This window comes from Ruegeria atlantica (genome assembly GCF_947495585.1).
GTDB lineage: Bacteria > Pseudomonadota > Alphaproteobacteria > Rhodobacterales > Rhodobacteraceae > Ruegeria > Ruegeria atlantica_G.
In genome coordinates, this window is the sequence record NZ_CANLZK010000020.1 from 1 (window position 1) to 55,010 (window position 55,010).

The 55,010-nt window shown below is 57.8% G+C and carries 47 protein-coding genes and 1 tRNA gene; 31 read left to right on the top strand and 17 right to left on the bottom strand.

The features are described from left to right. Positions 1–1,110 (top strand): COG4223 family protein (locus QMP16_RS21630; protein ID WP_282154084.1); only part of this gene is annotated, 1,110 nt, incomplete at its 5' end. A gap of 10 nt (positions 1,111–1,120) precedes the next feature. After that, a complete protein-coding gene (locus QMP16_RS21635; protein ID WP_282154085.1) occupies positions 1,121–2,635 on the top strand; it encodes a heme biosynthesis protein HemY in 1,515 nt (504 codons plus the stop codon). A gap of 4 nt (positions 2,636–2,639) precedes the next feature. Here the strand turns inward: QMP16_RS21635 and QMP16_RS21640 are convergent, their stop codons facing one another. The 5 genes from QMP16_RS21640 to QMP16_RS21660 all read right to left on the bottom strand — a co-directional run bounded on the left by QMP16_RS21640 (position 2,640) and on the right by QMP16_RS21660 (position 7,636). Further along, positions 2,640–3,419 carry a citryl-CoA lyase gene (locus tag QMP16_RS21640; RefSeq protein WP_282154086.1) on the bottom strand — a complete coding sequence of 260 codons (780 nt, stop codon included), beginning with the start codon at positions 3,417–3,419 and terminating at the stop codon, positions 2,640–2,642. After that, entirely contained in the window at positions 3,416–4,603 is a 1,188-nt protein-coding gene (locus tag QMP16_RS21645) for a CaiB/BaiF CoA transferase family protein (protein WP_282154087.1), read from the bottom strand. Before QMP16_RS21645 ends, QMP16_RS21640 begins: the two co-directional genes overlap by 4 nt. Next, entirely contained in the window at positions 4,593–6,104 is a 1,512-nt protein-coding gene (locus QMP16_RS21650) for a tripartite tricarboxylate transporter permease (protein ID WP_282154088.1), read from the bottom strand. Before QMP16_RS21650 ends, QMP16_RS21645 begins: the two co-directional genes overlap by 11 nt. Before the next feature lies 1 nt (position 6,105). Beyond that, positions 6,106–6,588 (bottom strand): tripartite tricarboxylate transporter TctB family protein, encoded by a 483-nt coding sequence (locus QMP16_RS21655; protein WP_282154089.1) that lies wholly within the window; start codon positions 6,586–6,588, stop codon positions 6,106–6,108. Between the two features lie 70 nt (positions 6,589–6,658). Further along, positions 6,659–7,636, bottom strand: coding sequence for a tripartite tricarboxylate transporter substrate binding protein (locus tag QMP16_RS21660; protein WP_058275185.1), 978 nt, complete (start codon positions 7,634–7,636; stop codon positions 6,659–6,661). A 108-nt stretch (positions 7,637–7,744) separates the two neighbouring features. On the opposite strand from QMP16_RS21660, the gene QMP16_RS21665 reads away from it, so the two are divergent. From QMP16_RS21665 to QMP16_RS21715, 11 genes are all read left to right on the top strand, one after another. Then, positions 7,745–8,413 carry a response regulator transcription factor gene (locus QMP16_RS21665; RefSeq protein WP_282154090.1) on the top strand — a complete coding sequence of 223 codons (669 nt, stop codon included), beginning with the start codon at positions 7,745–7,747 and terminating at the stop codon, positions 8,411–8,413. Beyond that, a complete protein-coding gene (locus tag QMP16_RS21670) occupies positions 8,403–9,770 on the top strand; it encodes a sensor histidine kinase (protein ID WP_282154091.1) in 1,368 nt (455 codons plus the stop codon). The genes QMP16_RS21665 and QMP16_RS21670 overlap by 11 nt, the downstream gene beginning before the upstream one ends. Further along, positions 9,749–10,753, top strand: coding sequence for an ABC transporter substrate-binding protein (locus QMP16_RS21675; RefSeq protein WP_282154092.1), 1,005 nt, complete (start codon positions 9,749–9,751; stop codon positions 10,751–10,753). The genes QMP16_RS21670 and QMP16_RS21675 overlap by 22 nt, the downstream gene beginning before the upstream one ends. A gap of 142 nt (positions 10,754–10,895) precedes the next feature. Continuing rightward, positions 10,896–11,993, top strand: a complete 1,098-nt coding sequence (locus tag QMP16_RS21680) for an MHYT domain-containing protein (protein WP_282154093.1) — start codon at positions 10,896–10,898, stop codon at positions 11,991–11,993. Between the two features lie 139 nt (positions 11,994–12,132). Next, complete coding sequence (locus QMP16_RS21685; protein ID WP_282154094.1) at positions 12,133–12,966, top strand: FAD binding domain-containing protein; 834 nt, start codon at positions 12,133–12,135, stop codon at positions 12,964–12,966. A 14-nt stretch (positions 12,967–12,980) separates the two neighbouring features. After that, positions 12,981–13,475 (top strand): (2Fe-2S)-binding protein, encoded by a 495-nt coding sequence (locus QMP16_RS21690; protein ID WP_109313028.1) that lies wholly within the window; start codon positions 12,981–12,983, stop codon positions 13,473–13,475. Then, positions 13,472–15,889: an aerobic carbon-monoxide dehydrogenase large subunit gene (locus QMP16_RS21695; protein ID WP_282154095.1), complete on the top strand. Its 2,418-nt coding sequence runs from the start codon at positions 13,472–13,474 to the stop codon at positions 15,887–15,889. Before QMP16_RS21690 ends, QMP16_RS21695 begins: the two co-directional genes overlap by 4 nt. Before the next feature lie 105 nt (positions 15,890–15,994). Further along, the gene (locus QMP16_RS21700; protein WP_282154096.1) at positions 15,995–16,861 is read left to right on the top strand and encodes an AAA family ATPase; all 867 of its coding nucleotides are present in this window, start codon (positions 15,995–15,997) and stop codon (positions 16,859–16,861) included. Then, entirely contained in the window at positions 16,861–18,048 is a 1,188-nt protein-coding gene (locus QMP16_RS21705; RefSeq protein ID WP_282154097.1) for a vWA domain-containing protein, read from the top strand. The genes QMP16_RS21700 and QMP16_RS21705 overlap by 1 nt, the downstream gene beginning before the upstream one ends. An 11-nt stretch (positions 18,049–18,059) precedes the next feature. Continuing rightward, a complete protein-coding gene (locus QMP16_RS21710) occupies positions 18,060–18,872 on the top strand; it encodes an XdhC family protein (protein ID WP_282121213.1) in 813 nt (270 codons plus the stop codon). Between the two features lie 106 nt (positions 18,873–18,978). Beyond that, entirely contained in the window at positions 18,979–19,431 is a 453-nt protein-coding gene (locus tag QMP16_RS21715) for an SRPBCC family protein (protein ID WP_058279316.1), read from the top strand. A 103-nt stretch (positions 19,432–19,534) separates the two neighbouring features. Here QMP16_RS21715 and QMP16_RS21720 read toward each other — a convergent pair. Beyond that, positions 19,535–19,621 (bottom strand) — tRNA-Leu (locus tag QMP16_RS21720). Between the two features lie 198 nt (positions 19,622–19,819). On the opposite strand from QMP16_RS21720, the gene QMP16_RS21725 reads away from it, so the two are divergent. Then, the gene (locus QMP16_RS21725) at positions 19,820–20,803 is read left to right on the top strand and encodes a complex I NDUFA9 subunit family protein (protein WP_282154098.1); all 984 of its coding nucleotides are present in this window, start codon (positions 19,820–19,822) and stop codon (positions 20,801–20,803) included. On the opposite strand, the gene QMP16_RS21730 is transcribed toward QMP16_RS21725, so the two are convergent. Further along, positions 20,804–21,607 (bottom strand): undecaprenyl-diphosphate phosphatase, encoded by an 804-nt coding sequence (locus QMP16_RS21730; RefSeq protein ID WP_282154120.1) that lies wholly within the window; start codon positions 21,605–21,607, stop codon positions 20,804–20,806. A 229-nt stretch (positions 21,608–21,836) separates the two neighbouring features. On the opposite strand from QMP16_RS21730, the gene QMP16_RS21735 reads away from it, so the two are divergent. From QMP16_RS21735 to QMP16_RS21765, 7 genes are all read left to right on the top strand, one after another. Further along, positions 21,837–23,270 (top strand): NAD(P)-dependent oxidoreductase, encoded by a 1,434-nt coding sequence (locus QMP16_RS21735; protein ID WP_282154099.1) that lies wholly within the window; start codon positions 21,837–21,839, stop codon positions 23,268–23,270. A gap of 26 nt (positions 23,271–23,296) precedes the next feature. Beyond that, on the top strand, positions 23,297–23,731 hold the full coding sequence (locus tag QMP16_RS21740; RefSeq protein WP_282154100.1) for a GFA family protein: 435 nt from the start codon (positions 23,297–23,299) through the stop codon (positions 23,729–23,731). After that, the gene (gene gltB / locus QMP16_RS21745; protein ID WP_282154101.1) at positions 23,728–28,260 is read left to right on the top strand and encodes a glutamate synthase large subunit; all 4,533 of its coding nucleotides are present in this window, start codon (positions 23,728–23,730) and stop codon (positions 28,258–28,260) included. The genes QMP16_RS21740 and gltB overlap by 4 nt, the downstream gene beginning before the upstream one ends. 161 nt (positions 28,261–28,421) lie before the next feature. After that, positions 28,422–29,156, top strand: a complete 735-nt coding sequence (gene mtgA / locus QMP16_RS21750) for a monofunctional biosynthetic peptidoglycan transglycosylase (protein ID WP_282154102.1) — start codon at positions 28,422–28,424, stop codon at positions 29,154–29,156. Between the two features lie 58 nt (positions 29,157–29,214). Beyond that, entirely contained in the window at positions 29,215–29,880 is a 666-nt protein-coding gene (gene fzlA / locus QMP16_RS21755; protein WP_058275204.1) for an FtsZ-binding protein FzlA, read from the top strand. Positions 29,881–29,957: 77 nt separating this feature from the next. Further along, on the top strand, positions 29,958–30,995 hold the full coding sequence (queG, locus tag QMP16_RS21760) for a tRNA epoxyqueuosine(34) reductase QueG (RefSeq protein WP_282154103.1): 1,038 nt from the start codon (positions 29,958–29,960) through the stop codon (positions 30,993–30,995). A gap of 72 nt (positions 30,996–31,067) precedes the next feature. Beyond that, positions 31,068–33,071, top strand: a complete 2,004-nt coding sequence (locus tag QMP16_RS21765; RefSeq protein WP_282154104.1) for a hydantoinase/oxoprolinase family protein — start codon at positions 31,068–31,070, stop codon at positions 33,069–33,071. A 27-nt stretch (positions 33,072–33,098) separates the two neighbouring features. Here the strand turns inward: QMP16_RS21765 and msrA are convergent, their stop codons facing one another. Further along, on the bottom strand, positions 33,099–33,608 hold the full coding sequence (gene msrA, locus QMP16_RS21770; protein WP_058275207.1) for a peptide-methionine (S)-S-oxide reductase MsrA: 510 nt from the start codon (positions 33,606–33,608) through the stop codon (positions 33,099–33,101). Beyond that, positions 33,605–34,054 (bottom strand): peptide-methionine (R)-S-oxide reductase MsrB, encoded by a 450-nt coding sequence (msrB, locus tag QMP16_RS21775; protein ID WP_282154105.1) that lies wholly within the window; start codon positions 34,052–34,054, stop codon positions 33,605–33,607. The genes msrA and msrB overlap by 4 nt, the downstream gene beginning before the upstream one ends. A 145-nt stretch (positions 34,055–34,199) precedes the next feature. Between msrB and QMP16_RS21780 the strand changes: the two genes are divergently transcribed. Beyond that, positions 34,200–34,721, top strand: coding sequence for a glutathione peroxidase (locus QMP16_RS21780; RefSeq protein WP_282154106.1), 522 nt, complete (start codon positions 34,200–34,202; stop codon positions 34,719–34,721). Here the strand turns inward: QMP16_RS21780 and QMP16_RS21785 are convergent. Continuing rightward, positions 34,697–35,584 (bottom strand): DMT family transporter, encoded by an 888-nt coding sequence (locus QMP16_RS21785; RefSeq protein ID WP_282154107.1) that lies wholly within the window; start codon positions 35,582–35,584, stop codon positions 34,697–34,699. The two genes, QMP16_RS21780 and QMP16_RS21785, sit on opposite strands and share 25 nt — an antisense overlap. 181 nt (positions 35,585–35,765) lie before the next feature. Between QMP16_RS21785 and QMP16_RS21790 the strand changes: the two genes are divergently transcribed. Then, a complete protein-coding gene (locus QMP16_RS21790; RefSeq protein WP_282154121.1) occupies positions 35,766–36,962 on the top strand; it encodes a BCCT family transporter in 1,197 nt (398 codons plus the stop codon). A gap of 155 nt (positions 36,963–37,117) precedes the next feature. On the opposite strand, the gene QMP16_RS21795 is transcribed toward QMP16_RS21790, so the two are convergent. Further along, positions 37,118–37,750, bottom strand: coding sequence for a TetR/AcrR family transcriptional regulator (locus QMP16_RS21795; RefSeq protein WP_282154108.1), 633 nt, complete (start codon positions 37,748–37,750; stop codon positions 37,118–37,120). A 236-nt stretch (positions 37,751–37,986) separates the two neighbouring features. Here QMP16_RS21795 and QMP16_RS21800 point away from each other — a divergent pair, with 236 nt between their 5' ends. Next, complete coding sequence (locus QMP16_RS21800) at positions 37,987–38,808, top strand: enoyl-CoA hydratase/isomerase family protein (protein WP_282154109.1); 822 nt, start codon at positions 37,987–37,989, stop codon at positions 38,806–38,808. Positions 38,809–39,002: 194 nt separating this feature from the next. Here QMP16_RS21800 and QMP16_RS21805 read toward each other — a convergent pair whose 3' ends face one another. The 4 genes from QMP16_RS21805 to QMP16_RS21820 form a co-directional block, all read right to left on the bottom strand. Continuing rightward, positions 39,003–39,290: an HU family DNA-binding protein gene (locus QMP16_RS21805; protein ID WP_039533371.1), complete on the bottom strand. Its 288-nt coding sequence runs from the start codon at positions 39,288–39,290 to the stop codon at positions 39,003–39,005. Between the two features lie 130 nt (positions 39,291–39,420). Beyond that, entirely contained in the window at positions 39,421–40,884 is a 1,464-nt protein-coding gene (locus QMP16_RS21810) for an AMP nucleosidase (RefSeq protein WP_282154110.1), read from the bottom strand. Beyond that, positions 40,881–42,683, bottom strand: coding sequence for an adenine deaminase (gene ade, locus QMP16_RS21815; protein ID WP_282154111.1), 1,803 nt, complete (start codon positions 42,681–42,683; stop codon positions 40,881–40,883). The genes QMP16_RS21810 and ade overlap by 4 nt, the downstream gene beginning before the upstream one ends. 144 nt (positions 42,684–42,827) lie before the next feature. Then, on the bottom strand, positions 42,828–43,703 hold the full coding sequence (locus tag QMP16_RS21820; RefSeq protein WP_282154112.1) for a LysR family transcriptional regulator: 876 nt from the start codon (positions 43,701–43,703) through the stop codon (positions 42,828–42,830). A gap of 118 nt (positions 43,704–43,821) precedes the next feature. On the opposite strand from QMP16_RS21820, the gene QMP16_RS21825 reads away from it, so the two are divergent. Then, on the top strand, positions 43,822–44,577 hold the full coding sequence (locus QMP16_RS21825) for a class II aldolase and adducin N-terminal domain-containing protein (protein WP_282154113.1): 756 nt from the start codon (positions 43,822–43,824) through the stop codon (positions 44,575–44,577). Positions 44,578–44,599: 22 nt separating this feature from the next. Continuing rightward, positions 44,600–45,589, top strand: coding sequence for a sterol desaturase family protein (locus QMP16_RS21830; RefSeq protein WP_108860643.1), 990 nt, complete (start codon positions 44,600–44,602; stop codon positions 45,587–45,589). Here the strand turns inward: QMP16_RS21830 and QMP16_RS21835 are convergent. Further along, on the bottom strand, positions 45,586–46,527 hold the full coding sequence (locus tag QMP16_RS21835; protein WP_282154114.1) for a GlxA family transcriptional regulator: 942 nt from the start codon (positions 46,525–46,527) through the stop codon (positions 45,586–45,588). The two genes, QMP16_RS21830 and QMP16_RS21835, sit on opposite strands and share 4 nt — an antisense overlap. Before the next feature lie 78 nt (positions 46,528–46,605). Between QMP16_RS21835 and QMP16_RS21840 the strand changes: the two genes are divergently transcribed. Genes QMP16_RS21840 through QMP16_RS21850 form a run of 3 tightly spaced genes read left to right on the top strand, consistent with a single transcriptional unit; the run spans position 46,606 to position 50,574 of the window. After that, entirely contained in the window at positions 46,606–47,766 is a 1,161-nt protein-coding gene (locus tag QMP16_RS21840) for an acyl-CoA dehydrogenase family protein (RefSeq protein WP_282154115.1), read from the top strand. Positions 47,767–47,782: 16 nt separating this feature from the next. Then, positions 47,783–49,798, top strand: coding sequence for an acetate--CoA ligase family protein (locus QMP16_RS21845; RefSeq protein ID WP_282154116.1), 2,016 nt, complete (start codon positions 47,783–47,785; stop codon positions 49,796–49,798). Further along, positions 49,795–50,574, top strand: a complete 780-nt coding sequence (locus QMP16_RS21850; protein ID WP_108860445.1) for a carnitinyl-CoA dehydratase — start codon at positions 49,795–49,797, stop codon at positions 50,572–50,574. Before QMP16_RS21845 ends, QMP16_RS21850 begins: the two co-directional genes overlap by 4 nt. Before the next feature lie 5 nt (positions 50,575–50,579). On the opposite strand, the gene QMP16_RS21855 is transcribed toward QMP16_RS21850, so the two are convergent. Next, positions 50,580–51,212, bottom strand: a complete 633-nt coding sequence (locus QMP16_RS21855) for a class I SAM-dependent DNA methyltransferase (RefSeq protein ID WP_282154117.1) — start codon at positions 51,210–51,212, stop codon at positions 50,580–50,582. Positions 51,213–51,302: 90 nt separating this feature from the next. On the opposite strand from QMP16_RS21855, the gene QMP16_RS21860 reads away from it, so the two are divergent. Together QMP16_RS21860 and katG are read left to right on the top strand one after the other, a co-directional pair. Further along, the gene (locus tag QMP16_RS21860) at positions 51,303–52,148 is read left to right on the top strand and encodes an SDR family oxidoreductase (RefSeq protein WP_282154118.1); all 846 of its coding nucleotides are present in this window, start codon (positions 51,303–51,305) and stop codon (positions 52,146–52,148) included. A 269-nt stretch (positions 52,149–52,417) separates the two neighbouring features. After that, entirely contained in the window at positions 52,418–54,619 is a 2,202-nt protein-coding gene (gene katG / locus QMP16_RS21865) for a catalase/peroxidase HPI (RefSeq protein ID WP_282154119.1), read from the top strand. Positions 54,620–55,010 lie beyond the last annotated feature (391 nt).

Sequence of the window (55,010 nt, forward strand, 5' to 3'; positions counted from 1 at the left end):
GAAGCCGAAGCCGAAGCCGAAGCCGAAGCCGAAGCCGAAGCCGAAGCCGAAGCCGAAGCCGAAGCCGAAGCCGAAGCGGCTGTGGAACTGACCCAGGAAGAGAACTCCACTCCGCCGGAAGAAGCGCATCGGGAAGAGCTGCAGCAGGAAGAAAAACGCAGTGGATTCGTCCCCGCTTTGCTCGGCGGTGTTATCGCGGCGGGAATCGGATTTGCAGCCGGCAGCGCGGGCTTGTTCGGATCTGGCGATACAGATGCGCTTACGACGCTTGAGGCGAAGCTCAACGATCAGTCCACCCGGATCGAGGCACTGACCAAATCCCTGTCCGACACATCTGGCGTCGACGGCAAGATTGCAGCGCTGACTGATCAGGTGACACCGATCACCTCCGACCTGAATACGCTCAAATCCAGTGTCGATGAGCTGGCGGGCAAGATTGATCCTTTGGCCAGCCGCCTAAGTAAAATTGAAAGCGACGCTCTGACCCAAGGCGCGTCCCCCGAAGCGTCGGCAGCCTTTGAGGCCGAACTGAAAAAATTACAGGACTCACTGGCGGCGCAGCGGGCCGAAGTAGAAAAAATGGTGTCGGACGCACAAACGCTTGAGGTGAAAGCCTCGGCAGAGGCTCTGGCAGCGACCAACGCGGCGATCCTGTCGCGCCTGCATGGTCAACTGGATGCTGGTCAGCCTTACGCAGACCTTGTCGCCGAACTGAAGGCAGGCGGCGTTGATGTGCCTGAGGCGCTATCGGGCCCCGCCGATAAGGGTGTGGCAAGCGTATCGACCTTGCGGGCATCGTTCTCGCCAGCTGCGCGAACCGCGTTGGCGGAAGCACGGGATGCGGACAAAGCCACCGGTCTGGTGGCGTTCCTGCAGCGACAGACCGGGGCGCGTTCGGTCACCCCACAAGATGGCGATGGTCCGGATGCGATCCTGTCTCGTGCCGAGTCGGCTCTGTCCAGTGGCGACGTCTCAACGGCCCTGACCGAACTTAAATCCCTGCCCGAAGCGGCGCAGGCAGCTATGACTGATTGGGAGCAGGCAGCCCAGGCGCGGGTTTCCGCAGTGGATGCCGCCTATGCGCTTCAGCCTAGCGTGAACTCGAACTGAAGGACCTGCCATGCTGTGGTCACTGTTTAAGATTCTAGTTTTTGTTGCGATTATCGGTCTTCTGGCCGTGGGTGCGGGTTCCCTCATGGAAACCAGCGGTGGTGTACAGATCACAGCCGGCGGGACGGAGTACACTCTGGGGCCGTTGCAATCGGTCATCGCGCTGGGCGTTCTGGTTTTTGCAGTTTGGCTTTTGTTCAAGCTGCTGACCCTGTTGATCGCCACGCTGAAGTTCCTCAACGGAGACGAAACCGCACTCTCGCGCTATTTCGACCGCAGTCGCGAGCAGCGTGGGTATCAAGCGTTGTCCGATGGTCTGATGGCGCTGGCCTCGGGTGAAGGGCGCGTGGCTTTGAACAAGGCTACCAAGGCAGAGCGGCTTTTGAACAAACCCGAGCTGACCAACCTGCTGGTGGCTCAGGCTGCCGAGATGAACGGTGACACCCAAAAGGCGGCTGACACCTACAAAAAGCTGGTGACGGACAATGCAACCCGCTTTGTCGGTGTGCGCGGTATCATGAAACAGAAACTGGCCGAAGGGGATGACGAAACCGCCCGCAAACTGGCCGAAAAAGCCTTGGCCATGAAGCCGCGCCATCTGGAAACACAGGACATTCTGCTGGGTCTGCAGACCAAGGCGCAGGATTGGGCAGGCGCGCGGTCGACACTGACAGCCAAGTTGAAATCCGGCCACCTGCCGCGCGACGTGTTCAAGCGCCGCGATGCTGTGCTGGCCCTGTCCGAGGCCAAGGGGATTCTGGACGAGAACGCCACGGTCGAGCAGCAAGAGCGCGCGATTGAGGCGAACCGCCTGTCTCCTGATCTGGTGCCGGCGGCCGCAATGGCAGCGCGTGCTTACATCGAAAAAGGCAAACCGCGCAATGCGACCAAAATCGTGAAGAAAGCGTGGGAGGTGCAGCCGCACCCCGACCTCGCCCATGTCTTTGCCGAGATTGCGCCGGATGAAACGCCACGTGAACGGATCAAACGCTTTACTGCGCTGACCCGCATTCACCCTGAGAATATGGAAACCCGTCTGATTTTGGCGGAGCTGAACATCGTGGCCGAAGACTTCCCCGAGGCGCGTCGCGCACTGGGCGATGTGGTCGAAAAGCAGGCGGATGCGCGCGGTTACACGTTGATGGCCGCTATTGAACGGGGCGAGGGGTCCTCGGACGCGGTAGTACAGGGTTGGCTGGCCAAGGCGCTGACTGCACCGCGCGGGCCACAATGGGTCTGCGACAATTGTCATGACATCCAACCCGAGTGGGCTCCGGTCTGTCAGAACTGCAGCAGCTTTGACACCCTCAGCTGGCAAACACCACAAACGCCGGAAATCGCAAGCGCGACGGGTGTCCATATGCTGCCTCTGATCGTTGGTGCGCTGGAAGACAGCAGCGAGCCGGAAGCTGAGGTCGAGGTTGAAGTGGAAGACGTCGAGGAACCGGGTGATCCCGAGATCATCGAATTGGATGTGGAACCAGCCCGCCCCGACGTCGAACCCGTGGTCGAGAAACAGGCCTGACGCGCTATTCCTCAGGCGAGTTCCTGACATAAGTCCAGCGGTACGTCGGAGGTGTGGGGCCTTTGTTGCGGCCACCTTGCTGCATTTGCTCCCACGCATGTGCCAGTATGCCGACTGACCGGGAGAGGCAAAACAAACCACGCGCAAGCGGTGGTTCAAACCCAAGCTCTGCGTAGATGACAGCCGTGGCTCCGTCGATGTTCATCGGGACGGGTTTGCCTTTGCGGCGTGCAAGCTCTGCCTCGATATCCAACGCGATTTTCCGGAAACGTCCGTCACTGGCACCGCGTTCTACTGCCTCACAGACCAGGGCCATCAATCGCGGTGCGCGAGGATCGGTGGGTGTGTGAAACCGGTGGCCGAAACCCGGCAGTATCTTTCCGTGGTCGTTGATCCAGTCGTCAATCGCTGCACCGATCCCGCCCGAATGCGACCCGACAAAGTGATACAGCTCAACCGCTTGCTCACCGGCGCCGCCGTGGATGTCGCCCAGCATGTTCACCGCGCTGGCCATTGCGTTGTTCAAAGGCAAACCGCAAGTTACAGCCATCCGGGCCGTCGCAATAGAAGGTGCCTGTGGTCCATGATCCACGGCGGCAACCAGGGCCGCTTCGAACAGATCTGCCTGTGCGGGTAACGGGCGGTTGCCGCGAACCAGAAACCAGATCATTTCAGCGAAACTGAGGTTGCCGATCAAGTCCTCGATGGGTTCACCGCGCAGGGCGATGCGTCCGGGTTCCATGTCAATGATGGATGTGCTCCACCAGTCGGAAACATCGCTCATATCACACCATCCTTGGCCAGTTCCTTGATCTCATTCGGCGACAAGCCAAGTTCGGACCAGATTGAATCGTTGTCCGCGCCCAATTCCGGCGGTGAGACTTTCGGCATATTTCGCTGCCCGTCCATCACCACAGGGCTGCCTGCCAGCTGCATGTCCTCTCCGTGCACGTGCAGAGATCCAATCAGCCCCCGGTCAGAGAGTTGTTCGTCCGCCAACGCCTCGGGGACTGTCAGCACTTGCCCCGTGGGTACGCCCAAGCCATTCAATTCGCTGACCCACTCGCTCGCGGGGCGCAATTTTAGGGACTTCTCCAGCTCATCCCGCAAAGCGTGGCGGTTTCGTTTGCGATCTTCGCGTGTTGTATAGTCAGGGTCATCCAACAGGTCCTCGCGGCCAAGATGCCGGGCGAGGGCTTGCCATTGTTCATCGCGATTGGCGGCGATATTGATCGGGCTGTCGGATGTGGCGAAGGTACCGGACGGTGCCGAGGTTGTGTTTTCATTGCCATGCGCGCCGGGCATCACACCGCCGACAAGGTAGTTGGACACAACCCATCCCATGGTCGAGATCACGGCCTCGGACATGGCAATATCCAGAAACGCGCCACGGGGATTTGCGTTCAATGCGGCACTCACCGCAAAGGCGGCCGTCAGCCCCCCGACCGTATCAGCCAGCGGATAGCCAACGCGGTAGGGTGCCGTGTCCGCCGCGCCGGTGATCGACATGACCCCGCTGATGCCCTGAACGATCTGGTCATAGGCAGGGTCGTCGCGGCGCGGACCGTCCTGCCCGAACCCGCTTATTGCACAATAGATCAAGGTAGGGTTTTCGGTACGCAGAACGTCATACCCCAGACCCAACCGATCCATCACGCCGGGCCGGAAGTTTTCAACTAGAACATCCGCCGTTTTCACAAGCTGCTTTAGCAGAGCTTTGCCCCGACTGGATTTCATATTCAGCGTGACCGATTTCTTCTGCGCGTTCTGCGCCAGAAAACTGACCCCCATACCAGCTTTGTTCCGGTCAGGATCAGCCCCAAGCACACGCGCCAGATCACCGCTATTGGGGCGTTCGACCTTGATCACCTCGGCCCCCATCAGGGCCAGTTGGTAACAACAATACGGGCCAGCAAGCACGTTTGTCAGATCAAGAATCCGAACACCCCTGAGCGGTTCAGTCCCCATCAGCCACACCAGCGGCCCGTGCCCGTGCACGACGTGCGCGGTAGCTGGGCAGCAGAACCAGCAGGACGGCAATGGCAAGCAGTCCCAGGGTCATCGGACGTTCCCAGATAAAGGCGATGCCATCATAGAGCTGCATCGAGCGCGAAAAGTTATCCTCCATCATGCCGCCAAGGATGAACCCGATCAGCAGGGGTGCCAGCGGATAGTCTGCGAACTTTAAGGCCGTTGCGCATACGCCGAAACCCACCAGGATCAGCAATTCGGTGGCATTGTTCTGCCCGATATAGGCCCCCATCAGTGTGAAGAACAAAATGAACGGGATCAAATAGTTGCGCGGAACGGCCAGCACTTTGGCGATGTAGGGGATCAGTGGCAGGTTCAGGATCAGCAGGACGAGGTTACCGATGAACATCGACATGATCACCGCCCAGAAGATCTGAGGCTCATCCAACATAAGACGTGGGCCCGGGGTGACGTTCAGGGCAATCAAGGCACCCAGCAGGATCGCGGTCGTTCCGGATCCAGGAATACCCAAAGTCAGCAGTGGCACAAACGATCCGGTGCAGGCCGCGTTGTTCGCCGACTCGGGCGCGGCCAGACCTTTGATTGAGCCTTTACCGAATTCCTCCTGCTCATCCTTGGGGGCAATGTTCCGTTCCACCGCGTAACCGAGGAAACTGGCGATTGTCGCTCCCGCGCCGGGCAGGACGCCAATAAAAAAGCCCTGTACCGATTGACGGCCGATGACCGGGGTGATGGCCTTTGCCTCGCCCTTGGTAATGCGCAAATCCTTGATCTTGCCGTCATCCCCTTTCAGGTCCTTGGGTTTAAGCACCAGGAACAACGCTTCGGGTAAGGCGAACATCGCCATTGCCAGGGTGATGAAGCCAAATCCGGATTGCAGGTCCATGATGCCCATTGTGAAACGCGGAAGATTGAACAGCGCCCCCTCTCCGACGGTGGCCATGATCAATCCCATGGTTGTCATGATGATGGCCTTGGCGACTTGCCCCGAACCGGCAAAGGCTGCGATGGCCGAAAGACCCACCACCATCAGTGCGAAGTATTCGGCTGAATGGAACAGCAGAGCGACCGAAGACAGTGCCGGAGCAAAGACCATCAGCAGGATTGCCCCTATCGTGCCGCCTGCGAAACTGGCGATTGCTGCGATGGTCAGGGCTTTGCCCGCCTTGCCCTGCCGGGCCATTGGGTAACCGTCAAAGCTTGAGGCCACGGTGCCCGCGACCCCCGGCGCATTCAGCAGAATGGACGACGTCGAGCCGCCGAAGATCGCGCCATAGTAAACGCCTGCCAACAGGATCAGTGCGGCGGATGGATCGCCCATCGAAATAGCAACCGGGATCATGATTGCAATGATCGACATTGGGCCCAGACCCGGAAGCATGCCGATAAACGTGCCGATCAGACATCCGGCAACGACCATTAGCAGGTTTTGAATTGAGAATGCCGTTTGCAGGCCGATCAGAAGTCCTTCTAGCATGTCAGCCTCCGAACACGCCCGGCAGGGGGCGCATATAAATTCCAAGAACTTCCTGAACCAGATACCAGACGGATCCGGTTGCCACGAACGCGACAGGCAGCATGATGTGCCACTTGCGTTCACCCAGAATGAAAGACCCGAGGATCAGGAAACTGGATGTCGCGATCAGAAAACCGACCGGGCGCAGGCACAGGGCATAGACAACCATGAGCACCAGAAGAGAAATTGCCTGACCCAGGTGATATTCCCCAAGTCTGCGGTAATCGATATCGGCCTCTTTGAATTCGCTCTTTTCAAAGCCAAGCAGGATGATCGAACACGCGACCACGCCCAGAATCGACAGCACCTTTGGAAACGTGCTGGGCCAAATCGGATTTCTCTGCATGAAAGGAGGAAGACTTCCGTCCATCGTGAACCAGGCGGTGTACCCATATGTCAGGCAAACACCCAGTAAAATAAGCGCGATCCAGCGATCCAGCGCCATAACGTCCCCTCCCCTGTATCTTGGTTTTTTTGGGACGGCAGAGCGACCAAACGCTCTGCCGTAGATTGCCTTAGAGGAAGCCCAGCTTCTTCATCAGGTCGCTGATCTGCTGTTCCTGACCTTCCAGAAACGCTTCGAAATCGGCACCCGAGTTGTGGATGTTGACCCAACCGTTACGGGCACGAACCTCTTCCCATTCGGGTGTGTCATACATCTTGGCGATGGCTTGCTGATAGGCAGCCAGCTTGTCCTCGGGCAGGCCGGGGGCAGCAAAGAATCCACGCCAGTTCACGAAAGTGGTGTCGATGCCCTGTTCCTTCATGGTCTGTGCGTCAGGTGCTGCATCGACCCGCTCTTCTGCGGTTACGCCAATGATTTTAACCTCACCCGCGTTGGCCAGATCGACAGCTTCGGAGAAACCGGTCGAAAGTGCGGCGATCTCACCCGACAACAGGGCAGCCATAGCTTTTCCGCCCGCATCATAAGGGATGTATTTTACGCCCAGCGCGTCCTTGCCTGCAGCTTCCATGACCATTGCGGCGACCAGATGGTCCATGCCGCCAGGTACCGAGCCGCCACCAATCGCGGTTGCGCCCGGGTCAGCGTCATAGGCGGCCAGCAGGTCCGCCATCGAGTTGATCGGGCTATCTTTGCCTACAACAATCGCTGCGTAGTCGCCGATTGTGCCCGAGACCAGTGTCAGGTCACGGAAGTTATGCGGGAACACACCGGTCAGCGAGCGGATCACGATGGGGGTCGAGTTGACCATCAGCGTGCCGTGGTTGCTGTCCGCGTTTTCAATCAGGAAGCCGATGGCTTTACCGCCGCCGCCGCCCGACATGTTCTCATAAGATGCTGTGCCGACCAGACCAGCATTGGTCAGGGCCTCGCCAGTTCCGCGGGCGGTACCGTCCCAGCCACCGCCGGCGCCGCCGGGGATCAGAAAGTGGATGCTGTCGACGACTTCTTCGGATGCGGCAGGTCCAACCAGACCAATTGCTGCAACAGCTGCGATCAGGGCCCGACGGCCCAGGTTAAATGTTGTCATTATGTCCTCCCATTTGACAACTGGCCGCTCAGCGGCACAGATTATCCTGCACCTAAACACGCCAACCTGACATCAACCTGTCATGCAAAAAGAAACTGATTTTCGCCCATGAAATTTCTGCTTGTCGAAGACAATCTCGACCTCGCGAACGCGATCAGTTCCCGCATGCAGCTGGATGGTCATGTTGTTGATCACGCAGCAAATTTAGAGGATGCGCGCGCCTTTGTTGCGACCGAAGAATACGACCTTATCCTGCTGGATATCATGTTACCCGATGGGGATGGCCGCGAGTTCCTAAGGCAGCACCGCGCAAGCCGTTTGGACACGCCGGTGATCGTTCTGACCGCGCGCAGTCAGGTTTCGGATCGAATCGGTTCGCTTGATCTGGGGGCAGATGACTACGTCACCAAGCCTTTCGATCATGCGGAACTTGAGGCCCGCTGCCGCGCTGTTCTGCGTCGGAAGTCCGGAAGCTCAAAGTCGACGATTGAAGTTGGCGGAATTATCTTTGATCCGGTTGCTGGTCATTTGACTGTCGATGGTGTCACGCTCTCCCTACGCAATCGCGAGTTGAGAATGATCGAGCTGTTCATAAACGCGCCGGGTCAGGTGTTTTCCAAGCAGAAGCTGGCGGATAGGTTGTTTTCTTATGATGACAACGTGTCGGACAACGCGATTGAGGTCTATGTCGGACGCCTGCGCAAGCATCTTGAAAAATCCGGCATGAAAATCACTACGTTGCGCGGGCTGGGATACAGGTTGGATCATGACGACTAGCCCAACCGTTTCGGGATCACTAAGAAATAGGCTGGTGTTGACGCTGATCGGCGGAGCGGCGGTCCTGGCGATCCTATTGTTCCTGACGGTGCGCAGTTATGCCGCAAAAGTCGCCCAACAGGGACAGGACGATATATTGGGGGCGTCCGTCTCGTCGATCCTTGATGCCGCAGCGCTTAGGGATGGTCAGCTTGAGGTGGACATCCCCTATGCCGCGTTTTCCATGCTCAGCACGCCGTCGGATGACCGGGTGTTCTATGCCATTTATCAGGATGGAGAATTCCTGTCCGGCTACGATGATCTGAGCCTCGCAGATGGCCCGATTGAAGGCAGATGGGCCTTTCAAACCGGTCAGGTCCGCGGCGAGCGTGTCCGTCAGGTCAGCGCCAGCCGAACGCTGGTCGGATTGGGCCGCCAGACCGAAATTGAGGTCGCGTTGGGGCAAACGCAGGACGCGTTATCCGACACGCTGGATCAGATTTCACGTAACGCAGCGTATTTGGGGATCGGGTTCTTTCTGCTGACCGCCGCGCTATCATTCTGGGTGACATCATCAACGATCGGCCAGTTGAACAAACTGACGACCTCGGTCACACGCAGAGGTCCGCAGGATCTAAGCCCGTTCAAGAAACCCGTGCCAAAAGAGATGGCACCGCTGGTGACGTCGCTGAATTCGCTCATGGGTCGTCTGGACCAATCGCTTAGCCAATCCGAGGACTTTATCGCCGAAGCCGCGCACCGGGTGCGAACACCTTTGGCGACGGTCAGGTCTTATGCCGAGGCAACACTTCACCGCGTGGAACGGGAAGACAACCGCGAGGCCTTGAAGGCCATGGTACGTGCCATCGACGAAAGCTCGCGCGCGGCAGGGCAGTTGCTGGATCACGCGATGATCACCTTCCGAGCGGATCATCTGGAACGAGAAGAGATTGATCTGGTCGTTCTGATCCGCGATCTGGTGCAGCGCCTGATCCCGATTGCCGAAATGAAGGAGCTGACGCTTTCATTGTCGGGTGAGCCCTCGGTTCCTTACTCGGGCGACTCGATCCTGATCCAAAATGCTGTGCGAAATATGGTCGATAACGCGATGAAATACGCACCATCTGACAGCGCTGTTGAGATCACGATCATCGCGCATCCCGAACCCCAGATCCAGGTGCGCGACTCGGGTCCCGGCTTTCCGCCCGATGAAATCGATACGCTGACGCGCCGGTTCGAACGGGGACAGAACGCGGTTGGGACCATCGGGTCCGGTCTGGGGTTGACGATCGCGCAGGATGTGGCAACGGCGCATGGGGGCGCGTTGATCCTAAAGAACCGGTCAAAGGGGGGCGCATGCGTTATCTTATCGCTTTAGTATTGTTGGCTGTTCCCTGCCTCGGGTGGGCCGACGACTGGGAAGACCGCCTGATCTTTAATGAAAGCGCCGAAGGTCCGCGCCTTCGTGTGATTTCCAGTACCGATACTGTCTTATTCGCGCCGGTGATCGAGGGGTTTGTTGCGGAGAATCCCCGGATTAGTGTCGAATACCTCGTTTCCGGTACCGCCGACATCAACCGTCGTGTCCGCGCAACGCCCGATGCCTTCGACGTGATCATTTCCAGCGCGATGGACCTGCAGTTGAAACTGGCAAATGACGGCTTTGCCCTGCCAATCGACGATGTCCCTGTACCACACTGGGCACAATGGCATCACAGCCTTTTTGCGTTCACTTCGGAACCCGCGACAATCGTGATCAACCGAACCGCGTTTGAAGGACAGCCCATCCCCCAGACACGGCAAAGCCTGATCGAGGCCTTGCGCAAACGACCGGAAGAATTTCGGGGCAAGGTCGGTACCTATGACGTGCGCCAGTCTGGTCTGGGATATCTGTTTGCAACCCAGGATGCGCGCGCGTCTGAGACGTATTGGCGCTTGATGGAGGTTATGGGCGGCCTGGATGTGCGGCTCTATTGCTGCTCGGGCGAAATGATCAATGACCTAGCGGATGGCTCGATCCTGGTTGCTTACAATGTTCTAGGCAGTTACGCCGCCGTCCGAGCCGAGGGCAAAGACGCCCTTGAGGTCGTGTTACCGTCTGATTTTCAAACAATTATGATGCGTACGGCAATGGTGTCGAAAGCCACGCCAGAACCCAAAGCAGCCGAGTTGCTGCTACGCTACCTCGTAACTGAGCGACCAGCTGTAGCCGAAGAGGCCAGCCCGCTTCCTCTTTTGCAGCAGAGTGATGGTTCAGACGGGCGCGAGACAATCGGTCTTGATCCTGCGTTACTGACCTTTCTTGACGGGTTGAAACGAACAAAGTTCCTTTCCGCATGGGAAGACGCCGTTATTCAGTAATATGACCGTCACCTATGCCCGGCGGGTCGGTAAAAACCGAAACCAGCGCCGATGCTGTTGGAATTCCTTTTCAACATCAATTGTCGCAATCAATTCCGTTTGCTAACGTCACCCACGCGTCGGGGAGGGCGTGTAAATCCAAATGTTGGACTATTCTCATAACGCTTGGCTTGTGGCGGCGTCTCTGGCTGTTGCGATGATGGCTGGATTCACAGGGCTTTATCTGACGCATGGGGCCTCAAAACTGGACGATCAGAAACGCAAACTGGTCGTGGCGTTGGCTGCGATCATTCTGGGTGGTGGCATCTGGTCGATGCATTTCGTGGCTATGCTGGGCCTGCAACTGCCGATCCTGTTTTACTACGATGCTTTGATCACCCTGATCTCAGCGCTGGTCGCGATCCTGATGGTTGGCCTTGCGCTGCTGATCCTGCATTTCCGTCCCCGCACGATGGGAACGATTGTCGGTGCGGGCGTGATCGTGGGTCTGGGGATTGTTGTTATGCACTACGTCGGCATGGCCGGGATGGAGCTGTGTCGCCCCGTTTACAATCTTTGGGACGTGGTGATTTCGACCCTGGCCTCGGTCGTTTTGTCGGTGCTGGCAATCTGGGTTGCCTATGACAACCGAACGCAGCGCAACATTCTGCTGGGAACGGTGTGTTTCGGGTTGGCGGTCTTCACCATGCATTTCGTCGCCACCGGCCTGACTGATTTTGTCGCAAGCGATACCGCCGGTCGCGCCGGACCTGCGCTAAACAATCAGGTGCTGGCGATGGGGGTCACGGTTTCCGTGTTCCTGATCTGTGGTGCATTCCTGCTAACGGGCATCACCTTCATCGAACCTGCGGCAGCAGAGGTATCGCCCAGCGCGTCGGAACCTGCCCGGGAGCCAGAGCCCACATTGCGGGCCGGGGTTCCATTTGAGCGGGAAGGACAAACCTTTTTCGCCCAGCCTTCCAATATCGCAGCCATCCGGGCTGAAGGGCATTACACCGTTCTCTATATCAACGCCGAGAAACTGTTTTGCCCGTGGTCCATTACCGAAGCTGAATCGCGCTTGGCGCCTGACGGGTTTTTGCGGGCTCATCGCAGTTATCTGGTGAATCCCAAACAGGTCTCGCGGTTCGAGAGGCACAAGGACAACGGCACCTGCTATTTCGATAGTGTCGATGCGCTAGCCAAGGTGCCGGTCAGCCGATCCCGCCTGACGGACATTCGCGAGGCGCTGGGCCTTTGATCGCAGCTCGTGCAGCGCATTCGCATTTCGTGAAATAAGCTGCGCTCTCCGTTTCCACTGGCTGGAACGGATGGCTTCAGCGTTCTTTCCTTACCGCAGGTCCCCCAAGGCATACCGCTTGGACCCAGGGAGGAAAAACATGATACCAGCCGGTTTTGAGTATCACCGGCCAGGCGATATCGCCTCGGCCATTGGCATTTTGCAGGAACACGGAGATGAGGCACGCGTGATCGCGGGCGGGCACAGCTTGATCCCGATGATGAAGCTGCGCATGGCCGAAATGGGCCATCTAGTCGATCTGCAAGCGATCGAGGAGCTCAAAGGCATCGAGATTGGTGCCGACACGGTTTCGCTTGGCGCAATGGTGACCCAGCATGAGCTGATCACTCATGACGGCTTGGCCACAGCCATTCCGTTGATCCGAGAGGCCGCGCTGCAGATTGCGGATCCTCAGGTGCGATATGTGGGAACTGTTGGTGGGAACGTCGCCAATGGTGATCCGGGCAATGATATGCCGGGGTTGATGCAATGCCTGAACGCGACGTTCGAACTGTCTGGCCCCGATGGCCGCCGCAGTGTCGCCGCGCGTGAGTTTTATGAGGCCGCTTACTTCACTGCGCGTGACGATGAAGAAATTTTGACCCGGATTTCGATCCCGGTGCCGGGCGCGGGTGTGGGTCAGGCCTATGAAAAGCAGAAACGCAAGATCGGCGATTACGCAACGGCCGCAGCTGCGGTGATGGTCGGCAATGGTCAGGCCTCGGTCGCGATGACCAATCTGGCGGACACACCCGTCTGGTCTGAAAGCGCAAGCAATGCGCTGGCGGATGGGGATGTCAGCGGTTGTGTCGCCGCGATGCTCGAAGCCATCGACCCGGTGGCCGACAATCGTGGCCCCGTCGAATTCAAGAAACACGTGGCCGCTGTGATGCTGCGCCGCGCCATCGAACGCGCGCAAAGCCGCGCGGGTTGAGGGGAGGAACAACGATGTCAAAAATGCACGTAAAACTCACAGTGAACGGCAAGCAGGTCGAAGGCCTGGCCGAGCCGCGCACGCTGTTGATCCATTTCCTGCGGGAAGATCTGAAAATCACAGGCCCGCATATCGGATGCGAAACCAGCCATTGCGGGGCCTGTACCGTGGATATCGACGGCAAGTCCGTGAAATCCTGCACGACCTTTGTGGCCCAAGTGAACGGGGCCGATATCACTACTGTCGAAGGGCTGACCAATGACGACGGCAGCCTCGGCGTTCTGCAAGAGATGTTCCGCGAACATCACGGGCTGCAATGCGGTTTCTGCACGCCGGGCATGATCACCCGCGCGCATCGTCTGCTGCAAGAAAACCCGAACCCGACCGAGGAAGACATCCGCTTTGGCATGTCCGGCAACCTGTGCCGCTGCACCGGATATCAGAACATCGTCAAGGCGATCGCGGCATCTGCCGACATGCTGAACGCTCAGAAGGAGGCTGCGGAATGAACGACCAGACTCTGACTCCCGAAGAACGCGTCGCCAATCTCAAAGGGATGGGCAGTTCGCGCAAACGCGTCGAAGATGTGCGCTTTACCCAGGGCAAGGGCAATTATGTCGATGACATCAAGATGGACGGGATGCTGTTTGGCGCCTTTGTCCGCTCTCCCTATGCCCATGCCCGCGTCGTCAGTGTGAACAAAGAGGCGGCGCTGGCGATACCTGGCGTTGTTGCGGTTCTGACCGCCGAAGACCTTGCGCCATTGGGATTGCATTGGATGCCGACGTTGGCGGGCGACAAGCAAATGGTGCTGGCCGATGGCAAGGTTCTGTTCCAGGGCCAGGAAGTTGCCTATGTCGTCGCTGAAAACCGCTATATCGCGGCGGATGCGGCCGAGCTGGTCGAAGTTGACTATGAAGAGCTGCCCGTTCTGACCGACCCGTTCGAGGCGCTGAAATCGGATGTCGTTCTGCGCGAAGACCTAGCAGGTCAGACCGAAGGCGCACATGGGCCGCGAAAGCATCACAATCATATCTTCACGTGGGAACAGGGAGACAAGGACGCGACCGAAGCGGTTCTGGGTGAGGCCGATGTCGTGGCCGAAGAGATGGTCTATTACCACCGCACGCATCCTTGCCCGTTGGAGACCTGCGGCTGTGTCGCGTCGATGGATAAGGTGACCGGCAAGCTGACGCTCTATGGCACGTTCCAGGCCCCGCACGCGATCCGTACCGTGGTATCGCTGATCTCGGGTCTGGCCGAGCACAATATCCGGGTAATCAGCCCCGATATCGGTGGTGGCTTTGGCAATAAGGTTGGCGCCTATGCGGGCTATGTCTGCTCGGTTGTCGCCTCGATTGTCACCGGCCAGCCAGTGAAATGGGTCGAGAACCGGATGGAAAACCTGATGTCCACCGCCTTTGCTCGTGATTACTGGATGCAGGGCAAGATCGCGGCGACCAAGGATGGCAAGATCACTGGTCTCTGGTGCCACACCACAGCGGATCATGGTGGATTTGACGCCTGTGCCGACCCCACCAAGTTTCCGGCCGGGTTCATGAACATCTGCACCGGGTCGTATGACATCCCCACCGCTTATCTGGCTGTGGATGGGGTTTACACCAACAAGGCACCGGGCGGTGTGGCCTATCGGTGTTCCTTCCGGGTGACCGAGGCTGCTTATTTCATCGAACGTATGATCGAGGTTCTGGCCATCAAGCTGAACATGGACGCGGCCGAACTGCGTCGGATCAACTTTATCCGCAAAGACCAGTTCCCGTATCAGTCCGCGCTGGGCTGGGAATATGACTCGGGCGATTATCACACTGCGTGGGATAAGGCCCTGAAGGCCGTGGACTATGAAGGTCTGCGGGCGGAACAGGCTCAGCGGATAGAGGACTTCAAAGCCGGAAAGACTCGCAAACTGCTGGGCATCGGCCTGACGCATTTCACAGAAATCGTCGGCGCCGGACCGGTCAAGAACTGCGATATCCTCGGGCTGGGCATGTTCGACTCGTGCGAAATCCGGATTCACCCGACGGGTTCCGCCATCGCGCGGCTGGGGACAATCAGCCAGGGTCAGGGCCACGCAACGACCTTTGCACAGATCATAGCCAGTGAGATTGGGCTGCCCGCCGACGATATCACGTTGGAGGAGGGAGACACTGACACCGCGCCCTATGGGCTTGGCACCTATGGGTCTCGTTCGACGCCGGTTGCCGGGGCTGCGACAGCTATGGCCGCGCGAAAAATCCGCGCCAAGGCGCAGATGATCGCGGCCTATCTGCTCGAGGTCCATGACAATGATGTCGAATGGGATGTCGATCGGTTCGCCGTCAAAGGCGCGCCTGAGCGGTTCAAGACCATGAAAGAGATCGCTTTTGCGGCCTACAATCAGGCGATTCCGGGGCTGGAACCCGGTCTGGAGGCCGTCAGCTACTATGACCCGCCAAATATGACTTACCCGTTCGGGGCCTATATCTGTGTCATGGAGATCGATGTGGATACCGGTGAATGGGACGTCCGGCAGTTCTATGCGCTGGATGATTGCGGCACCCGGATTAACCCGATGATCATCGAAGGGCAGGTCCATGGCGGCGTGACCGAAGCGTTGGCCATCGCGATGGGGCAGGAAATCGCCTATGACGAGATGGGCAACGTCAAGACCGCGACGCTGATGGACTTCTTCCTGCCTACGGCATGGGAGACGCCGAACTACACCACCGATCACACGGTCACGCCATCTCCGCACCACCCGATCGGTGCCAAGGGCGTGGGCGAGAGTCCGAATGTCGGCGGCGTGCCTGCGTTCTCGAACGCGGTGCATGATGCGTTCCGGCCCTTTGGGTTGGTGCAAAGCCATATGCCGCATGATCATTGGCGGATCTGGAAGATCGCCAACGGGTTGGGGATGCACGGGTAAACGGTTTCGAACCGGCTGTTGCCGGCCCGCCCGAACGGAGGGGGTAGAACCCCCTCCGAACCTCCCCCGGGATATTTTTGGTCAGATGAAGATTGGATCCTGGTTTTGACTTTGAGTGATGTTCAGAACGGATTGGCCGCGCAGGGCTATGTTTCCGATGACCGGTTGGCGATGGCGCTGCATTTGGCACAGCAACTTGGGCGGCCATTGTTGTTGGAAGGTCCTGCTGGCGTTGGAAAGACCGAAGTGGCAAAGGCCCTGGCCGCGTGGCAGGACGCCCGGCTGATCCGGCTGCAATGTTATGAAGGGCTCGATGCCAGTCATGCCATTTATGAATGGAACTATCAGCGTCAGCTTCTGGCGATCCGAGCGAGCGAGGCACAGGGTGGAACGAGCGAAGCACAGCTTTTCTCAGATGAATATCTGCTAAAACGACCTTTGTTGGAGGCAATTTCACAAGATGCCCCTCCGGTTCTGCTAATTGATGAAATTGACCGGGCCGACGAAGAATTCGAAGCGTATCTGTTGGAAATCCTCTCGGATTTTCAAATCACAATTCCCGAACTGGGTACAATCCCGGCGCGTTCAAAGCCCATCGTTATTTTGACGGCGAATGGCACGCGGGACTTGTCCGATGCATTGCGCCGCCGGTGTCTGTACAGTTTCCTCGACTACCCATCGCGTGAAACCGAAATGGCGATCCTGAAAGCCCGCATGCCTCAAGTTGAAGGGCAGTTGGCGCGCCAGATTGTTGGCGTTGTGCAGGCTTTGCGCAAAGAAGACTTGGAGAAGAATCCGGGCATTGCCGAGATGCTGGACTGGGCGGCAGCCCTTTCAGGATTGGGTGTCAACGACATGGCGCAGTCCCGCGAAGAGGTTCAGGCGACTCTTGTCTGTCTTCTGAAAACCGCAGCCGATTATGACGCGGCCCCGCCTGAAGTGATGGATCGCCTGATTGGAAAGGTGGCGTGATGCAGGTCACCCGGTTCCCTTCTCGTGCCTCTGGTCTGGCGGATCGCATGTCTGGCTTCATTGCACATTTGCGGATGAACGGGATGCGCGTCGGACCGGCTGAGACCGGGGATGCATTGGCGGTGCTGGCGGAAGTAGAGGCGACGGATTTGCCGCAGGCCAGACAGGCGCTGTGTGTCTTGTTGGCGGGTGACGCAGAGGACTGGCGACGGTTTGATGATCTTTTCGATGCATATTGGCTAAATGCAGGGAAACAACGGACCGGAGTGGCGCAAACCGCGCATGTTCGGGTGCAATCCGCCAAGCCGATGATCTGGCAGCAAGAAAGCCATGACATTCAGGAGTCCAGTTCCGATTCGGATCAGGACGCAACCCCTGATGCCGGCGACGGGGAGGCCGTGGGGAGAGACGGTAAGCTGATTGCGACCCGAACGGCCAACCTGTCGCGTCGGGATTTGCGTGAACTGATGGATGAAGACGCACTGAAGCAGGCCGAACAAGCGGCGACAGCGCTGGCGCGCGCCATCCGCGACCGCCGCTCGCGCCGGCGGAAAAAAGCGCTAAAGGGGCCTGCTCTGGACATGCGCCGAATACAGCGCGCTAGCCTTGCACGGGGCGGTGAGCCGATGGAACTGTATCGTCGCGCCCGCCCACCGCGTCCGATGCGGATCGTTGCACTGTGCGATGTAAGCGGATCAATGACTGTATACTCGCGCGTCTTTCTGGCTTTCCTGAAAGGCTTGATTGGCACAGGAACCGAAGCGGACGCATATTTGTTCCATACGCGCTTGATGCGCGTCACGGATGCGTTGCGCGACCACGATTCACTGCGCGCAGCAGGGCGGTTGTCGCTGATGGCCGAAGGGTTTGGCGGGGGCACGGATATCTCGGGCAGTCTTGAGCATTTTCTGAATGGGTATGGCGCGCGCGCACTGAACGGTCGGACCATCGTACTGATCCTGTCTGACGGGTATTGCAGCTCGGACCCGCAAGCGCTGGGCGTTGTATTGGCCCGGATTCGACGCAAGGCCCGGCGGATCGTCTGGCTGAACCCGCTGAAGGGCTGGCACGAATACCAGCCCATTGCCGCCGCAATGCAGGCAGCTGAGCCGTATCTGGACGCGCACCTGCCCGCAAATACGCTTGAGGCGCTGGCGGCGCTGGAACCGCAATTCCGTAAGCTGTGAAAGGAGCCCACATGGCAAGCTTCGACATATTCGACACGATTGAGCAGCTGCGCAAAACTGATGAAGCCTTTTGCGTGGCCACGGTGTTGCGGACTGCGGATGCAACTTCGGCGAAAGCCGGGGGCAAGGCTGCGATTACAAAAGATGGACGGATCCTGGGCCATTTGGGCGGGGGCTGCGTTCAACGTGCGGTTCGATCCTCGGCCCAGCAGGCGTTGGCCAGTGGTTCGCCGCAAATGATCCGGGTCAAACCTTCGGAAAAGGTGGTGAACATGGCCGATCCTGATGGCATTCAGACGTTCAAAAGCGGTTGCCCGTCCGGCGGCACTGTCGATCTGCTTGTCGAGCCGTATCAGCACGCACCGCGATTGGTGATTTTTGGCGAGTCGCTGATTGCAGAGGCACTGGCAGTCCATGGGGCACTGGCTGGGTTTCGCGTGTGTCTCAGTGACGCGTCAGAGACAGAAGGTGACTTTCAACGGTTCACTCTGGATTCCGTCCAAAACCTAGGGGTTGAGCCGCGGGACTTCGTTGTCGTGGCTTCGCAAGGACAGGGCGATGCCGCCGCCCTGGCCGCCGCTCTGCAAACGGACGCCAAGCGGGTGTCGATGGTGGCCAGCCATCGCAAGGCCGAAACGCTGGTGGCCAAGCTGATATCGCAAGGTTTGGACCCGATACGAGCTGCGCGGCTGAAGTCACCGGCAGGTCTGAACATCCACGCGATCGACCCGCATGAGATCGCCGTGTCGATCCTGGCTGAAATTGTGCTTTGGCGAAACAGTGACAAATCCAAAACAGAGTCCCATGATGAGAAACGTGCTTAAACGCCTGAGGTCCCTGTGGCCCGCGCGTCCCGAACAAACTCCGGAAGAGGCGACAGAGACCGCGCTTCTGGTATATCCAAGATGCTGTTGAACAAAGGAAAGTTGAATGGAACTGAGTGACGAAGTCCGCATCTCTGCGCCGCGGGATGTGGTATACAAGGCTCTGAATAATCCCGAAATCCTGCAGGAATGCATCCCAGGGTGCGAAGAGCTGATCCAAAATTCACCCGAAGATCTGGAAGCCAAGGTGGTCTTGAAGATCGGCCCCGTCAAAGCCCGGTTTGCGGGCGCTGTGACGCTGGACACTGCCAATGCACCGGACGAGTTTTCCTTGACCGGGGAAGGCAAGGGCGGTGCCGCCGGATTTGCCAAGGGTGGTGCAGACGTGACGCTGACTGAAGATGGGGACGAAACCGTTCTGGCTTATACAGCCAAGGTCGAGGTTGGTGGAAAAATCGCCCAGCTGGGCAGCCGCCTAATCGCTGGTACGGCGAAAAAGCTGTCGGGCAAATTTTTTACCCGGTTTGGCGAAGTTGTTTCAGAACAATCCGTCACTTAAGGCGCGTGACAGGGCCGGTGAATGGACCGGCCCGCGTCAGATCACATCCCACGGAAACTCAATTCCGGTAAGAGAATATCAGTGGTTTGATTTTAAGGAGATTTGGTGCCCAGGAGAGGACTCGAACCTCCACGTCCATACGGACACTAGCACCTGAAGCTAGCGCGTCTACCAATTCCGCCACCTGGGCAGGTGTCGTGGAGGGGCGTTTAAGCCCACTGGCTGGAAGGGTCAACCAGATTCGGGAAGATTTTTGAAAGTTTTTTCCTCGCTTCCAAATTCAGCTTGAATTGGTTGGTCTTTTCACTGACGCGCGGCGTTATTGCGCCTTGTTTGACAAGCCTCAGAGCGCTAGATCGAAAGAGGACCCACAAGCAGGAGCCCTCTCATGTCTAAAATGGTCACGATTTATGGCGGATCGGGATTTGTCGGCCGGTATATTACGCGGCGCATGGCAAATGAAGGGTGGCGTGTCCGGGTGGCGGTTCGGCGTCCGAATGAGGCGATGTTCGTCAGACCCTACGGTGTCGTTGGCCAGGTCGAACCCATTTTGTGCAATGTCCGTGATGATGCCTCGGTCGCGGCTGCGATGCACGGGGCAGACGCGGTGGTGAATTGCGTCGGTGTTCTGAACGAACTTGGGAAGAACGCTTTTGACGCCGTGCAGGCCGATGGGGCCGAGCGGATCGCGCGTTTGGCGGCCGAACAGGGCATTTCCCGGATGGTTCATATCTCAGCCATCGGAGCGGACGCCGGGTCCGACAGCGAATATTCGCGAACCAAGGCGCATGGTGAGGCCGGTGTGCTGACCCATATGCCAGATGCAATTATTCTGCGGCCGTCTGTGATTTTCGGAACCGAAGATCAGTTCTTTAATCGTTTTGCCGGGATGACCCGGATGGGACCTTTCCTGCCGCTGGTCGGAGCCGAAACCAAGTTCCAGCCGGTCTATGTGGATGATGTGGCCAAGGCCGCTGTTCAGGGCGTCCTGGGCCAAGCTGAAGCCGGTGTGTATGAGCTGGGCGGACCCGAGGTGAAAACCTTCCGCGCACTGATGCAGCAGATGCTTGATGTGATCCACCGACGCCGAGTGATCATCGGAATGCCCTTCTTTGTGGCCCGCATAATGGCGGGCGTGTTGGACATCTTGAAGTTCGTCAGCTTCCAACTGTTCCCGAACCACATCCTGACGCGCGATCAGCTGAAGAACCTCCGCCGCGACAATGTTGTGTCCGAAGGGGCCAAGGGGTTCGCGGATCTTGGGATTGAGCCAGCCACACTGGAATCGGTGCTGCCAGATTACCTTTGGAAGTTTCGCCCATCGGGTCAGTACGACGACATTCAGAACTCGGCCAACAATCTGCGGACCTGATCAGCTATAGGCGATTACAAGCAGGATGGCGCCCAGGATCACGCGGTAGATGACATAAGGTGTAAAGCTGACACTACGCAACAGGCGCATCATCAGGGCCAGGGCCAGCAGAGCTGAAATAAAAGCAAAGAATGCCGCGATTGCCCCATCTCGGGCCAATTGGGCGTCTGCTTCGCGGATCACGTCTACCGACAACAAAACGCCTGAGGCAATAATGGTCGGGATCGACATCAACATCGCGATCCGCGCGCCATCCTCTCGCGTATAGCCCAGTTGGCGCGCGCCGGTGATCGTAATGCCTGATCGGGATGTTCCGGGTATCAGGGCGAGAACCTGCCACAGCCCCATGATCAACGCATCGCGCAGACCCCATTCGCTTGCTTCTTTGGTCTGCGGCCCTTTTTGATCGGCCCAATACAGGACAAGGCCAAAAACCAGCATGGTCCAGCCAATGACCGCCATTGACCGGAAGGCCTCGATCAGGCCGGTTTTGAACAGGATAGCCCCGACAATCACGGTGGGAATTGTGGCGATGATCAGACCCATGGCCAGTTGCGCCTGTGGTGTGTCGGCCCGTCCGGTCAACGCCCGCGGCAGCCCGGAGACGGCCTGTTTCACATCGGACCAGAAATACAGAATCACAGCGCCTAAAGTGCCCACATGCACGGCCACGTCGATGGCCAGGCCTTGATCGTCCAACCCGGTCAGGCTGGGTAGCAGTATCAAATGACCAGATGAAGAGATCGGCAAAAACTCAGTGATACCCTGAATAATCGCCGCGAGAATCAATTGAAAAAGACCCATCTGCCCTGCCGTGTTGTGGTCACGTCCTTGTTTGCTCAATGGGTATAAGTGCGCTGTCGAAAAGGAAAGCATGCATATAGGTCCGAAACGGAACTAAAAATCATGTTAAATTTCAAACCGCCATCAAAATCCCCGCCAAAATTCCAAATTAGGTCAGTACAGTTGACTTTTCATCCGTTCTCGCATCTCTTAAAGAGACGTGACCAAGCCAATTCATGGAGTTTGACCCGTGGCCAAGCAACCGATGCTGAAATTTGTGCAGATCGACCGCGTCATGCCCGAAAAGCGTGCTGCCGATGACCGAAGAGAAGATTTTGATGAAATCTACGCCGAATTTGCAGCAGAAAAAGCCAAGGAGCAAGCCAGCCGATGCAGTCAGTGCGGCGTTCCATACTGTCAGTCGCATTGCCCGCTGCACAACAATATCCCTGACTGGCTGCATCTGACCGCGACAGGACGTCTGGAAGAGGCCTATCAAACCAGTCAGGCCACCAACACATTCCCCGAGATTTGTGGCCGAATCTGCCCGCAGGATCGCCTGTGCGAGGGCAACTGCGTGATCGAGCAATCGGGCCACGGCACGGTCACTATTGGAACGATTGAGAAGTACATTACCGACACCGCCTGGGACAAAGGCTGGGTGAAACCCACCGCTCCGTGTGCCGAGCGCAGCGAAAGCGTTGGCATCATCGGTGGCGGCCCCGGCGGCCTGGCTGCGGCGGACATGCTGCGTCGGACGGGCATTCAGGTCACCGTCTATGATCGTTATGATCGCGCAGGTGGTCTGCTGATGTACGGTATTCCCGGCTTTAAGCTGGAAAAAGACATCGTTCAGCGTCGAAATGACCTGCTGGCCGATGGCGGGGTCGAGTTTGTGCTGAACTGCGATGTGGACGCCGCCAAGTTCGAAGAAATTCGCTCCAAGCATGATGCGGTGATCATTGCGACAGGCGTGTACAAATCGCGCGATCTGTCCATGCCCGGCAGCGGTCTGGCTGGAATCGAAAAAGCCATCGATTTCCTGACTGCCTCGAATCGCAAAAGTTTTGGTGATGACGTCGAAGATTTCGACAATGGCCGCTTGAATGCCGAAGGCAAGAAGGTGGTCGTTATTGGTGGCGGTGATACCGCTATGGATTGCGTGCGGACCTCGATCCGGCAAGGCGCCACGTCGGTCAAATGCCTCTACCGCCGTGACCGGGCGAACATGCCGGGGTCGCAGCGCGAAACCCAAAATGCCGAGGAAGAGGGCGTGGTGTTTGAATGGCTGAGTGCGCCCAAAGGCTTTACCGGCGACGACACCGTTGCAGGCGTGATGGTGCAGAAGATGCGTCTGGGTCAGCCCGATGCGACCGGCCGTCAAGCGCCAGAAGTGATCGAAGGCGCGGATTATGTCGAAGATGCCGATCTGGTGATTAAGGCGCTGGGCTTTGAGCCTGAAGACCTGCCCACCCTGTTCGGCCAGCCCGACTTGCCCGTCACCCGTTGGGGCACCGTCAAGGCCGCGTTCGAGACCGGCGCGACCGAGATGGACGGAGTCTATGCCATTGGTGACATCGTGCGCGGTGCGTCTCTGGTGGTATGGGCCATTCGTGACGGTCGTGACTGCGCTGATGCGATTATTGATCGCTTCAATGCCAAGGCTGCCATCGCAGCCGAATAACCCTAGCCCAGCGACAGGAGGGTCTGATGCCCGAATTGCAAGGTCAATGCATGTGCGGCGCGGTCACGGTGACCGCAACCCCGGCGCGGGAATCGCTGGGTGCCTGCCATTGTGATCAATGCCGTCGCTGGACCAGTTCAATGCTGGTGACATTCGCGGCCGAGCCCGGCTATGCCGCCTTGGGACCAGTCAAGACCTACACCTCGTCGGATTGGGCCGAACGGGCATTTTGCTCGGACTGTGGCTCGGCGCTGTGGTACCGGATCACTTTGCCGGGCGAGATGCACGGTCAAACCCAAATGGCTGCCGGGCTTTTCGACGACACCGGCAACCCGCTGAAAATTGAACTTTACATAGATAAAAAGCCCGAGGGCTACGCGTTCGCAGGAGAGCGCCGGCAGATGACCAAAGCCGAGGTCGAAGCCATGTATGCCCTGCCGGAAGAAGGAGACAGCCAATGACCAAATATAATGCCGATTGGGTGCGGGCCGAAGAAGCCAAGCGCAAATGGATGGCCGAAAATGGTCTTTATTCCGAGGATGAAGAGCATTCTTCATGCGGCGTAGGTCTTGTGGTTTCGATTGACGGCAAAGCGTCGCGTAAGGTGGTGGATGCCGGGATCGACGCGCTCAAGGCAATCTGGCACCGCGGCGCGGTGGACGCAGACGGCAAAACGGGTGATGGCGCGGGTATCCACGTGCAGATCCCGGTTCCGTTTTTTTATGACCAGATCCGCCGCACCGGGCATGAGCCGCGACTGGATCAACTGATTGCAGTTGGTCAGGTCTTTTTGCCACGCACCGATTTCGGTGCGCAGGAACAATGCCGGACTATTGTGGAAACCGAAGTTCTACGCATGGGCTATTACATTTATGGTTGGCGTCATGTGCCGGTCGATGTGACCTGCTTGGGTGAAAAAGCCAACGCCACCCGCCCTGAGATCGAGCAGATCCTGATCTCGAACTCAAAAGGTGTGGATGAAGACACGTTTGAGCGTGAGCTTTATGTGATCCGTCGCCGCATCGAAAAGGCGGCACTGGCCGCCGGGATTTCAGATCTGTATCTGGCCTCGCTCAGCTGCCGGTCGATCATCTATAAGGGCATGATGCTGGCCGAGCAGGTCGCGGTGTTCTACCCCGATTTGATGGACGCGCGCTTTGAAAGTGCCTTTGCCATCTACCACCAGCGATATTCGACCAATACGTTCCCGCAGTGGTGGCTGGCACAGCCTTTCCGCATGCTGGCCCATAACGGCGAGATCAACACGCTGAAGGGTAACATCAACTGGATGAAAAGCCATGAGATCCGCATGGCGAGCGGCACCTTTGGTGACTATGCCGAGGACATCAAGCCGATCATCGCAGGTGGTTCGTCGGATTCGGCGGCTCTGGACTCGGTATTCGAAGTTCTTGTGCGTGCGGGTCGTTCGGCACCAATGGCGAAAACCATGCTGGTGCCGGAAAGCTGGTCCAAACAGGCGGTCGAGCTGCCGCAGGCATGGCGCGATATGTATTCTTACTGCAACTCGGTGATGGAGCCGTGGGATGGCCCTGCCGCACTGGCGATGACGGATGGCCGCTGGGTCTGTGCGGGTCTGGACCGGAACGGGCTGCGCCCGATGCGCTATGTGGTGACAGGCGATGGTCTGGTTATCGCAGGGTCTGAGGCCGGGATGGTGCCGATTGATGAGGCCACCGTGACCGAGAAGGGCGCCCTTGGTCCGGGTCAAATGCTGGCCGTCGACATGAAGAAGGGCAAGTTGTTCCGCGACACGCAGATCAAGAACAAACTGGCCCGTGCGCTGCCATTTGGCGAATGGGTCGGCAAGATTCACGATTTGGATGCCACGCTGGCGGGCGTGACCGAAGCTCCGATCTTTTCAGGTGAAGAACTGCGCAAGCGCCAGATCGCGGCGGGGTATTCAGTCGAAGAATTGGAGCAGATTCTCGCCCCGATGGCGGAAGATGGTAAAGAGGCGCTGGCCTCGATGGGTGACGATACGCCCTCGGCGGTTCTGTCCAAACAATACCGCCCGCTCAGCCACTTCTTTAGGCAAAATTTCAGCCAGGTGACCAACCCGCCGATCGATTCGTTGCGCGAATATCGCGTGATGTCGTTGAAAACGCGGTTTGCGAACCTCAAGAACGTGCTGGATGAGGACAGCAGCCAGACCGAGATTGTGGTTCTGGAAAGCCCCTTTGTCGGCAACGCGCAATGGGACAAGCTGGTTGAAAGCTTTGATGCACCGCTGGCAGAGATCGATTGTAGCTTTGAGCCCGGCCAAGGCGCACTAAGCGACGCACTAGCCCGTGTTAGAGCCGAAGCAGAAGAGGCCGTACGGTCCGGCGCTGGGCATCTGGTTCTGTCCGACATGAACTCGGGCGAAGGTCGTGTGGCGATGCCCATGATCCTGGCCACAAGCGCGGTGCACTCGCACCTGACCCGTCAGGGCCTGCGGACGTTCTGTTCGTTGAACGTACGCTCGGCGGAATGTGTCGACCCGCATTACTTTGCCGTTCTGATCGGTTGTGGTGCGACAGTGGTGAACGCCTATCTGGCCGAGGATTCGCTGGCCGACCGTATTGATCGCGGCCTTTTGGACGGGAGCCTGACCGAAAATGTCGCCCGCTTCCGCGAAGCGATCGATCAGGGCCTGTTGAAGATCATGGCCAAGATGGGAATCTCGGTAATCTCGTCCTATCGCGGCGGCCTGAACTTTGAGGCCGTTGGCCTGAGCCGTGCGATGGTGGCCGAATACTTCCCTGGAATGACCAGCCGGATTTCCGGCATCGGCGTTACCGGCATTCAGACCAAAGCCGAGGAAATCCACGCCAAGGCATGGGTCAATGGTCTGGACGTGCTGCCCATCGGTGGGTTCTACAAGGCTCGGAAATCGGGTGAGACCCACGCGTGGGAAGCGACCTCGATGCATATGATGCAGATGGCCTGTAACCGGGCGTCCTATGAGCTGTGGAAGCAGTACTCGGCCAAAATGCAGTCGAACCCGCCGATCCACCTGCGCGATCTGATGGATTTCAAACCACTAGGCAAACCGATCCCGATTGAAGAGGTCGAGTCGATCACTTCGATCCGCAAGCGGTTCGTCACGCCAGGTATGTCGCTGGGCGCGCTGTCGCCCGAGGCGCACAAGACGCTGAACGTTGCGATGAACCGGATCGGTGCGAAATCCGACTCGGGTGAAGGGGGTGAAGACCCGGCGCATTTCGTGCCAGAGCCCAACGGCGACAACCCGTCGGCCAAGATCAAACAGGTCGCTTCGGGCCGCTTCGGTGTGACCGCCGAATATCTGAACCAGTGTGAAGAGCTGGAGATTAAGGTCGCCCAGGGTGCGAAACCCGGTGAAGGCGGTCAGCTGCCGGGCATGAAGGTCACCGACCTGATTGCACGTCTGCGTCATTCGACCAAGGGCGTGACTCTGATCTCGCCACCACCGCACCATGATATCTACTCGATCGAGGATCTGGCGCAGCTGATCTATGACCTGAAACAGATCAACCCGCGCTGCAAAGTGACGGTAAAACTGGTGGCGTCCTCGGGCGTTGGCACGATTGCTGCCGGTGTAGCCAAGGCCAAAGCAGACGTGATCCTGATCTCGGGGCACAATGGCGGCACCGGTGCGTCCCCCGCGACCAGCATCAAATATGCCGGTCTGCCGTGGGAGATGGGCCTGACCGAGGCACATCAGGTTCTGGCGATGAACAACCTGCGCGACCGCGTGACCCTGCGAACCGATGGTGGCTTGCGCACCGGTCGTGACATCGTCATGGCTGCGATGATGGGGGCCGAGGAATACGGTATCGGCACCGCGGCGCTGATCGCGATGGGCTGTATCATGGTGCGTCAGTGCCAGTCGAACACCTGCCCGGTCGGTGTGTGTACGCAGGACGACACCCTGCGTGCCAAGTTCACCGGCAATGCGGATAAGGTGGTGAACCTGATCACCTTCTATGCGCAGGAAGTGCGCGAGTTGCTGGCCAGCCTCGGCGCGCGGTCTATTGACGACATCATCGGTCGGGCCGATTTGTTGGCGCAGGTCAGCCGCGGTTCGGCGCATCTGGATGATCTGGACCTCAACCCGCTGCTGATCACCGTCGATGGTGCCCATAACATCGTCTATAATCGCGACAGAGACCGGAACGCGGTGCCCGATACGCTGGATGCTGAAATCGTGCGCGATGCCGCCCGGTTCCTGAAAGACGGCGAGAAAATGCAGCTGTCTTATGCGGTTCAGAACACGCATCGAACCGTGGGCACGCGAGTGTCCAGCCATATCGTGCAGAATTTCGGGATGCGGAACACGTTCCAGCCGGACCACTTGCACGTGAAACTGCAAGGCTCGGCCGGTCAGTCGCTGGGGGCCTTCGCGGCCCCAGGTCTAAAGCTCGAGGTGTCGGGTGATGCCAACGACTATGTCGGTAAGGGCCTGTCCGGGGGCACAATCGTCGTGCGTCCGCCGCAGGTCAGCCCCCTGAAAGCGGACGAGAACACCATTATCGGCAACACCGTTCTTTACGGCGCAACCGATGGTCACCTGTTTGCGGCTGGCCGCGCGGGTGAGCGGTTCGCGGTGCGGAACTCGGGCGCCACTGTGGTGATCGAGGGCTGTGGCTCGAACGGCTGTGAATACATGACCGGTGGTATCGCGGTGATCCTGGGTGGCATTGGTGCCAACTTTGGCGCAGGCATGACGGGCGGTATGGCTTATCTGTACGACCCCGAAGGAAAGGCCCAGCAGCTGATGAACATGGAAACGCTGGTGACCTGTCCGGTGACCGTCGACCATTGGGAAGATCAGCTGAAATCGCTGATTGAAGCACATCAGGCTGAAACCAACAGCCGCAAGGCCGCCGACATCCTGCAGCATTGGGAGGTCGAAAAGACCAACTTCCTTCAGGTTTGCCCGAAAGAGATGCTGAACAAGCTCAGCCATCCTCTGACAACCGAGGCAACTGCTGTTCCCGCAGAGTAAGCGGAAATAGTTAGACCAAATCAGAACCCCGCGTGTCACCAAGGACACGCGGGGTTTTCAATTTACGTCCCGGACTTGCCTCGGATTACTTACCCGCGCAACGCTCGGGCCACGTAACATAAACCGTTCCAAACCCGTCCACAGCGTCGTATAGCAACACAATGGCAAGAAAAGCAGCGCGCAAGTCGAGCAAAAAGAAAAGCAAGGCGTCTAAATCAAAAAAGCCACTGATCCCGCGGATTCGTCGCTGGGTCACACGCGCCGCTTTGGGCGTCGTGGTCTTCATCGTTGGGTTGGTTCTGCTGTACTCGGTGGTCAATCCGCCGGTGACTCATACGATCTGGTCCGAATGGCGACGATTGGGAAAAGTCGAGCGTGACTGGGTGCCGATAGAGGAAATTGCCCCGGTTATGGGCAGATCTGCGGTTGCTGCCGAGGACGCGAATTTCTGCCTGCATTGGGGCTTTGACGTTGAAGCAATCCGCGATGCGCTGGAGGATGGCGGCAGCCGGGGGGCCTCGACCATTACCCAGCAGGTCGTGAAGAACGTGTTCCTGTGGCAGGGGCGCAGTTGGGTGCGCAAAGCGTTTGAAACGTCGATTACGCCCGTCGTTGAAATCTTCTGGAGCAAACAGCGGATTCTGGAGGTCTATCTGAACGTTGCCGAGACCGGACAGGGGGTCTTCGGGGTCGAAGCGGCAGCACAGCGATACTATGGAACGAGTGCGTCTAAGTTGTCGTCGGTTCAGGCGGCACGGCTGGCGGCGATCCTGCCGTCCCCTCGCAATAGATCCGTCACAGACCCATCGGTTCGGACCCGCAGACGGGCGGCATCCATACTGGATGGGGCGGCCACCATCCGCGCAGATGGTCGCGCGGATTGTTTCGAGGATTGAAACCCTATGCCCCTCAAGGCTAAAGCTGGGGGGTATTCACTGGTTCGATTGGAAGATTATGGCGCGTCTGTTTCATGTTCCCCTGTCCCCGTATTGCCGCAAGGTGCGCCTGTCGCTTGCGGAAAAGAAGATCGAGGTTGAGCTGGTCGAGGAACGATACTGGGAACAAGACCCGGATTTCCTGCGCCGCAACCCTGCCGGAAAAGTACCGGTATTGCGTCTTGATGGGCAGGTCATGGCGGAGAGCGCCGCCATTTGTGAGTATATCGAAGAAACCCGCCCTGAACCTCCGCTGATGCCCAAAAAACCGGAAGCGCGGTACGAGGTGCGGCGTTTGGTTGGCTGGTTCGATGACAAGTTCCATCACGAGGTCACATCTCGACTGCTATATGAGCGGGTGAACAAGAAGGTGACGGGCGAGGGTTATCCCGACAGCAAAAACGTCAAGGCAGGCGCGAAGGCGATCAAGTATCATCTGGATTATATGGCATGGCTGCTGGATCACCGTCGCTGGCTGGCAGGTGATCAGATGACATTGGCTGATTTTGCAGCTGCCGCGCATCTGTCTGCGCTGGATTACATCTCGGACGTAGATTGGAACCGTTCTCAGGCGGTCAAGGATTGGTACGCCAAGATCAAGTCGCGACCCGCGTTCCGATCGATTTTGGCGGATCAGGTGCCAGGGTTCCGGCCACCGCCGCATTACGCCGATCTGGATTTCTGATAGGGTGAGGGTTCAGGGGCTGTCGGCCCCCTCTTGGCCCGGTGGGCCAATTCACCCCCGAGGATATTTGCAGCCAGATGAAGAGCGGATCAAGTCTAAAAGAAATGCTTGTGGTGCAGGCGCTGAGCGAGGGGTTTGTATCCTGTCGCATTTGCCGGCCTTGGGACGTGCCCGAGGTGCCGTCGCGCTTGCAGGCGTTTTTGGATGCCGGGTACCACGGGCAGATGGGGTGGATGGACGAACGGACCCATTGGCGCGGCGATCCGGCCGCATTGTGGCCCGAGGCGCGGTCGGTGATCATGTTGGCCGAGAGCTATACGCCCGAGCATGATCCGACTGATGTGTTGAACCACCCGGACAAGGCGGCGATTTCTGTTTATGCGCAGAACAAGGATTACCATGATCTGGTCAAAAAGCGGCTGAAACGGCTGGCGCGCTGGCTGATTGCGGAAGCCGGTGGAGAGGTAAAAGTTTTTGTTGATACCGCGCCCGTGCCGGAGAAGGCTTTGGGCCATGCGGCAGGGCTGGGCTGGCAGGGAAAACACACCAATCTCGTAAGCCGCGACTGGGGAAATTGGGCCTTTATAGGCTCTGTTTTTACAACGTTGGACCTGCCTGCAGACATGGCTGAAACTGACCATTGCGGTAATTGTCGAGCTTGTTTGAGCGCCTGTCCGACGGAGGCGTTTCCCGCCCCATATCAGTTGGATGCGCGGCGTTGCATTTCGTATCTGACGATCGAACATAAAGGGCCGGTTGACGAAGAGCTGCGCCAAAAGCTGGGAAACCGGATTTACGGATGCGACGATTGTTTGGCCGCGTGCCCGTGGAACAAATTCGCCATTGCAGCGAGCGATGTGCGGTATGCCGCACGTGATGATCTGAAAGCGCCGCCGTTGGCCGAGCTTGCTGTGTTAGATGATGCGGCATTTCGGGCCAAGTTCTCGGGCTCGCCCATAAAGCGGATCGGGCGGGATCGGTTTGTGCGCAATGTGCTTTACGCGATTGGCAACTCGGAACAGTCGGATTTGATGCCCGTCGCACAGTCGCTTGCCGATGATCCTGACCCAACGGTGGCGGGCGCAGCGCGCTGGGCGGTGAAACGATTATCATAAGTGACGCAAACAGGCTGGACGTGTCGGTCCAAACCGCTACACCCATCGGCAGCGAACAGGAAGGAGATCCCGATGGCGTTGGCTTTGGGGGTGGATACGGGTGGAACCTATACGGATGCGGTGCTGATCCAGGATGAAAAAGAGGTGATCGCCTCGGCCAAATCCCTGACAACGCGCGCCGATCTGGCCATTGGGGTTGGACAGGCGATCTCGGCAGTGTTGGATCAAGCACAGGCGTCGCCGGAGCAGATCTCAATGTCGTCTTTGTCGACGACGTTGGCGACGAATGCCTTGGTCGAAGGGCAGGGTGGTCGAGTCGCACTGATTTACATCGGGTTCAAGGAAGCAGACCTTGAGAAACATGGGCTGCGCGATGCGCTGAAGGGTGATCCAGCGCTGGTGATTGGCGGTGGGCATAGCCACGCCGGGGGTGAGGCTGCTCCATTGGATGTCGATGCGCTGGAAGCATTTTTGGCGTCGCACAAAGACGTTTCTGGGTTTGCGGTTGCCGCGCAGTTCGCAACGCGGAACCCGGCGCATGAATTGCATGCCGCGCGTGTCATTGCCGAGAAAACCGGGGCTCCGGTAACGTGCTCTCATCAGTTGTCGGCCAAGCTGAACGGTCCGAAACGCGCGGTCACGGCGGTTTTGAACGCACGTTTGATTGGTATGATCGACCGTTTGATCGGGCGGGCGCAGGATCAGTTGATTGATCTGGGCATTACCGCACCAATGATGGTTGTGCGCGGCGATGGTGCCCTGATGAGCGCCGAACAAGCGCGGGAGCGGCCGATTGAAACCATCCTTAGTGGTCCTGCGGCCTCGATCGTCGGTGCAAGCTGGCTGACTGGGGTTCAAAACGCGCTGGTGTCAGATATTGGCGGTACGACCACCGATGTCGCGCTGATCCGGGACGGCAAACCGGCGATTGACCCAGCGGGCGCGCAGGTCGGCGGGTTTCGTACGATGGTTGAGGCGGTTGCCATGCGCACCCACGGATTGGGTGGAGACAGCCAGGTGCATGTGGTCACCGAAGGGCTGGGTGGCGGTGTTTTTTTGGGGCCGCGACGGGTGCTGCCGGTTTCCCTGATTGCCGCCGAGGCACCTGAGGTCGTTCACGCCGTTCTGGATACCCAACTAAGGGCGACGACTGTGGGTGAGCATGACACGCGGTTCGCCCGCCGTGTTCCCGGTATCAATGCCGACGGGTTGGGTGCGCGCGAAGAATCGCTGTTGGAGAGGCTGGGCGAGAACGTCATGCCCCTAAGTGACCTGCTGCGCACCCGTATGGAGAACGGAGCTTTGTCGCGTCTGGTGGATCGCGGTGTCGTTCAGGTTTCGGGCGTGACGCCATCGGATGCCAGTCATGTTTTGGGCCGATTGGATGCCTGGGATGCGGACGCAGCCCACAAGGCGCTGGAACTGGTGGCGCGCAAGCGGGTTGGAACTGGCGACCGATTGGCCGCGACCCCGGAACAGTTGGCGCAGAAGATCGTGGATCAACTGACCGAACAGACATCTTTGACCTTGTTAGAGACTGCTATCGCGGAAGAAGCCGAGAGTTTTGGCCTCTCACCCGCTGACCTGGCTCGGCATGTTCTGATGCAGAAAGGGCTGGCGCGGCATCGCGGTTTGCTGGCGCTGGACGCATCGCTGAACGTGGATGTGGTAGGTCTTGGCGCTTCGGCTCCAAGTTACTACCCGGCCGTCGGGGATCGTTTGCATTGCACTATGATCCTGCCGGAACACGCAGGCGTGGCCAACGCGATTGGGGCAGTTGTTGGCCGGCTTACGTTGCGCAGATCGGGAACGGTGACGTCCCCGTCCGAAGGGCGCTACCGGGTTCATCTGGAAGAAGGGCCGCAGGATTTCACGGAATCCGACAAGGCGCTGGCGTTGCTGGAAACGGTTCTGAGGGATCAGGCCGAGGGTGCAGTGCGACAGGCCGGAGCAGCAGATATCCGGGTGGTTGTCGATCGCGACATCCGCACTGCGCGCATCGAAGCGCAGGACGTGTTTGTCGAAGCGATGATCACGGTCGAAGCCAGCGGGCGCCCTAGGATGGCGTCTGGTTAGCCCCCCGCTAGAAAGGGGGCCAACCGGTTACTCAGCTGCGTCGCGTTTGGGCAGAACCCAATCGGGGCGTGGGAAGTGGCAGGTATAGCCGTTGGGGATACGTTCAAGGTAATCCTGATGTTCAGGTTCGGCTTCCCAGAAATCGCCTACGGGTTCGACCTCGGTGACGACTTTGCCCGGCCAAATACCGCTGGCATTCACGTCGGCAATCGTGTCTTCGGCCATCTGTTTTTGCGCAGAATTTACATAGTAAATGGCCGAGCGATAGCTCATTCCACGGTCGTTGCCCTGACGGTTCACTGTTGTCGGGTCATGGATCTGAAAGAAGAACTCGAGCAGGTCGCGATAGGTGATCCGCGAGGGGTCGAAAATGATTTCGATCCCTTCGGCATGAGTGCCGTGGTTGCGGTAGGTGGCGTTGGGTACGTCGCCGCCGGTATAGCCGACGCGGGTGCCAGACACACCGGGTAGCTTGCGGATCAGGTCCTGCATGCCCCAAAAGCAACCTCCGGCAAGAACAGCGCGTTCAGTGGTCATTGGATGTCCTCCACATGGATCAGGTATTCGCCATACCCTTCGGCCTCCATCTCATCGCGATGAATGAACCGCAATGAGGCAGAGTTGATGCAGTAACGCAGCCCGCCGTGTTCGCGCGGGCCGTCGGGGAACACATGCCCCAGATGACTATCCCCATGTTTCGAGCGGACCTCGGTCCGGATCATGCCAAGCGTGCGATCTTCGATTTCTGCGACATGCTCGTGCACGATGGGTTTGGTAAAGCTGGGCCAACCGCACCCGGATTCGTATTTGTGGGCCGAGGCAAACAGCGGTTCGCCCGAGACGATATCGACGTAGATACCCGGCTCCTTGTTATTCAGCAGTTTTCCGGTGCCGGGGCGTTCTGTACCGCTGCGTTGGGTGACGTGGTATTCTTCGGGAGAGAGAGCGGCAATGGCCTCGGGGTCTTTGGTGTAGCGGGTCATGGCTTCTCCGGTGTTAATGCGATCTGGGTTTCTATTTGGGCACAGTCGCGCGGAAATCAAAATCATATTTCAGCCGGCTCGCGTTCTCGTGCAGGTGATCCGAATGCCAGACGCGTACGTAATTCACAATAAAGGAGGTGACGCAATGTTCAGACTGCTTCTGTTATCCGTCCTATTGCTGGTTGCCCGCTTGGTTCAAGCAGCACCTTTGACCGATGAATTTGTCTCGATCGACGGTGGCACTTTGTCCCTTGAGGATTGGCGAGGCCAGCCGGTATTGGTTGTGAACACTGCATCCCATTGCGGGTTCACAGGGCAATACGCTGGCTTGCAAAAGATCCATGACACTTATGCTGATCGAGGTCTCGTGGTTTTGGCCGTCCCTTCGGATTCGTTCAATCAGGAATTAGGCACGGCGGCAGAGGTCAAACAGTTCTGCGAGATGAACTATGGCTTGACCTTGCCCATGACCGACATCACGTCAGTAAAGGGCGTTGCGGCCCATCCGTTCTACCGTGCGGTTGCTCAGCAGACGGGATTCGTACCCAAGTGGAATTTCAACAAGATCCTGATTGATCCAGCGGGTGAAGTGATTGCGACCTATGGGTCGAACGTCAAGCCGGATTCACCGAAACTGTTGCGTCAGGTTGAGGCCTTGCTCCGCTGATCGGTTTGCCGGGACAACTGCACCGCAAGAATACCCAGCGTTGTGACACCGACACCTACTGCATCCATGGGCCCAAGTTTTTCGCCCAGGAAAACTGCGGCGACGGCCACACCAAACACCGGGTTCAGAAAGTGAAAAGTCGCGGCCCGGATCGCGCCGATTCGGTTCAACAGCAGGAACCAGATCAGAGTGGCTAACAGTCCCGGGAACAGCGTTGTATAGGCAAACGCCAGAACCCACGGACCGTTAGGGTGAATATAGATCGTCTCGAATATGGGGGCTGCGAGGAACAGAATCGCCGCGCCCACAAGCATCTGAAGTCCGACCACCATCATGAAATTACCGCCAGACGTTGCCCCGCGCACAGCCAAGGTCGCAAAGCTGAGCGCAAGTGCCCCAAGCCCGCATAACATGACGCCAAACAGGTCTGCGCCCGCGCTTATCCGGCTGCTCATGATCAACGCGACGCCAGCGAAACCGGCCAGCAACCCGAACACGCCCAGCGGTCGAAGTTTTTCGTGGAAAAGGGTCCAGCTGGCCAGCGCGACGATCAGGGGCATTGTTGATGCAATAATCGCCGCAACAGATGCCTGTACGGTTTGCATTGCGTAGAAATTCAGACCCAAATACAGGGCATTTTGGCATATTCCGAACAGGATTGTTGCGTACCACTGCGCGCGAGTCAGACGCCAGCTTTGGCCCATGGCCCGCGCAATCGCGACCCCCAGCAACCCCGAAATCAGAAATCGCAGCGCCAGTGAGAACAGGGGCGAGGCATCGGCGACGATGATCCGCGCCGAGGTAAAGGCTGACGACCAGATGAAGGCAAATGCCAGCCCCATGGCTATGGCGCGCAAATCCATGGTGACCCTTTCCCAAACGCCGCGACTGTTTCCGAATTATCTGAAACGCGCAAGCGCCGCGCGTCAAAATAAACACAGGTTTCGCTTGTTGCATTCAGCATTGGCAGTTTTGTTGATTGACCAGTCAATTAAAGCTATACGATCCGCACTCTGACTAACCAAGGGAGGAATGTTGGTGCTTTTGGAGTATATTCTGTCTTTCGGCGTTCTACTGGCATTGGGCCTGGTCGCTTTCTTCGTCGTGAAATGGTGGAACCTGCGCTGTGTGGGCGTCACGCCTGTGCATCTGTTCACCTTCATCGCAATCCTGTTCACATCCGGTCTGGATGTCGGCCTGATCATGTTCCCGCTGACCGAGTTTGGCGGCTATGCCGAGGAACCCGCCTATGCCTTCGCAAACCCGCTGGCCATCGAGTTCGGCTTCTGGGGTTTCCTAATCTGGGCCTTCTACTTCCTGACAGCGTTCTATTTCTGCGTCATCGAACCCCGCGTGAAGTTCTTTGAGATCCCGCTGGTCAAGCTGATCAACAACGTGGTCATCATTGGCACCTGCGCCTTCACCGCCAGCCTGTTCCTGATCTACCTGCCCGGCTATCTGCCCGAGGTTGGAGATGGCGAATCCGTGGTCACCACTTTCTATGTCATCGTATTTGTTGTCATTCTGGCGGCGGCTTATTCGTCAACCGACCTGAAATACGTCCGTATCCTGTCTGTAGGTTCGACTATCCTGTTCCTGACACTGATCCTCGGAATGTGGATTGCCGCGGGCATGGGCATGACCGGAATTGTTGAAACCGGCAGCAATATCGGTGCCTATTTCGCCAATCTGCACAAGTTCGTGTTGCCGCTGACTGATTATCACGCCTTCTACCTGTTCTGGTGGTTTGCGTGGTCGATCATGATTGGCCAGTTCACCTCGCGCTTTGTTGGTGGGCTGAAAACCTGGCAATTGCTGGCCGCGCTGCTGATCTTCCCGTCGATCCCGTTGGCGATCTGGTTCACCGTTCTCTACTACTATCACCTGAACGGCATCAGCACTGCGGGCATCACCAACATCGCGATGGTCATTGTGGGCGTGACCTTTGTGATCAACTCGCTGGACTCGCTGATCCGCCTCTATACCGACAACCTGAACATGACGGTCGAGCGGTTCGGCAAGGCGATCTACGTGGCAGGCAACGTCGCGCTGCTGTTCGTCCTGACCCTGCTGTTCCAGAGCCAGTGGCTGCAGATCCAGTGGATCGGAGCCGTGGTCGTCGGTCTGTACTTGGCCTGCGTGGTCTATATTCTGATCACCAAGCGCAAAGAAGTGCTGAGCATCGATTCAATGCCGGAAGATCGTGATCTGGACTTCCACAAGGTTGAGACGGTTCACTGACCAATCTGGGCAGTGAAATAAAAACGGGCGCTTCGGCGTCCGTTTTTTTGGCACGGTTTCTGGCCGCGACTGTGTCCGCAATGCGGACATTGCTGCCGTTCAGACCGTCGGTTGGAATGTCTGCTTTCGTGCCGCAAGACAAAGCAGGGACTGGCTCACGCGATAGTTGAAAACAGCGCGCGCAACTCCTTTTCCATTTCCGAAATTGCGGCGTCTTCTCCAGCGATCACCTGTGACAAGGCAGCCAAGAAAATTCCATCAAAAAGGGCATAGAGTGCTTTTGATGAGAGTTTTGGCTTAACACCTCCTAATTCGGCATTTCGAGCAACGACGCGCCAAATCATTTGCTCCAGGTCGCCGTCGATTATTCTTACATCTTCTCGCAGCGCTGCCTCGAACAACGCCTGTGAGCGCAGATCATACCAAAGCCGATGTAGGTGAGTTTCAGTCAACAGCGTTTCGGAAAGCTGCTCTATGAAACCATCAAGCAATTCATCTTGTGTTGCGGCCGTTGTCGTTGCGACGTCATAGCGCCGAACACACACGGCTTTGTATTGCCTGATGCATTGCGTGATCAGGTCTATCTTATCATCAAAATAGTAGCGAAGCACGCCATGCGAGAATTCCGTGTTTTCAGCGATATCACGCAGTGAAGTTCGGGCGTAACCCAAGCTCGACAACGTCGACAAAGCGGCGTCGGCGAGTTCCGCTCTTCGTGCTTCAAATTTGTCGACTTTTGCCTGTGCGCGTTCGTTTGCTGCACCCAGTCGACTCTTTGCTTCAGCCATAGGCCAGTCCCCTTTCCCTACCGTAGTAAGGTCAGTTTCAGATATTTCAACTACCCTCGCGGCCATCGCATTAAACGTAACGGCTGATGGTGGACTTCCAATTGTATAATAAAAATCTTTACAGATGTATAAATTTTGAATATCCCTGCCCCGTACAGGCGATACTGGTTGGGGAATCAGATCACTTTTTGTGCCAAGCCCAACGTACTTGAACTGGATTCTAAGGAGCCTCAGACATGAGCAAGCTGCACATTACGACCGAAGACGGCATCAAAACTGTTGTCATCGACAACCCTCCAGCCAACATTTGGACGGTGGATGTCATCAATGAGATGAACGACTTCTTTCAGTCGCTGAAACATGACAAAGAGACCAAGGCCATCGTCTTCAAATCGGCCAACCCGCAGTTTTTTGTGGCCCATCTGGACCTGAACACGATTAACGGCACTCCCGAAGGTCAAGAAGGCATCCACGCGTTCGCTGAAATGATCAATAATGTCAAAGCCCTTCCACAGTTGTCGATTGCCGTCGTGGACGGTTTTGCGCGGGGCGGCGGCAACGAGTTTACCATGGCCTGCGATATCACCTATGGCACAGAAAACGCGGCGTTTGCCCAGCCCGAGATCGGCGTCAACATTCCAACCGGTGGGCAAGGCGGTGTTCAGTTCGCCCGTAGATTGGGTCGTAAGAAGGCGATGCAGGTTCTGCTGACTGGTGAAGACATTTCTGCGCCGGAAGCTGAAGCGCTGAAAATTATTACGAAATACGTGCCCAAAGCCGAGCTCGATGAGTATCTTGAAGGCATCCTGAATACTCTTCGAGCCAGAGACCTTCGCGATGTGACCATGTATAAGGACATCGTGAATGCGTCGATCCGTGACGAAGTCGCGGGTGCTTCAATCGAATTGCGCTACTTCATCGAGCGGGCGGCTGAAGAAAAAACGCAAACCATCATCAAGGCTTTCCTGAAAAGTGGTGGTCAGACCGAACGTGAAGCAACGGACTTCGCTGGCGTCTTCGCCGATACGGCAGCGGAGCTCGCTAAATCTGCGAGTTAATCAACCTAAAATTTCACTAGGTGGGCCATGAGCTTTGGTATCGCTCATGGCCTTCGAGCCAACATTCGTTCGAGGCGCAGCATTCAGCGGAATGGGCTCAAAGCAGACAAACACAAAAGACCAGTTCCAACAGGCGAACAAAGAAAAAGGGCCCCCAAACGGCGGCCCTCAATCGTTTGTAGTGAAGACTGAGATCAGCCGTTCACGCTGTCCTTCAGAGCTTTCGCGATGGTCATCTTGACCACTTTGTCCGCTTCTTTCTTGAACTGCTCGCCGGTGGCGGGGTTGCGCACCATGCGCTCGGGGCGCTCGCGGCAGTAGATTTTGCCAACGCCAGGCAGGGTCACTGCGCCGCCGGCGGAAACTTCGCGGGTGATCAGGCCGGTCATGGCCTCCAACGCTGCGTTCGCAGCTTTCTTGTCGGTTCCCATTTCCTCAGCGAGAGCAGCCACCAGCTGAGTCTTTGTCATAGGCTTTGCCATTTCTTGGTCTCCTTAACGTGCCCGATACATAGGGCCTCACCGCGTAACTGTAACGGGATATTGTGGTCGAACACAACGAATAGTAGCGCCGAAAACCCTAAAAATATGGGGAAATCGTTGCTTTTTTGCGTCAGAGAAAGGCTGTTTCGTCGAATGAACGCAATTTCCGGCTGTGCAGACGCTCTAACGGCATGCCGCGCAGATGTTCCATCGCCCGAATTCCGATTGCAAGATGGCGACTGACTTGGGTGGTATAAAAGGCAGATGCCATGCCCGGAAGCTTTAATTCGCCGTGCAGCGGTTTGTCAGAAACACACAACAACGTGCCGTAGGGAACCCGGAACCGATAGCCATTAGCGGCGATGGTTGCGCTTTCCATATCCAGTGCAATGGCGCGGGATTGACTGAGCCTTTGCACAGGGCCGGATTGATCGCGCAGTTCCCAGTTGCGGTTGTCGACCGAGGCGACGGTGCCTGTGCGCATGATCCGCTTAAGCTCGTATCCTTCCAACTCGGTAACCTCGGCCACGGCGCTTTCCAGCGCGACCTGAACTTCGGCCAGTGGCGGGATGGGAACCCAGACCGGCAAATCGTCATCCAGCACCTTGTCTTCACGCAGGTAGGCGTGGGCCAGAACGAAATCCCCCAGCGCCTGCGTGTTGCGCAACCCGGCGCAATGGCCGACCATCAGCCAGGCGTGGGGCCGCAGAACGGCGATATGGTCAGTGGCCGTTTTAGCGTTCGAAGGCCCAACGCCGATATTGACCAGCGTGATCCCGGACCCGTCCTCGCGTTTCAGGTGATAGGTTGGCATTTGCGGCAGCTTCAGCGGTTGGGCCAACTCTTCCTCGGAGCCCTTAATCTCGACATTCCCGGTCGAGACGAAGCTGGTGTAACCGCTGTCCGGATCGGCCAATTGCGCGCGCGCGTAATTCTCGAACTCAGAGACGTAGAACTGGTAGTTCGTGAACAGGACATGGTTCTGGAAATGGCTGGGATCCGTCGCGGTATAATGCGCAAGCCGGGCCAGCGAATAGTCGACGCGTTGGGCAGTAAACAAGGCTAGCGGACCGGCTTCATCCTCGTGGTCGTACACCCCGTTGACGATATCATCGTTGGTCGTGGTCAGGTCGGGAACGTCAAAGACATCGCGCAACGTGAATCCGGCCGCGCCCTGTTGCGGAACGTGCAGATCGGGATTGTTGGCAACCGCGAAATGCACCGGGATCGGCGTGTCGGACGGCCCAATCGTAACCGGCTGGTCGTGGTTTTTGATCAGCAACGCGATCTGCTGGGTCAAATAAGACCGAAATAAATCCGGTCGCGTAACGGTCGTGGCATGAATACCGGGTTCTGAGACGTGGCCAAAACTCAGGCGGCTGTCGACATGCGCATAGGACGACGTTCTGATACGAATTTCCGGGTAATAGGCTCTGAAACGTGCAGTAGGTGCGCCGTGTTCAATGGCTGCCGAGAAACTGTCGCACAGAAAGCGGGTTGCTTGTTCATAGAGCGCTTCCAACCGAGCGACCGCTGCCTTGGGGTCGGTGAATTGTTCCGGTTTAGGTGCGTCGGGTGTTTTTATTATTGTCATGCAAGTGGTTCCAGAAGATCAATCTTTTCAAAAGTGCGCACATCCACCAGACCCAGGTCAGAAATCCGGAGTTCCGGGATCACGACCAGCGCCAGCAATGAGTGCTGCATATATGCGTTGTTGAGGGTGCAGCCGCAGGCCACCATCGCGGCAACCATGTCGTCGGCCTTGGTAGCAACCTGTGATGCAGGGCCGTCAGACATCAGGCCCGCAATGGGCAATTCGACCAGCGCCAGTTCTTCGCCATCGCGGAAGATGGTTATGCCACCACCCACCTCGGCCAGCCGATTTGCGGCCAGTGCCATCTGTTCGCGATCCGTGCCGACTACAATCATGTGATGACTGTCATGTGCCACGGTCGAGGCCATGGCCATTTTGCCCTGATATCCGAATCCGGAAACGAAAGCGTTCGTCACGCCGCCCGTCGCCTGGTGCCGTTCAACCAGCGCGATCTGGCAGACATCGTCGTCGCCCTCGACCAATCCTTCGATGATCGGCAGTTCAGCTTTCAGAGCTTTGGTCGGAGCCTGGTTTTCCACCACGCCGATCACGTTGGCCTGCACGCGGTTTGCCCCTGCAGGTGCTTGAATTTCGAAATCAGCAGCGGTCAGGGTATGCCCCAGATGCACGGTGTTCCGGGCGGTATCAGGCCAATTGAGGTGCGGGCAACCCACGGTAATTTTACCGTTCTCAGCCACGATCTGACCCCGCGCAATCACGGTTTCGATGGGTAGTTCTTTCAGGTCCGAGCTAAGGATAATATCCGCGCGCCGCCCCGGTGTGATCGAGCCGATCTCACGTTCCAGCCCGAAATGGGTCGCCGTGTTGATCGTCGCCATTTGCAGGGCAATCAGCGGATCACATCCGCAAGCGATGGCGTGCCGAACCACGCGATTCATATGGCCGTCATTAACCAGCGTGCCTGAGTGGCAATCGTCGGTGCACAGGATAAAGTTGCGCGGGTCCAACCCTTTTTTCGTGACCGCAGTGATCTGGCTTTCCACGTCATACCAGGCCGAGCCCAGCCGCATCATCGACCGCATCCCCTGCCGAACACGTGCGATCGCGTCTGCCTCGCAGGTACCTTCGTGATCATCCGCCGGACCCCCGGCAACATAGGCGGCAAAATCAGGCCCTAAATCAGGCGAAGCGTAGTGTCCTCCTACGGTTTTCCCGGCGCGTTGCGTTGCGGCGATTTCCGCTAGCATCTTTGGGTCGCCATTGATGACACCGGGAAAGTTCATCATCTCGCCTAAGCCGATGATGCCGGGCCAGTTCATCGCTTCGGCCACGTCTTCGGCGGTGATTTCGTACCCCGTCGTTTCTAGTCCCGGCGCAGATGGGGCGCAGGACGGCATCTGGGTAAAGATGTTCACCGGTTGCATCATCGCCTCGTCATGCATCATGCGCACGCCGTCCAGGCCAAGGACATTTGCAATCTCATGCGGGTCGGTGAACATGCTGGTGGTTCCATGCGGAATGACAGCGCGGGCAAATTCAGCCGGGGTCAGCATGCCCGATTCGATATGCATATGCGCATCACACAGGCCAGGGATCATATAGCGCCCGGTGGCCTCGATGACCTGAGTCTCTGGGCCGGTGCAATGTGATGCATCGGGTCCGACGTAAGCGATGCGCCCATCAGCGATCGCAATGTCATGGTTCGGAAGGGTTTCGCGGCTGTGCACATTTACCCAGATTCCGCCGCGAATGACCGAATCTGCAGCTTCACGACCTGCAGCTACGGCAATCAGACGGGGGGCGACATCGGGCCAACTAGGGAAGGGTGTGTGTTCCATGGCCCAACTTTCCCGAATGCGCAGGAAGGTTCAACCCCTTGTGAACAGGTATCATCAAACCGTCACGCAGCGCGTCAGCGCTGCACTGTCCAACCAGAAGAGACGCCCGGCAGGGCATCGATGATGGGCGGGAGCAAGCCTCGGTTATTTCTGTGTATCATGCTCCAGCTCGCGGCGAACCCAATTGGCAAACGCTATAGCACCGGGGCTTTCTTCGGCGCGCGGTGACAGAAGCAGATAATAGGCTTCAGGCATGCGTGCGCGATGGACGAACGGGGCTACTAAACGACCTTGCGCAATCAGGTCACTGGCAATTGTGTCATGCGCCAGACACAGCCCTCCGCCAGCCATGGCTACGGACAGGCTGACCAAGTAGGTGGTCGAATAAGTAATTGCAGGATTTTCCCAATTTAGACCCTGTTCCTCGGTCCACCCCAGCCAATTCGACAGAAGGTTTGAGCAGTCAAAAAGCGGGTGCTGTTGCAGGTTGTCCAACGTCACGTGATAGCCCGGCGCACAGACTGGATAATAATGATCCGTTCTCAGCAATTCGGTCCTAACCGTATCTGACGGCCGTAGTGAATAACGGATTTCCACGGCGGCCCCTTCGGCCATTTCGCGCGGCTCCCAAAGCTCAGTAAAGATATTCAGTTGCACCTCGGGATGCTGTACCCGAAATTTCGGCAGTCTGGGCGCCAACCAATTCACGGCAAAGGTGATGTTGCTTTGAACCTGAACCGCGTTCTGCTGGGCGCCGGTCACGGCCTGAGTTCCACGTACCAGTGTCCGAAATGCCTCGCGCACCACCGGAAGATACGTGATGCCCGCTTCGGTCAGTTCCAACGCACGTGGTCGACGCAAAAACAAAGGCTGGCCAAGGTACCCTTCCAAGGACTTGATCTGCTGGCTGACCGCGCTTTGCGTCATGTTCAGATCCCGGGCTGCGCCGGTAAAGGACAAGTGCCGCGCCGCTGCCTCAAACGTGCGGAGCCAACCCAGCGGAGGAAGTGGTTTTTGCATGCGTATAACCTTGCCATTAGTTCAGCTAATGGAATAGTTGCGTTTTTTTCGTTGGTCAATTTTTGACGCTACAGGCACGATTTCCGAAAGTTCTCAGCTATCCGCAAAGGAGCCCGGAATGACTGTTACAAACCTGCGCGCCAATATCGACCACTGGGCCGAACGAGTTGATCTGGCTGCAACCTTTCGCTGGGTCGAGCGATTGAACATGCACGAAGGCGTTGCCAATCATTTCAGCCTTGCGGTGAACCCGGAAGGTACGCAATTTTTGATGAACCCGAACCAGATGCACTTTGCACGGGTCAAAGCGTCAAATCTGCTGTTTCTGGACGCAAATGATGCCGATGTGATGAACCAACCCGGTGCCCCAGATCCGACGGCTTGGGGTCTGCACGGATCAATCCACCGCCACTGTCCGCATGCGCGCTGTGTGATGCACGTGCATTCGATCTTTGCGACGGTCCTGGCATCTTTGGCGGATAGCACCTTGCCGCCGATCGATCAAAATACGGCCACGTTCTACGACCGATACGTCGTGGATGAAGAGTTCGGAGGCCTCGCCTTTGAAAGCGAAGGTGAACGCTGCGCGTCGATGCTGTCGGACCCCAAGAAAAAGGTCATGATCATGGGCAATCACGGTGTCCTTGTGATCGGCAGTGATCCGGCAGATGCCTTTAATAGACTCTATTATTTTGAACGCGCAGCGGAAACCTACATCCGCGCGCTGCAGACGGGACAACGATTGCGCGTGCTGTCGGAAGAGGTTGCCGAGAAGACCGCTCAAGAGTTGGAAGACTATCCTGATCAGGCCGAAGCACATCTGCGGGAGATCAAAGCCTTGCTGGATGACGAAGGCTCGGACTACGCCACCTGACCACTTCAACTGGGTAACCGCCATGACCGACACGACTCAGAACCCCGAATCCGCCCGTTGGCACTATCACCCCGACGGCCCGGTAAGTTTAAACCCTTTGTTTAAGTGGCCGCCGCGCCCAGCTGAAGTGCTGAAATGGTACAGCGGGGCGTGGCTGCAGATCACGGCATTAACCTTGTGCCTTGCGCTGGCGGTTACCGCCTATGCTTTCTTTTTTCCGCCATTGGAAAGTATGCAAAGCTTTGCCCCGGGTTGGATGTTTCGCATTTGGCTGCTGAACATGGTGCCCCAAATACTCGTCGCAGGTGGGCTGCACTGGTGGCTGTACATGCGAAAAGGGCAGGGCATGTACAAAAAGTTCGACCGCCGCGACCTGACCCGCAACAATGGTACGTTCACATTCCGCAATCAGGTTCTGGACAATATCTGGTGGACGCTGGGCAGCGCGATGACCGTCGCGACCGTTTATCAATGGATCATCTACTGGGCGATGGCCAACGGCTATGTGCCAACCATCACGTGGTCCGGCGCGCCGGTCTGGTTCGTTGTGTGGATGGTGTTTATCCCGATGTGGTCAGGTCTGCACTTTTACTGGGTGCACCGGTTGGAACATCACCCGAAGCTCTACAAATACGTGCATGCTGTGCATCATCGTAACGTGAACATTGGGCCTTGGTCGGGAATCTCGAACCACTGGTACGAGAACTTGCTGTACTTCACGACCTATTTCATCCACCTGATCGTTCCGTCGCACCCGTTGCATGTGCTGTTCCACGCCTCCTTCCAGCAGATCAGCCCTGTGTTGTCTCATTCCGGGTTTGAAAAACTAAAGGCCGGAGACACGGATGCCGCCCGTGCCGGTGATTTCTTTCACCAGCTTCACCACCGGTATTTTGAATGCAACTACGGCACCTCTGAAATTCCGTTCGACAAGTGGTTTGGCACATATCATGACGGATCGGCCGAGGCGACGACCCGGACAAGGGCCTACAAGAAACAGATGTATACCTAGCTGGCCCGAAGCGCGCGCGGCGTGACCCCGAATTCGGCTTTGAAGGCACGGGTCAGGGCGCTGGGGTCGTCATAGCCCGCGCGCAGGGCAACCTCACCGATGCTCAGGTCGGTTTCTGCCACCAGTTTGCGCGCAAGGTTCAGGCGCAGGCGGCGGTAAACCTGCGCGGGACCCGCGCCCAGCTCGGACTGCATGCGGACGGACAAGGCTTTCTGCGATCGGCCAACCCGGCTTGCGATTTCGGACACTGGCAAGGGGATCTCAAGGTGTTCCTGCATCAAGGCCAGCGCCTTGTTCACGTAACCGCTGGTCGCGCCGGCACCGCCCGCATGCGAGCGCGCTGAATCGCGGGTCATGAACAGTTGCGACACTTCCAGCGCCAGGGCCTGTCCCTGATCCCGTGCAATCAGATGAAGCACCAGATCAAAGGCCGCCATGGCCCCGGAACAGGTGATGCGATTGCGGTCGATGACATAGCGCTCGCGGTGGGCTTCGACATCGGGGAACCTTTCTGTAAATCCGGTCAGCTCTTCCCAGTGTATCGTGGCGCGATGCCCGTCCAGCAGCCCTGCTTGAGCCAAAAGCCAGCTGCCAGTGTCGAGGCCCGCCAGCACTTTGAACCGCTGATCCGCAGAACGCAGGCCTGAAAGGGTGCGCCACCCGCCATGCGCGCGGAATCCATAAGATGGCATGACCATCAGCATGTCCCCACTGGCGATCTGGAGTGGGCGATGCGGCGCGACCTGCAGCCCGGATGAGGATGTCACCGGACCACCCTCCAACGCAAGGAACTGCCAATCGTACAAATTACGTCCGGCCAGAGTGTTTGCAGCGCGCAGCGGCTCGACCGTGTTGGCCAGGCAATGGTTCGAGAATCCGTCGAACAGAAGAACCCCGATTTGCTGCGGTGCAGAGGGTGATTTAGTCCATTCTTGCATGGTAAACTTCTATTTCTGCACGTTTCAAATGACAAGCCGCGTCAGAATATGCCGCAACGCCAGATGTGGAGACGCCCGATGCAATATGGATTGTCCGACGAACAAGAGATGATCGTCTCTACCGTTCGCAGCTTTGTGGAAAACGAAATCTACCCGCATGAGGCGCTGGTCGAGCGCACCGGCGAAGTCCCGGAGGAGATCGCGGATGAGATCAAGCGCAAGACGATTGAACTGGGTTTTTATGCCTGTAATTTTCCCGAAAGCGTCGGTTGTGCAGGGTTGAACCATCTGGAGTTCGCGCTGGTCGAACGTGAGCTGGGCCGCGGGTCCATGGCGCTGAATCACTTCTTCGGGCGTCCTCAGAACATCCTGATGGCGTGTGAGGGCGAGCAGGTCGAACGATACCTGATGCCCGCCGTACGAGGCGAAAGGATGGACGCGCTGGCAATGACCGAACCCGGTGCCGGGTCAGATGTTCGTGGAATGAAGTGCGCCGCGGTGCGGGATGGCGGTGACTGGGTGGTCAATGGCACCAAGCACTTCATCTCGGGTGCGGAGCACGCGGATTTCATCATCGTTTTCATCGCGACCGGAGAGGATCAGACGCTAAAAGGCCCCAAAAAACGCATTACGGCGTTTCTGGTGGATCGCGGAACGCCCGGTTTCACCATCCGGGACGGGTACAAATCGGTCAGCCATCGCGGCTACAAGAACATGGTTCTTGATTTCGATGATTGCCGTCTGCCGGACGCCCAGGTTCTAGGTGAGGTTGATGGCGGCTTTGAAGTGATGAACACCTGGCTTTATGCGACCCGTATCACGGTTGCTGCCATGTCCGTAGGCCGTGCACGCCGCGCTTTCGACTATGCGCTCGACTATTCCGCCACGCGCGAACAGTTCGGCCAGAAGATCGGCAAGTTTCAGGGCGTGTCCTTCCAAATCGCGGATATGATCACCGAGATTGACGCGGCGGACTTGTTGACGCTGGCCGCAGCCGACCGTCTGGACAAAGGCCTGCCCGCAAATCGCGAAATTGCCTCGGCCAAGCTCTATGCCTCGGAAATGCTCGCGCGGGTCACCGATGCCGCCATCCAAATCCACGGCGGCATGGGTCTAATGGACGATTACCCGCTTGAGCGGTTCTGGCGCGACGCGCGGGTCGAACGTATCTGGGACGGGACCAGCGAAATTCAGCGCCACATTATCAGTCGCGATCTTCTGAGGGCACTCGGTGCGTGATGGAGGGGGCCGCCTGATGTCTTCCCTGTCACGCGTTTTGCACCCCACATCCATCGCTGTGATTGGCGGCGGCGCCTGGTGCGTCTCAGTGATCGAACAGGCCCGGAAATTCGGGTTTCAGGGCGACATCTGGCCGGTCCACCCAAAAGCCGGTCAAATCGCGGGTCTGAGTGCTTTTGCACGCCTTGAGGACCTTCCAGCGGCCCCCGACGTAGCCTTTGTTGGCATCAACCGTCATGCAACGATCGAGACTGTCGCGGTCCTTTCGGCCATGGGGGCCGGGGGCGCAGTGTGTTTTGCCTCGGGATTTACCGAAGCGCATGCCGAGGACGATCAGGGTGCAGATTTGCAGGTCCGTTTGGTGCAGGCCGCAGGCGAGATGCCGATCCTCGGGCCAAACTGTTATGGCTTCGTCAACGGGCTAGACCGTGCCGCTGTTTGGCCCGATCAGCACGGCATGCGACCGGTAGATCGCGGTGTGGCGATCCTGACGCAAAGTTCGAACATAGCGATCAATATGACGATGCAGCGCCGGGCCTTGCCGCTGGCCTTTATGCTGACCAGTGGGAATCAGGCGCAGACCCATCAGGCCGACATCGCCTCGGCCCTGTTGGATGATGACCGGATCACAGCGATTGGCGTCCATATCGAGGGGTTCGGTGACCTGCGCAAATGGGAGGCGCTGGCCAAAAAGGCTCGGGATCGTAACGTGCCGATTGTTGCGCTGAAAGTGGGCCGGTCCGCCCATGCACAGGCGGCGACGATTTCCCATACAGCCTCGTTGGCGGGTGGTGATGCGGGCGCGCAGGCATTTCTGGATCGCCTTGGGATCGCGCGTTTGGATGACATTCCCAGTTTCCTGGAATGCCTCAAGCTGCTGCACGTGTCCGGGCGGTTGGATACGAACGGCTTGGGATCGATCAGTTGTTCGGGTGGTGAGGCAAGTCTGGCGGCCGACATGGCCGAGGGGCGCGACCTGCACTTCCCGCCGTTGTCGCAAGCACAAAAAGCTGACCTGCGCGATGCCTTGGGACCGATGGTAGCACTGGCGAACCCGCTGGATTATCACACCTATATCTGGCGGGATACGCAGGCCATGACACGGGCGTGGTCCGCAATGATGAACCCTGAACAGGCCCTGACTATGGCGATTCTCGACTATCCGCACACGGATGCGACCGATTGGGAATGCGCCACGCAGGCTGCTTTGAATTGCGTTGCTCAGACAGGGCGTCCCTTTGCAGTAACAGCGACTCTGCCGGAGCTTTTGCCCGAAGACGTTGCACATCGATTACTCGATGGCGGTGTTGTCTCTTTTGCCGGATTGCACGAAGCGCTTGCGGCAATTGAGGCAGCCGCGCGGCCGCAAGCAACGGAGGCCGAACCGGTCCTGTTGCCCTCGGATACCGTTGCAGATCACGTTCTGACCGAAGCAGAAGCCAAGAGGGCGCTGGCGGATTTCGGTGTTTGTGTGCCGCACAACGTCGTGGTACCGGCGGATCTGGCAAAACAAGCCTCTGCCGCGCTGACTGGTCCTTTTGCGATTAAGGGCGTCGGGCTGGCGCATAAGTCGGAACATGCGGCCGTGCGCCTTGAAGTCCACTCAGACGCTGTTGGCGAAGTCGCGGCGGATATCGGAACCGAAGAGGTCCTTATTGAGGAATTGGCTGTTGGCGGCGTGGCAGAATTGTTGGTCGGCGTGACCCGAGACCCGGCGCATGGATTTGTTCTGACGCTGGGTGCCGGAGGTGTGTTGACTGAAATCCTGCGCGACACGGTTTCACTTTTGATCCCATCCTCTCGCACCGCGGTGAAAGAGGCGCTGGGTAAATTGAACTGCGCCCCTTTGCTGGCGGGATATCGCGGCAAACCAGCGGCAGAGATTGAGGCCATCCTGGACGCTGTCGATGCGGTGCAGGCCTACGTCATTGCCAATGCATCCCATGTCAGCGAAGTTGAAATAAACCCACTGATCTGCACACCGGACCGTGCCATGGCGGTGGATGCTCTGATCCGAAAGGCAAGTAAATGAACCCGGTCAAAACCAAGCGCGATGGCGCTATTCTGGAAGTCACTTTGGACCGTCCCAAAGCGAACGCGATTGATTTGGCGACCAGCCGCGTCATGGGCGAGGTGTTTCGTGACTTCCGTGATGATCCTGATCTGCGCGTCGCAATCCTGACCGGGGGTGGAGAGAAGTTCTTTTGCCCCGGCTGGGATTTGAAAGCAGCCGCTGACGGAGACGCAGTCGACGGAGACTATGGCGTTGGTGGCTTTGGCGGGCTGCAGGAACTGCGGGACATGAACAAGCCGGTCATCGCAGCCGTCAACGGGATTGCCTGCGGCGGCGGGTTAGAATTGGCCCTGAGCGCCGACATGATCCTTGCTGCGGAACACGCCAGTTTTGCGCTGCCGGAAATCCGCTCAGGCACAGTGGCCGATGCCGCAAGTGTCAAACTGCCAAAACGTATTCCGTATCACGTGGCGATGGAACTGCTTTTGACCGGACGCTGGTTCGACCCGCATGAAGCGAAGAACTGGGGGTTGGTGAACGAAATCGTTCCAGGTGATCAGTTGATGGATCGGGCATGGGAACTGGCGCGCCTTTTGGCCAGCGGCCCGCCCTTGGTTTATGCCGCGATCAAGGCAATCGTACGCGATGCCGAAGATTCCAAATTTCAGGATGCCATGAACCGGATCACCGGGCGGCAATTGCCGACGGTTGATACCCTCTATGGCTCTGAAGACAATCTGGAAGGCGCCCGCGCTTTTGCTGAAAAGCGTGATCCCGTGTGGAAAGGTCGATAGTAGGCCTAAGCGCGTTCAAACAGGGCTATCAGCGCTGTGTCATCTTTGTTGGGGCCAGATGCAAGATCGCCATAGATGCGAACTTCGGGCAGGGTCAGGTTTCGAATCTGGCCTTGCGCTAACCGGTGCAGGGCTTCGGCAAATCCCAGCTTTTCATAATGTTGGGCATTGATCGACAGCGCGAATTGTGCACCGGGGCGGGCCACACGCAGCAGTGCAGTCAAAGCTTCTGGCCCGAGGTGGCCATGGGTGAACGAACCGGATGAAACGATCCCGGAGTAACTTTCGCGCGGCACTGGGATGCCTTCGTTCAGATCGGCCTCAATGGCGTCGCGGTAGATATCCTTGCGCATGGCCTGATCCAGCATCTCGGCGCTGATATCGGTGGCATCTATCGGTCCCACACCTAGCCGGGCCAGAACCGCGCCGCACAGGCCAGTGCCTGCACCTACATCAAGCACAGGCCCTTGCCCGCCGGCGCCGACAAAGGCGCGGGCGGTATGGATGTGCAGCTGATAGTCCTCGCGCGTGGCAAAGCCTTCGTCGTAATCCCCGGCCCATTCAGCATAGAGACGCTTGTGGTCTTCCGGGGAATCCAGCGCGTAGGCGGCATGCAGGTCTGGTGTTTTGTCACTCATACCCAAAAGAAAGGCGCATTGGGGGATTCGAATCAAGTATCCTTGGCAGAGTTCTTGCATCTGGCGAAATTGCGGATCATCTAAGAGCGTATGACAGGCACACTATTTTCCTTCGGTCACGGGTACTCGGCACAGGCCTTGTCCCGTCAGTTGCAACCCCATGGTTGGCGTATCTTCGGCACGACGCGTGATCCGGCCCAATCGCAGGTGGTCAAGGCGTCCGGCGCAGAGCCGGTGATTTGGCCGGGGCAAGTGCCACAGCTGGATGGGGTGACGCATCTTTTGATCTCGGCCGCGCCAAACGCGGACGGAGATCCGGTTCTGGCTGCATTGGCGGATGAGATTGCGGAACGGGCGGCGCAATTCAAATGGGTTGGCTATCTGTCGACCACGGCCGTGTATGGCGATCATCAGGGCAACTGGGTCGACGAGGCCACCCCTGCGACGCCAACGGCGCAGCGCGGCAAATGGCGGGTGCAGGCGGAAGAGCAGTGGCAGAACATCCCCGGCTTGCCGACACACATTTTTCGCCTTGCAGGCATCTATGGTCCCGGTCGCGGGCCGTTTTCCAAGCTCAAGCGTGTGGGTATGCGACGTATCATCAAGCCCGAGCAGGTCTTTTCCCGAATTCATGTCGCCGACATTGCCCAGGTTCTTGCCGCGTCCATGTCCGCGCCTAATCCGGGGGCGATTTACAACGTATGTGATGATGAACCCGTTCCACCGCAGGATGTCATCGCCTATGCGGCCGAATTGCAGGGATTGCCATTGCCGCCCGAAGTACCGTTCGACGAGGCCGACATGACCCCCATGGCGCGCAGCTTTTACAATGAGAACAAGCGGGTCAGGAACGATCGGATCAAGGATGAGCTGGGTGTAAACCTAATGTATCCGAACTATCGGGTCGGATTGAGGTCGCTGATGACCGATGACTGAGCTATCGCCGTAATTTCAGGTGATGCGCCCCGGATGCTTAGTGATAGTTTTTGGTTATCAGAACCATCCATAAAGAAAACTTATTTGCATGGTTCGAATTTGCTAGGTCTGGCGGCGACAAGACAAGAGTCGCCGATACCTTTGACAGAATGCGCGCAATCCAAGCCGCGCATCTAAAAGAGGTAAAAGTGTCATCTATATATGTTCTTGATCGCCCGCGTTTCTCACCGCGCGTACGAGCCGGATTTTAGCCAGGATTGGAGATCGACATGGACGGAAGTGATAACCCCAAAACGGGCGGATGCCCTGTAATGCACGGCGCAGGAACCCGGTCGAACCGGGATTGGTGGCCGAACCAGCTGAACCTGTCGATCCTACATCAGAACGCACCCGCGTCGAACCCGCTGGGGCCTGATTTCGACTACGCTGAAGAATTCAAGAAGCTGGACATGAAGGCGCTGAAAGAAGACCTGTACGCGCTGATGACCGATTCTCAGGATTGGTGGCCTGCCGACTATGGTCATTACGGCGGTCTGTTCATCCGCATGGCCTGGCACAGCGCCGGTACATATCGCACGGCGGATGGCCGTGGCGGTGCCTCGACCGGGAACCAGCGCTTTGCGCCACTGAACAGCTGGCCGGATAACGGCAACCTTGATAAGGCGCGCCGTCTGCTGTGGCCGATCAAACAGAAATACGGCAACCAGATTTCCTGGGCCGACCTGATGATCCTTGCCGGCAATTGCGCGATTGAATCCATGGGCGGCAAGACATTTGGCTTTGCTGGTGGTCGCGCGGATATCTGGGCGCCTGAAGAAGACATCTATTGGGGTTCCGAAACTGAATGGCTTGCCCCCACCGAAAACCCGCACAGCCGGTACACTGGTGAGCGCGACATGGAAAACCCACTCGCCGCCGTTCAGATGGGTCTGATCTATGTGAACCCCGAAGGTCCGGATGGTGAGCCCAATGTTCTGGCCTCAGGCCGTGATATCCGTGACACCTTTGGCCGGATGGCGATGAACGATGAGGAAACAGTCGCGTTGGTTGCTGGTGGCCACACCTTTGGTAAGGCGCACGGCGCGGGCGATCCTGATTTGGTCGGCCCCGAACCCGAAGCGGCACCGATCGAAGAGATGGGCCTTGGCTGGATCAACAAGTTCGGCTCGGGCGTCGGTGACGATACCACGACCTCGGGCATCGAGGGCGCATGGACCGCGAACCCGATCAAATGGGATAACGGCTATTTCGACCTGTTGTTTGGATATGAGTGGAACCTGACCAAAAGCCCCTCGGGCGCATGGATCTGGGAACCGATCGGGGTCAAGGAAGAAGACATGGCCCCGGCGGCCGGTGATCCGACCAAGAAGGTCAAAACCATGATGACCACCGCCGACATGGCGATGCGCATGGATCCGATCTATGGCCCGATCTCGAAACGCTTCCACGAGAACCCGGAAGAGTTCGCAGATGCCTTCGCGCGCGCCTGGTTCAAGCTGACCCACCGCGATATGGGGCCGCGGTCGAACTATATCGGTTCGGAAGCCCCGACCGAAGAGCTGATCTGGCAGGACAACGTGCCTGCGGTGGATCACGATCTGGTCGATGCTGCAGAAATTGTGGATTTGAAAACCAAGATCGCTGCTACTGGTCTGTCGGTGTCCGAGCTGATCTCAACCGCATGGGCCTCGGCCTCGACCTTCCGTGGGTCGGACAAGCGGGGCGGTGCCAACGGCGCCCGTATCCGTCTTGCGCCTCAGAAGGATTGGGATGTCAACGAGCCAATGAAACTGTCCAAGGTGCTGGACGCGCTGACAGGCGTGCAAGAGGCGTTCAACGGCGCGCAGTCAGGCAACAAGAAAGTGTCGCTGGCCGACCTGATCGTTCTGGCCGGTGCCGTCGGCATCGAGCAGGCTGCCAAAGCTGGTGGTCAGGATGTCGAGGTTCCGTTCACCCCGGGCCGCACCGATGCATCGCAAGAGCAGACCGATGTGGACAGCGTCGCAGTCCTGGAGCCCGCAGCAGACGGTTTCCGCAACTACCAAAAGGCCGACTACACCGTCTCGCCCGAAGAGTTGCTGGTCGATCGCGCCCAATTGTTGACCTTGTCCGCACCAGAGATGACGGCACTTGTCGGAGGCCTGCGCGTGCTGGGTGCCAACTTCGGTGACACCAAGCATGGGGTGTTCACGGATCGTGTGGGTGTACTCAGCAATGACTTCTTCACCAACATTCTGGACATGGGCACCGAATGGAAACCTGCCGGCAAGGGCGTTTATGAAGGTCGTGACCGCGCCAGCGGTGAGATCAAATGGACCGGTACACGCGTCGATCTGGTCTTCGGTTCGAACTCGCAACTGCGGGCGCTTGCTGAGGTCTACGGTCAGACGGGTGCCGAGGGTAAATTCGTCTGTGACTTTGTCTCGGCCTGGAACAAGGTGATGAACGCGGATCGATTTGATCTGAAGTAAACCGACGATCATCGCAGAGGTAGCGCCGCCCGAGGGGACTCGGGCGGCGTTTTCTTTGGGTCGAGTCCCGCGGGCATACCAAGCATTGGGTACGATTCCGCCCAAAGCCTTGACTAACCCGCGCGTCACGCATCGCCCAGCCCTGTTTCTTACCCAAATTATTAAGCTAACTTATTGTTTTCATTAACATGGGCGAGTTTCTGCAGAGAAATATGAAGTTTTTTCAAAATGGGGGTTGCAGGTCCCAGACCTAATCCGTAAATACCCCTTCACCGGCGCTGCTGAGGCGCTTGGGACACACCGGCGAGACGGTGGGACGGGTTGGAGAGACAGCCGGACGCATCGGAGAGACGGTGGGCATCTTAGGGAATGATTTAGGCGGGCGCGCTGA

Excerpts from the sequence above, each read along its gene's own strand:
- QMP16_RS21690 (WP_109313028.1), top strand. The coding sequence starts at position 12,981 with ATGTCAAAAATGCACGTAAAACTCACAGTGAACGGCAAGCAGGTCGAA.
- QMP16_RS21740 (WP_282154100.1), top strand. The coding sequence starts at position 23,297 with ATGCCCGAATTGCAAGGTCAATGCATGTGCGGCGCGGTCACGGTGACC.
- msrA (WP_058275207.1), bottom strand. The coding sequence starts at position 33,608 with ATGACCACTGAACGCGCTGTTCTTGCCGGAGGTTGCTTTTGGGGCATG.
- QMP16_RS21665 (WP_282154090.1), top strand. The coding sequence starts at position 7,745 with ATGAAATTTCTGCTTGTCGAAGACAATCTCGACCTCGCGAACGCGATC.
- QMP16_RS21670 (WP_282154091.1), top strand. The coding sequence starts at position 8,403 with ATGACGACTAGCCCAACCGTTTCGGGATCACTAAGAAATAGGCTGGTG.
- mtgA (WP_282154102.1), top strand. The coding sequence starts at position 28,422 with ATGGCAAGAAAAGCAGCGCGCAAGTCGAGCAAAAAGAAAAGCAAGGCG.
- QMP16_RS21710 (WP_282121213.1), top strand. The coding sequence starts at position 18,060 with ATGGCAAGCTTCGACATATTCGACACGATTGAGCAGCTGCGCAAAACT.
- QMP16_RS21800 (WP_282154109.1), top strand. The coding sequence starts at position 37,987 with ATGAGCAAGCTGCACATTACGACCGAAGACGGCATCAAAACTGTTGTC.
- ade (WP_282154111.1), bottom strand. The coding sequence starts at position 42,683 with ATGGAACACACACCCTTCCCTAGTTGGCCCGATGTCGCCCCCCGTCTG.
- QMP16_RS21860 (WP_282154118.1), top strand. The coding sequence starts at position 51,303 with ATGACAGGCACACTATTTTCCTTCGGTCACGGGTACTCGGCACAGGCC.
- fzlA (WP_058275204.1), top strand. The coding sequence starts at position 29,215 with ATGGCGCGTCTGTTTCATGTTCCCCTGTCCCCGTATTGCCGCAAGGTG.
- QMP16_RS21830 (WP_108860643.1), top strand. The coding sequence starts at position 44,600 with ATGACCGACACGACTCAGAACCCCGAATCCGCCCGTTGGCACTATCAC.
- QMP16_RS21850 (WP_108860445.1), top strand. The coding sequence starts at position 49,795 with ATGAACCCGGTCAAAACCAAGCGCGATGGCGCTATTCTGGAAGTCACT.
- queG (WP_282154103.1), top strand. The coding sequence starts at position 29,958 with ATGAAGAGCGGATCAAGTCTAAAAGAAATGCTTGTGGTGCAGGCGCTG.
- QMP16_RS21635 (WP_282154085.1), top strand. The coding sequence starts at position 1,121 with ATGCTGTGGTCACTGTTTAAGATTCTAGTTTTTGTTGCGATTATCGGT.
- katG (WP_282154119.1), top strand. The coding sequence starts at position 52,418 with ATGGACGGAAGTGATAACCCCAAAACGGGCGGATGCCCTGTAATGCAC.
- QMP16_RS21650 (WP_282154088.1), bottom strand. The coding sequence starts at position 6,104 with ATGCTAGAAGGACTTCTGATCGGCCTGCAAACGGCATTCTCAATTCAA.
- QMP16_RS21725 (WP_282154098.1), top strand. The coding sequence starts at position 19,820 with ATGTCTAAAATGGTCACGATTTATGGCGGATCGGGATTTGTCGGCCGG.
- QMP16_RS21810 (WP_282154110.1), bottom strand. The coding sequence starts at position 40,884 with ATGACAATAATAAAAACACCCGACGCACCTAAACCGGAACAATTCACC.
- QMP16_RS21685 (WP_282154094.1), top strand. The coding sequence starts at position 12,133 with ATGATACCAGCCGGTTTTGAGTATCACCGGCCAGGCGATATCGCCTCG.
- QMP16_RS21730 (WP_282154120.1), bottom strand. The coding sequence starts at position 21,607 with ATGGGTCTTTTTCAATTGATTCTCGCGGCGATTATTCAGGGTATCACT.
- QMP16_RS21825 (WP_282154113.1), top strand. The coding sequence starts at position 43,822 with ATGACTGTTACAAACCTGCGCGCCAATATCGACCACTGGGCCGAACGA.
- QMP16_RS21835 (WP_282154114.1), bottom strand. The coding sequence starts at position 46,527 with ATGCAAGAATGGACTAAATCACCCTCTGCACCGCAGCAAATCGGGGTT.
- gltB (WP_282154101.1), top strand. The coding sequence starts at position 23,728 with ATGACCAAATATAATGCCGATTGGGTGCGGGCCGAAGAAGCCAAGCGC.
- QMP16_RS21675 (WP_282154092.1), top strand. The coding sequence starts at position 9,749 with ATGCGTTATCTTATCGCTTTAGTATTGTTGGCTGTTCCCTGCCTCGGG.
- QMP16_RS21820 (WP_282154112.1), bottom strand. The coding sequence starts at position 43,703 with ATGCAAAAACCACTTCCTCCGCTGGGTTGGCTCCGCACGTTTGAGGCA.
- QMP16_RS21840 (WP_282154115.1), top strand. The coding sequence starts at position 46,606 with ATGCAATATGGATTGTCCGACGAACAAGAGATGATCGTCTCTACCGTT.
- QMP16_RS21660 (WP_058275185.1), bottom strand. The coding sequence starts at position 7,636 with ATGACAACATTTAACCTGGGCCGTCGGGCCCTGATCGCAGCTGTTGCA.
- msrB (WP_282154105.1), bottom strand. The coding sequence starts at position 34,054 with ATGACCCGCTACACCAAAGACCCCGAGGCCATTGCCGCTCTCTCTCCC.
- QMP16_RS21855 (WP_282154117.1), bottom strand. The coding sequence starts at position 51,212 with ATGAGTGACAAAACACCAGACCTGCATGCCGCCTACGCGCTGGATTCC.
- QMP16_RS21655 (WP_282154089.1), bottom strand. The coding sequence starts at position 6,588 with ATGGCGCTGGATCGCTGGATCGCGCTTATTTTACTGGGTGTTTGCCTG.
- QMP16_RS21765 (WP_282154104.1), top strand. The coding sequence starts at position 31,068 with ATGGCGTTGGCTTTGGGGGTGGATACGGGTGGAACCTATACGGATGCG.
- QMP16_RS21780 (WP_282154106.1), top strand. The coding sequence starts at position 34,200 with ATGTTCAGACTGCTTCTGTTATCCGTCCTATTGCTGGTTGCCCGCTTG.
- QMP16_RS21795 (WP_282154108.1), bottom strand. The coding sequence starts at position 37,750 with ATGGCTGAAGCAAAGAGTCGACTGGGTGCAGCAAACGAACGCGCACAG.
- QMP16_RS21695 (WP_282154095.1), top strand. The coding sequence starts at position 13,472 with ATGAACGACCAGACTCTGACTCCCGAAGAACGCGTCGCCAATCTCAAA.
- QMP16_RS21680 (WP_282154093.1), top strand. The coding sequence starts at position 10,896 with ATGTTGGACTATTCTCATAACGCTTGGCTTGTGGCGGCGTCTCTGGCT.
- QMP16_RS21640 (WP_282154086.1), bottom strand. The coding sequence starts at position 3,419 with ATGAGCGATGTTTCCGACTGGTGGAGCACATCCATCATTGACATGGAA.
- QMP16_RS21705 (WP_282154097.1), top strand. The coding sequence starts at position 16,861 with ATGCAGGTCACCCGGTTCCCTTCTCGTGCCTCTGGTCTGGCGGATCGC.
- QMP16_RS21645 (WP_282154087.1), bottom strand. The coding sequence starts at position 4,603 with ATGGGGACTGAACCGCTCAGGGGTGTTCGGATTCTTGATCTGACAAAC.
- QMP16_RS21715 (WP_058279316.1), top strand. The coding sequence starts at position 18,979 with ATGGAACTGAGTGACGAAGTCCGCATCTCTGCGCCGCGGGATGTGGTA.
- QMP16_RS21805 (WP_039533371.1), bottom strand. The coding sequence starts at position 39,290 with ATGGCAAAGCCTATGACAAAGACTCAGCTGGTGGCTGCTCTCGCTGAG.
- QMP16_RS21785 (WP_282154107.1), bottom strand. The coding sequence starts at position 35,584 with ATGGATTTGCGCGCCATAGCCATGGGGCTGGCATTTGCCTTCATCTGG.
- QMP16_RS21845 (WP_282154116.1), top strand. The coding sequence starts at position 47,783 with ATGTCTTCCCTGTCACGCGTTTTGCACCCCACATCCATCGCTGTGATT.